Raw genomic sequence first — 57,671 nt, 5'->3', positions numbered from 1 at the left:
GGCACCCGACCAGTCGTAGTCACAGCATTCCCGCCCATCAGCATCGCAATAGGAATCACATTTCGATGCACCGAAAAATCGCGGTTGCTGCGCGTGCCCGAAACTCGACATGGCAGATACGCTCAGCAACAGTCCGCCAAGAGCAGCAAGACATTTTGTAGGTGAGTTTTGATGAAGCTTTACCAGCATCTAGTTCATTCCGTTGAATGAGGATTCTCGATCCGTTAATGTGTAACAGCTGCCGCGGTAGGTTCTTCCGCAGACGCGAAAGTGAGCGGCCCTGCCACACCTGATATAGGTTCGTGTGAAAATGCGTGCGGATTCAGGATTTCGTTTGCTCCTGCCCTAGCCCGCCTAACCGTCCGCACCTGAGCATTCAGCAAAAAAACGAGCAGAGTGAACGCTTGGGCTTCACAGGTGCCACAGCAAACACTGGCACTCAGGCGAAGACTGAAACGAGTCGTCATGAAAAGGCGGGGCACCCCGCTTCAGCTAGGGCTTGCGGTTTCGTTTTTTGCCGACTTGGATTCCATCCATGCCCCGCAGAATGCGGCACCGATCATCCGGCTGTCTTTCAATCCGAGCTTCCGATGTCGGCGCAGCAGCGACGCCCGATGAAATCGAAACGGAGTGTTTCCGGAGAGGGTCAACCCGAAGGTTGTCCGAGCGTACTGACACGAACGCAGAACCAAACGCACCCGCGATAGGCCCGTCTTCTGCGGCGAGATCTTCTTGTTCTGGAGCTGCCGGACGCGCGATTGAACATCCGCCCAAGCCGACTCATCAGGCATGGGGATCGAGCTCAATGCGAGAACAATCCAAAGAGCAGAAGCTTCGCGCGAAACAGAGCGAAGAACAGGGCAGGCAATCGCCCTATGAAAAAAGTGTACCCAAAAAAATTGGATACACTTCAGATGGAGAATCGACGTAAGTCGAGTACACCCCAGTGGATTCGAACCACTAACCTTCGGTTCCGTAGACCGATGCTCTATCCAATTGAGCTAGGGGTGCGTTGCTGCGATGAAGCATAGCTTTTTTGATTTACGCTGGCAAGCCGGACTCGAAGTTCTGGGACTCAATTCTGCTTTTCTTGCAGCGCCCGTTGCCGTAATGCCCGCCATTGCTCTCCGGATCGGCTGCTCCTAGCCGGAACCGCCCGGGTCGTCTGTGAATCCATGAGACATTGCGGGGCACGCGGTTCGCAGAAATCGTGATTTTTGCTGCTTTGACGGGCTCGCGGATCGACGATGTTCCGCTCCGGGGGGGCTCGCTAGCAAAAGGCGGGGAGAACTGTAGAAGTTCGCTGCAGGATTTGCTTGCTTCATCGCCCACCAACGATTTAAATAGGGGTTCGCTTTCTGCCATTTTTGAGTTTTTGCGCGATCCGATTTACGTCTTGCGGGGTTTTACTCAATTGCCTTCCGCAGGGATTCGCCGCCGGTTGTCACGCCAAAGGTGACCACCGAATCCGTTAAAATGACAAAGCCCCCGCCTCGCTCCCACCGGCCTACCATGCAAAGTCCCACGTCGTTAGTTACTGCTTCCCGTCGCGCGCATTACATCGGTGCTGCCGCCTGCCTGGTCCCTTGGCTGTTATTAACAGCGACGGGCTGCGATTCCCCGGCAGCGGCGATGAAGTCCGAACCGAAGCCGGAGCCGATGGAGACGATCGAGGCGGAGCTGATCACGGTGGCGCTGCAGCCCTGGCCGACGATCGTCCGCAGCCAGGGGAGTTTGGATGCCGACGAAGAATCGGTCGTGGGGGCGAAGGTCGCCGGCCGCGTGGCGGAGGTGCATGTCGACCTGGGCGATTATGTCAACGTCGGCGATCCGTTGGTGACGCTGGACCAAGCCGAATTTCAACTGAAGGTCGACCAGACCGAAGCTCAATTGGAACAAGCCCGCGCGGCGGTTGGGTTGCGGGCTGGCGTGCCGGTCTCCGAACTAAATCCCGAAAACGCTCCGCCGGTTCGCCAGCAGCGGGCGCTGTGGGAAGAGACGCAAAGCAGCCTCAAGCGACTCGAGAGCCTGAGAGTTCAGAAGGCTGTCTCCGAAGGGGAATACGAACTCGCAGCGGCTGCGGAACGGGTCGCCGAAGCTCGATACGCTTCAGCACTGAACGGCGTCTACGAAAAGATCGCCGCGATCGGCAGCTACCAAGCCGAACTATCGCTCGCTCGCAATCAGTTGACCGACGCGATCATCCGATCACCGCTGGAGGGCTTCATTCACCAGCGGCTGACCGCACCGGGGTCCTACATCTCGGTAGGCCAGAGTATCGCTGTCGTCGTCCGCACCTCGCCGCTGCGTTTCCGCAGCTCGGTTCCCGAGCGACGCGCTCAGGCACTTTCGTTGGGCCAACAGGTGCGGCTGCAAATCGAATCGGTCCCAGAACCGCGGACGGCAACGATCACGCGGATCAGCCCGATGTTGGATCAGCAGAGTCGTTCGTTGGTCTTCGAGGCGGAGATCGAAAACGAGGGACAAGAGCTTCGAGGCGGGCTGTTTGCCGAAGCGGAGATCGTGGTCGACGACGACGCCACCGGCTTGGTCGTCCCGCAATCGGCGATCAACGAATTCGCGGGAGCTGAGAAGGCCTGGAAGGTTGTCGATGGTGCGCTTGTCGAGCAGGAGGTGCTGATCGGAAAACGCCGCGACGGGCAGCTGGAAGTTCTGCAAGGGCTGCAATCGGGAGACGTGATCTTACGCGATGCGTCGCAGGGTCGGATCGCGAAGATCAAGCCTTAACTTAACAAGACGATCAACCGGTGGGCGATGTTTTTCAACGCTCTTCGGAATCCCGCCCGCCGTGAAATTTCTCTGGGGCTAATCCCCCAACTCAAAATAGTCGCTCATAGGGAACGAGAGCTTTGTATTGGCTAGCTGAAGTTTGCGTGAAGCGTCCGGTCTTCGCTTTGATGTTGATCACTGCGTTGGTCGTCGCTGGAGCTGTTGCGTTTCCACAGCTGGGCGTCGACAGGTTCCCGAACCTCGACATGCCGCAGGTCTTTGTCCGCACGACGTATCTCGGCGCGGCGGCAGAGGAGGTGGAATCGGAGGTCAGCAGCGTCATCGAAGACGCGGTTGCGACGGTCGCGGGGATCGACGAACTGCGATCGATCTCGGCCAACGGTCGCTCGTTTGTGATCGTCACCATCGAACTGGATCGCGACATCGACGCGGCGATTCAAGACGTTCGCGATGCGGTGGCGGGAGTCGCCAACCTGTTGCCACCAGGGATCGATCCACCGATCGTGCAGAAACGCGATCTCGATTCATCGCCGATCATGACGCTGGCCGTCTCGGGCCCGCGGTCGGCTCGCGAACTGTACGTGATGGCCGATCGGTATGTCAAAAACGTGATCGAATCCTCCAGCGGCGTCGGCGAGGTGAAGATCTCCGGAGCGGCCGACCGGGCGATCCAGGTCGACATCGACGCCCGCCGATTGGCGGCACACCGGCTGTCGATCCTGCAAGTTCGCGACGCCCTGGTGCGTCAAAACGCCGAGGTGCCGGGCGGATTGATGAACGAAGGACAACGCGAACGGTCGCTGCGAACGCTGGGGCGAATCTCCGAATCGCATCGGTTTCCCGACTTAACCGTCGCCACGGTCGGCGACACCGCGGTGCGGTTGAGCGAACTGGGGACAGTGACCGACGGAACCAAAGAGGTCCGCACGCTGGCGCGACTCAACGGCGAGCCGGCGGTCCTGTTGGAGATCCAACGCCAGAGCGGCGAGAACACGGTCGCGGTGATCGATGCGATCAAAGAGCAATTGCCGCGCAGCCAGGAGTTGCTGCCCGACGACATCCGCGTCGAAGTCATCCAGGACCAATCGCGATACATCGTCGAAGCGCTGCACGAGATCGAACGCCACCTGATCTCCGGAAGTATCCTCGCCTGCCTAACGGTGATGTTGTTCATGCGGTCGTGGCGGTCGACGATCATCGCGTCGGTCGCGATCCCGGCATCGATCATCGCGACGTTTGCGTTTATGAAATGGTTTGGCTTCACGCTAAACAACGTCACGATGCTAGCCCTGGTGTTGATGGTTGGCGTGGTGATCGACGATGCGATCGTGGTACTCGAAAACGTCTTCCACTGCATCGAAGAGAAGGGGATGGCGCCGGCAGAAGCCGCCGTTACGGGAACCAAAGAGATCGGCCTGGCGGTTCTGGCGACGACGATCTCGCTGGTGATCGTCTTCCTGCCGGTCTCGTTTCTGTCGAGCGTCACGGGGCGACTGTTGTTCGAGTTTGGCGTGACGGCGACCGTGGCGATCCTGATCTCGATGCTTGTCAGTTTCTCATTGACGCCGATGATGTGCAGCAAGTTGTTGCGGCCGATCGACAAGCCGACCGAAGACGAGTCCGGCAAGTCGAAAAAGAGTGCGGCTGTCAAATCGCGTGGCGGCGTCTACTCCTGGATCGAGGGAGCTTATCTATGGATGCTGGCCCGGGCGTTGCGGTTCCGTTGGCTGGTGTTAGTCGTCGTGGTGTTGGTGATCGCGTCGAACATTCCGCTGAGCCAATGGGTGCGCCGCGATTACATCCCGTTGAACGTCGACGAATCGGAGTTTGAGATTCGAGCGGAGGCGAAACCGGGGGCGAGCTTGCTGGCGATGCGGGAGACGATCGATCGCGTGGAGGCGGAACTGGGGAAGATCGATGGCATCGAGACGGTGATGACCACCGTTGGAACCGGCGGCTACGGCGATGTGAATCGGGCGCAGATGTATATCCGTCTGCAGGACAGTCGCGAGCGAACGTTTTCGTTCGGGCGACTCTGGGACGGCTTGCTGGCCGGTGATCCGAAGGCTGCGTTTCGTGGAAACTTCACTCAACGCGAAAAGATGGGAGAGATCCGTAAGCGATTGTCTCCGATCAAAGATCTGCGGCTATCGGTCCGCAACCTGACCTCGCTGCGGCAGGGAGCCCCGGTCGACATCGACTTTGCAATCATGGGCCCCGACGCCGAGAAGCTGCTGGAATTCAGCGACAAGATGAAGGCCAGGGTCAAAGAGATCCCGGGAATCGTCGACGTCTATTCGACGCTGCAGATCAACAACCCCGAACTGCTGGTATCGATCGATCGCCAACGGGCGGCGGCGCTTGGGGTCGAGGTGCGTGAGATCGCCGATACACTGCGAGTGGCCGTCGGCGGCGACGACCGCGTCTCGCGATACTTGGATCAATCGGCAGGCGACGCATACGATGTCGAACTGCGGCTTGTCGGCCTGGACCGGAACGACATCCAATCGATCTCTCAATTGTACGTGCGGACCAATCCGATGCTGCCGACCACGTCGGCGAACGATTTAGTCGTCGCGGCGATCGAGACGGGGCTGAGTGGTTCGATGACGCGGATCGATAACGTTGTCGATTTCGAATACAGCCAGGCGGCGTCGCGAATCGACCGATTGAGTCGCCAGCGGATGGTGTCGGTGCGAGCAAACATCGCCAACGGTTACGCGTTGGCCGACCGGATCGAAGCGATGGAGCAGGTGGCAAACGAAATCGGTCTGCCCGAAGGCTTTAACTATGAGATCCTCGGCGGCGGCCGCGAGCTGGAACGAACGATCACCGACTTCGGTTGGACGTTTGTGTTGTCGTTCATCTTCATGTACATCGTGCTGGCGGCTCAGTACGAGAACATGGTCTACCCGCTGATCATTCTCCTGTCGCTGCCACTGGCGATTCCGTTTGGTTTGATCAGTCTGTATTGGGGGGGCGAGACGTTGAACCTTTATTCGGCGCTTGGCATCTTGGTGCTGTTTGGCGTGGTCAAGAAGGCGGCGATTTTGCAAGTCGATCACACCAACGCGCTGCGATCGCAAGGGATCGGCCGGCACGATGCGATCATGCAAGCCAACCGCGACCGCTTGCGTCCAATTCTGATGACGACGGTTTCGTTTGTCGCCGGCCTGCTGCCGCTGTTGATCGCAACGGGGCCGGGAGCCGAGGAGCGGCGTTCGATCGCCGTGCTGGCGGCCGGCGGCCAGACGCTGTCGTTGATCCTGACGCTGCTGGCGATCCCCGTGCTGTACACCTTCTTCGACGACCTGGGCAAGCTGCCCGGTTGGTTGATGAAGCCGACCAAGAACGAACCCGCACGGGTCGACTCCGCCAGCAGCATCGCGTCGTAAAAGTTGGTCGCCTTTCGCTCCGCGAAAGTGCGTACCCATACCAGCACGAAGCGCAAGCAAGTGATTTTTCTCTCGAGAGTTCACTCGCTTGCGTTTCGTGCTGGCATTTCGTGCTCGCGTTTTTGGCGGCGATTTAGGGGAGAGGATGTGGCGCGGACGCACTTTCGCGGAGCGAAAGGCGACCATCGCCCATACTAGCACGACGCGCAAGCGAGTGATTGTTTCTCTCGAGAGTTCACTCGCTCGCGCTTCGTGCTAGTATTTCGTGCTCGTGTTTTTGGCGGCGATTCGTGAGAGAGGATGTGGCGCGGACGCACTTTCGCGGAGCGAAAGGCGACCATCGCTCGCTTCCTACCTGCAAGGCACCGGGGCCTTACGACCCCGGCAGGAGATGTGTCGGCCTCCGGCCTTGGTCGCTTCCTCGAGCGATGTTGTCTTGGTGACGGATGATCGGTTGGTTGGTCGCCTTTCGCTCCGCGAAAGTGCGTGCGGCCCATACGAGCACGAAGCGCAAGCGAGTGATTGTTTGCCGAGAGTTCACTCGCTTGCGCTTCGTGCTGGTATTTCTCGCCCGTATTTTTGGTGGCGACCTTTGGCTAACCGATGATCTCGCGGCGGTTGCTGACGTAATCCCAGATGACGAAGCGATCGAGGTCTTTGCCGCTGGTAAAGATCACCCGGCCTTTGGTGCTTTCGGCTAATCGATACGCAAACCGGATGTCCGCTTCGCTCTGCGACCAACTGGGGATCAAGAAAATGTTGATCGTAATCCCCTCGCGATGACAGAGCATCGCTTCACGCATCGTCGCTTGTTCGGTCTGCGGATCGGGCGGGTAGAGCATGAACAGGTTGTTGTCTTCGAAGTGGGCTGTCGGCAGGCCGTCGGTGATCAATACGATCTGACGGTTGGGCGTGTCGGTCGTCACCAGATTCTGCCGAGCCAATTGCAGCGAGCGTTGGATGTTGGTGAAGTGAGGATGGATCTGCGATTCGCTGATATCCTCGCGACTCATATCCGCTCTCAACCGCACCCAAGGATCGTGGATCGTGACCGGCTTGGGCATCAGTTCGATCAACTCGCTGGCGTGCCGCATCTTGGCGAAGGTGTACATTTCGATAAACCGCAGGAAGTCGCCGGGGTATTCGCTGGTGATCAGTCCCTGCAGCGCCAAGGCCATCCGTTTGACGTTGATGTATTGCCCGTCGTACCGCATCGAACCACTCATATCCATGATCACGCACGTGGCGCACTTGGGATGGTTCCGCGTCTTGTGGATTTCGATATCCTCGCTGCGCAACTGTAGCGGCCGCGTGTCGCCATGCCGCAACAGGGCGTTGATGACGGTCTGCGGGAGGTCGATGTTGGCAACGCTGTCGCCGAATTCGTAGGGCTTGGTCTGCTGCAGTTCCACCGCTCCGTCCCCTTCGACCGCGTCGGGATGCCGGCCGCTGCGAGAGGCTTGCAGGTCGCTGAAGATCCGCGACAGCAGTTTTCCCTGGAACAGCTTGTAGGCGTGCGGTGTCAGTCGGTAGTTGCCGGTTTTGTTATCGCGGTCGAGCCCCTGCCGTTCGGCCTGTTCGCGCATGTAGTTCTCGACCTGCTGGCGGAGTTCTTCCAGTTGATTCAAATCGCCCGGCTCGGTGAACTCCTGCAACAGATCCATATCGATGATCCCGATCTGCGCCGTCTTGGCAGCTTCTTCGAGCTGCCGCAGCAGTTCATCGATCTTCTCCAACTCCTCCTTGATCTCCAACGCCTTGGGGACCGACATCGGTTCCCGGCCGGTGAACTCATATTTGCTGACAAGTTCAGCGATCTGCAGCTTGTCGTTCATCCGCTGCATCACGCCCAGCAAACCGAGAGCAAAAGGAGAGTGATCGCTGTCGGCCCGATACCACAGCCGTTCCAGATCATACGGCTGTTCTTCGGCGATCCCGCGGCGGTACGCCTTCTCCAGATCTTTGGGCGGACGGACAGCACTGGCACTCTGTTGGTACGCACGGCGGGCGCGCTTTTGAGCCGCTGCGGTTTCGTAGGTCTCCAGGATTTTGCGTTTCCGCTCTTCGAGCATCTGGCGCAACATGTCGATGCTCGGCCCCAGGCCGGCGATCTGGCTGGGATCGAGTCGCACCGCGCGGGCCAACTCCTCTTCGGACAACTCGCGATAGTTGCCGAACATCATCGCGTGTTCAAACGCCGACGAGACCAAATCGGGAGGCGGCTGCGTCGGGCTGGGGAATTGCGCCGGATCAAATTTCTGATACGAATGGATGATCCCGCCAGGACGTTTTTTCATAATGATCTTCTTGTTGCTACAGGCCCCGTTACGGCGCAGTTGCTGACTTAAGCAGGTCGCATTGCATTTTTTCGTTTCACCGCCATCGGGCCGCCCTGCCCATAAAAAACTCGGGGCGATGCCCACGCGGTTAAACGACAAGCCTCTTCAAAAACGCGGGGGGATGCCCACGCGGTTAAACGAAAAGTCTCCTTGCAGGCTGGCTTAGATTTCGTATTCGATCGATCCGTGTCGCTGCGACCGGCTGATGTGATCCATGCTGTACAAGCCCGCCAGCACAAATTCGACGCAGCTGGCGCGAACCGGCTCGCTGGCGCTGGCGTTGACTTCAAACGCCTTCTCCCAAACCGGAGGCACTCGCTTCAACCGTTCCGCATAAACCGAAGAGGGCAACATGTCGCCGACCTCGACGCGCACTCCCTTCTTGAAGATCTCGCCAATCTCTGCGGTGCCATGCTGTTCGACATATTTCTGGAAGACGACCTGAATCGCTTCGGCGACGACGGCGTCCAGGACTTGGCGTTCGCTCATTTGATGGCTGCCCATCAGATCCAGCTCCAGCTTCCCCAGGGCACTGCTGTAGATGTGACCGAGGTCGCTGATCCGCGGCACCGCGGGGGATTCGCCGAGGACGACCGAACGCTGCCGCGCCGAGGCGACCATCGTGCGGAAGTTCGCCAACGAGAACCTCGCCGACACGCCGGATTGATGATCGATGAACTTGCTGCGCCGCGCCTGGTTGGTGATCTCTTCGACCACTTCGTACATGAAATACGGCACCTGGACGGGGAACGGTCCACCGAGATCGTCGTTGGCTTCCTGCTGCAAGATCGCAATCCCCTGGTCGCGGTCGCTGGGGTAATGCGTTTGGATGATCGACCCGATCCGATCCTTCAACTGTGGAATCACTTTGCCCGAGCGGTTGTAGGTGCTGGGGTTGGCGGAGAAGAGGATCATCACATCGAGATCGAATTTGATCGGATAGCCGCGGATCTGGACATCCCGTTCCTCGAGGATGTTGAACAGACCGACCTGTACGAGATCATCCAGTTCGGGCAATTCGTTCATCGCAAAGATGCCGCGGTGCATCCGTGGAATCAAGCCAAACGCGAGTGCCGCTTCGGCGTTCATGCTGACACCGCTTGTCAGTTTGCCCGGGTCGATCTCACCGATGATGTCGGCGAACTTTGTCCCGGGACTCAACCGTTCGCTGTACCGATCGTTGCGATGCCACCAAGCGATCTTGATCTGATCCTCGGGCAGTTCCTTCACCAAACGCTTCCCCAAGGCGGTGATCGGGTCCATCGGATCTTCGTGGACCGGCAATTCGGGATGATCGATGTAGGGAGTCCACTCGTCGAGAAAGCGGACCAACATCCGCATGATGCGGCTCTTCGCTTGTCCCTTTTCGCCCAGGAACAGCATGTCGTGCCCCGCCAGGATCGCCAGATTGATCTCGGGAATGACCGTGTCGTCGTAGCCTACGATGCCGGGGAACAGTTCGTCGCCAGCCTGCAACGCCACCAGAAAGTTATCGCGCAGCTCGTGTTTGACGGTCTTCGATTTCCAGCCCGATTGGCGCAGTTCACTGAGATTCGAAATGGAGGGGACTTCGCTTGGGGTACTCATGCAGATCGGTGACCTGGGGATTCGATTGAGGCAGAGACGGATGACGCAGGCGGGTACAGGAACATTATACCGGGCCGACTAGGAAGGAAAGCGAGAAGGGGCAGTCGCCGAGGAGTCTGCCGCCCCGAGTCCGCGGTGTTCGAGCCTGTCGACGACCCTTATCGGAAAACTCGCTAAACTCTTGTTCTCCAACCCTTCCGTTTTTGCCGGGTGGGTGAAGACGGAATCGAGGCGGTGAAGCTAACCTTCACTTCACCCTCCCCAAACGCAGTTTGCGGGGAGGGTCGAACCAGCGCAGCGAAGTTCGGGGAGGGGAGTCGAGCGATGATGCTCGATGGAGTTTGGAAGACCCGTCGCCGGAAAACTTCCTGCTCTTCCTTTCCTACTTCGCTGGGCGGATGAAAGAGAGCTTAGTTGGCGCGGACTACGTTGACTCGCAAGCGAGCCGGCGCGACGCTGAGGACTTGTTCCAAGAGAGCAGGCGTATGGCGGAGCGTCAGCGGCTTCTTCGCTCGATCGTCCTCAACCACCAGGTGACATGTGGCGAGTTGTTTGCCGCCAAACTGCCAGCGGACAAGATGGCTGCCAGCGGGCAAGTCGACGGTTCCCGCTTTGCGATTCCGCTGCCCTTCGACCGACAACGGGACCGTTTGGTTGTTGACCGCAACGACAACCGCATCCGCTTTATCGGTTCCGGTGCTGGTGACAAACCGGATCGTCGAGTTCTCGGGGAGATCGATCAGGCCAACAAACTCGAGCGAGATCGTCCCGGCTTGGATCCCCAATTGGTCGAGGATCTGCGAGAAGGCGTCGTGCGTAAGGTTCAGTCCGGCGTCGTAGCGGATCAGGGCGCTGACATCCAATCCGTCGGCCTTCAATCGCCCGAGCATGCCGGTCAGGTTCCCCGCGGGCATGGCGGCGGCGGGCGCGGCGGCTATCGAAGGTGTCGGCGCGACGGTCCGCAGGTCGGCTGGAAGCATCGCATCGAGCTCGGCCAACTTCCGCTCGAGGTCCTTGGCTTTTAAGCCCGAACTCTCCAGCATCGCTTCGGCAACCAGATCGCGAGCGTGCAGCAAGATCGATTCGCCACCGCGGCCGCGGACATCCGCAGCACACTCGATCCAACTGTTGACAAGATCCAAGGTGCTGTCGGGAGCTGCGGCGGTATCGATTTCCATCTGCGCGACCTTGGCCAACTTGGGCGTCGACGCATGCTTCAGCCAAGGCAATCCCTGCGGCCAATCGTAGAGGTACAAGCAGAGATATCGCCCGACCGAATTGGCAGCCGAAGCGGAGGCGGTGGCCGGAGTCGATTCGGCCAACGCTTTGGTCGCCAGCGGCGCGATCCGCTTGGCCTGTTTGATCGCATCGGATTGCAAGTTGATCCGCAACCGCAGATCGCTGTCACCCAGTTTGACCGCCAGCGTCGTCGCTCCGCGGAGCGTGGTGGCGGCCGAATCAAACTCCTCGGCTCGCAATAACAGTTCGCTAGTCGACAGCGCCCAACCGATCACACGTTCCTTTTGCGTGATCGTCTGCGCACCATTGATCAACGGTTCCAGCAGCAACTGCCGCAACTGGACCTCGCTCGCCTGGTATTCTCTCGTCAGCTGCAGAAGCGCCTGTTGCGCATCGGCACCGCGGCCCATCATCAACAAATGCTGCGACGATTCCAACAACAGCACCCAGCGATCGGCCGACCCCGGTTCGCTCTCGGTCGCCGTCTGCAACAACTTGCGAATATTGGAAACGAGATCGGCATCGGTATTAGCCGCCGGCAGATCGGCTCGCAAACGAGCCAGCCGCTCGGTCGCCACCGCGACCTCATCGGCTGAAGGTTTGGGAAACCGCGAATCCTGCAGACCGCCGTCGGCTTCGACTGCGGGCTGGAGATCAACTTGTGCAAAGGGATCGACAGCCGGATCGGCCGCCGGATCGGCAGCTGCCGCCGGAGGAGCGGCAGGAGTTGCGATCGGCGCTGGCGTCGCGGTAACTGACGGCATCGGATCGGCCGTATCAGCTGGCACGTCAGCCGCCGGCATCGGGCTGTCCGAACTGGCAGCGTCCGCTGGCATCGGTTCAGTCGATTCGGATTCCAATGACTTCGGTTCAGTCGATTCCGGGTCGGTGATCGGTGCGGGAGTCGACGGCGATTCGGGAGCGACACTTGGGGCGTCTTCGAGCGTTGCCGACGGTTCGACGTTGGGGACAAACACCAACGGGTCCGCCGACGATGGAGCGGTTCCGGGCAACGACCGATGAACGGGCATCGGCTCGCTTTCCGACGGCGATGCTTTCAAACCGTCCGATTCCGACGGCACGACAAACGCTTCGGCAAAGGGACTGACTGGCTCGGCGGCCGGAGCTGGTTCGTCGACTTCGGCAACCGGAAAATCAGTCGTCAGCTGAGGCGAAGGAGCCGCGCTGCCGAGCTGTCGAGCAATCGGTTCGGGAGCGGCCGAGACCGTCGTCGCCGCGGCTGTCAGTTCTCCGCTGGGCGGATCGTCGGCGGAGGACATCGCGATCACGATCGGCAGCACGATCAAAATCGAGACGCTAGCCATTGCCGATGCAACCCAGACGGCGCGGCGTGAAAATGGAAACAGCCCCATTCGCCGGGCGACAGTTTTCCAGCCCGCTTCGGCTTGCAGGCCAACCGGCAGGTAGGTGTCGTCGGCGGCCGAGGGATCGAAGCGGTCGCGGAGTTCGTCTTGAGTGACGACGGTGGCGTGCCGCGGTTTCCACCACGGTTTGACTTGGGCTGGCGGAGATTCCAGCTGCAATAACTGGACCCGCTGCATCAACTCGTTGCGACCGCGAGGGTCTAACAAGCGATAGGTAGACGCCGCGATGCTGGCGATTCGATCGTCGAAGCCATGCCGCGTATCGGTCGGTTCGTCCAACGCAACCGCCGCCGTTGCATCGCCAGCGGCGCGACGAATCACTCCGACGCGAGCCTCGCGAACACCGATCCCCAATCGAACAAAATCATCCACGCGAACACGAGGTCCGACGGAATGGGTTTCGTCGATTCGTTCTATGGTACGGGTAGCCATGGCGATAGTAATTGAAACAGGCAGCAAATCGCCCGTCAAACGAATCTTTCGAAGGTAGGTTGCGACGCGAGCGGCGGGGAAGTGTACAGCCTTCCCCTCGATTATAGACAGCGCAATCTATCGGCAGGTTCCGTCCTGGAGCAAAAGCTTGTTTTTGCTTTCGCGTTAGCTACACATCGCACACCCTTGCAGCCTCACGAAGGGAGGCGATTGGGTCATTGCTAGTCGGGATGAACTCTTGCGCGACGTATTGAGAATATCCAGTTTCCAGAATCGCCCGCATGACAGCTGGGTAATTGATCTCTTGATCGTCGTTTAACTCACCCCGACCCGGAGCGCCAGCGGTGTGATAGTGACCGATAAGTGGATGATACTCCCTGATACGGCGAATGATATCCCCATTCATGATTTGCACGTGATAGATGTCAAATAACAGCTTGAAGCGCGGTGAATCGAGCTGTTTGACCAGGTCGACGCACAGTTCCACGTCGTCTCCCCAGTATCCCGGATGCCCCTTCATCGGGTGCGTGTCGTCGCGACTGTTCAAATGTTCAAGAACCAGCGTGATATCGTTCGCTTCGGCGTACGGAAGAACACGTTTCCAGAGGTCCAGGCAGTTTTTTGTCGCCTGGCGGTCGTCGATTCCCGTTTTTCGCATCCCAGTAAATGTGATCACGCTGGGGGCGCCGAACTTCACGGCGGTATCGATTGCTTCGCGCAGCTTCGCCTCATTCATCGCATGGTTTTCGGGATCAAGCGGTCCCGCCTGGAAACCGTGGCTGCCGACCAGCGAGATCTTCAGGCCGAGCTTGGTGACGGCGGGATAGTCGCTTGCGGGAATCCCCTCGATCGCTTCGATGCCGATCGCTTTGCAGTGCTTAGCCAATTCGATCGACGGCATCGGCTTGAAGCACCACCCCATCACCGATTGGTGAATCCGCCCCTTCGTGATCGCGGGGCTCGAATCGCGAGCGGCCGTTTCCTTGGCAACATCCTCGGCACGGGAAACCGTTTGCCGCGTGGCAACTGCCGCCAGAGCCGCCCCGCCGGCGGCCAAAAGATTACGTCGCGATAGACTCATGTTCGAACTCCGATCTGGATTTATAGAAGGACAGCCCCTCCAACCAGCATCGCTGCGAGTTCGAACGATGGTCGCGATCGGCTGGTTGGACGCGTCTCTCGCTGCGAGAAAACGCGTCCAGCCGACCGCACTTTCGCGGCGCGAAAGGCGACCAATAGAACGACCTCGGTTGCCAGCCGACGACTACTCGTCGGTGACGCAACCTTCGGAGGCACTCTTTACATTCTTAATGTACTTGTAAAGCGTGCCGCGTGTTGCTTTCAGTGGTGGCGCGACAAATTCCTCGCGTCGCTTGGCCAGTTCTTCGTCGCTGACGTCGATGTTGATCTCCAGCTTTTCGGCGTCGATCGTGATCTTGTCGCCATCGCGAGCCAGAGCGATCGGTCCGCCCTCTTGAGCTTCGGGAGTAACGTGGCCGACGATAAATCCGTGCGACCCGCCCGAGAAGCGTCCATCGGTCATCAACGCCACGTCGGCGCCCAAACCGGCACCCATGATCGCGCTGGTTGGGGTCAGCATCTCCGGCATGCCGGGGCCACCCTTAGGACCTTCATAACGAATGATCACCACGTCACCCTTGACGATCTTCTTTTCTTCCAATGCCGTCAGCATCTCTTCTTCGCTGTCGAAGCAGCGGGCGGTGCCGGTGAACAGCAGCCCCTCTTTGCCGGTGATCTTGGCAACAGCTCCTTCGGGCGCCAGGTTGCCGCGCAAGATGCGGATGTGACCGCTGGCTTTGATCGGTTTATCCAGCGGGCGAATGATCTCTTGACCGGGATCGAGATCGGGAACGTCGGCTAGGTTTTCGCCGAGGGTTTTGCCGGTGACAGTCATGCAGTCGCCGGTGATCACTCCTTCGGCCAACAGATACTTCATCAACGCGGGCGTTCCGCCAACGCTGTGCAGATCCTCTTGAACGAACTTGCCGCTCGGCTTGAGGTCGGCGATATAAGGAACGCGATCGCTGACCGCTTGGAAATCGTCGATCGTCAAATTGATGTCGACAGCGCGAGCCATCGCGATCAGGTGCAACACGGCGTTGGTGCTGCCGCCGACCGCCATGATCACAGCCATCGCGTTTTCGAATGCTTGGCGAGTCATGATGTCGCGGGGCTTGATGTCCCGTTCCAACAGGACGCGGATCGCGGCACCGGCGCGGCGGCATTCATCTTTCTTGGCGGGATCTTCGGCGGGGATGCTAGCCGAATAGGGCAACGTCATGCCGAGGGCTTCGATCGCGGTCGCCATCGTGTTGGCTGTATACATACCGCCGCAAGCACCAGCGCCCGGAATGCTGCACTTGACGATGTTCTGGCGTTCGGATTCATCGATATCGCCCGACAGGTATTGGCCGTAGCACTGGAACGCGTTGACGATATCCAGCTTCTGTCCGTTCCACTTGCCGGCTCGGATCGTGCCGCCGTAGACCATAATACTGGGGCGGTTCAAACGTCCCATCGCGATCAGACATCCGGGCATGTTCTTATCGCAACCGGGCAGCGCGACCAAGCCGTCATACCACTGGCCACCCATGATCGTTTCGATGCTGTCGGCGATCAAATCGCGACTCTGCAGCGAGAAGCTCATCCCCTCGGTTCCCATCGAGATCCCGTCGCTGACGCCGACGGTGTTGAACCGCATTCCAACCATGTCGGCGGCGCGGACGCCTTCCTTGACTTCGTTGGCGAGGTCCAACAGGTGCATGTTGCAAGTGTTGCCTTCGTACCAGACGCTGCCGATCCCCACCTGCGCCTTGTTCATGTCTTCGGAGGTCATTCCGGTGCCGTAGAGCATCGCTTGCGAAGCGCCTTGGCTCTTGGGTTGAGTGACTCGACTGCTGTACTTATTAAGGGGAGCATTCATGATCGCGGCGGTTCTTCTTCTGTGGGGGTAGTTCCGTAAGGGGCAGAGGGCATGGTGGCGATTTTGGAGATCGGTCGCCAAACCACGACAAACGCAAGGGGCTCGATTATGATCTGTGAGTATCGAATTATGAATGGGTGGGATTGGCAGAGCAATGCTGGGGCTGGTGGCGAGCGACCGCTCGAATCGGCTGCGATCCCGATTCCGTCCCCCCAATTGCGACCCCAACTCTCTGGAGAACCTCCCGATGCGCCGCCTGTTCGCCTGTTTTTTGCTGCTTTTCCCGATCGTTGCTGTCGCTCAATCGCCAGCCCCCGAATCGGGCTTCACGCCGCTGTTCGATGGCAAATCGCTGCAGGGATGGGAGGGAGACGCGAACTGGTTCCGCGTCGACGACGGTGCGATCGTGGCCGGTTCGGCCAGCGAAACGATCCCGAACAACTTCTTCCTGGCCACGACTGAGCAGTACGAAGATTTTGAGCTGCGGTTGGAAGCCAAGCTGGTTGGGGCGGGGCAAAACGCGGGGGTCCAGTTCCGCACCCAGCGAATCCCCAACCACCACGAGGTTTCGGGCTATCAAGCCGATATGGGGACGGCGGGGGGGAAGCCGATCTGGGGCTCGCTGTACGACGAATCGCGACGCAATAAGATGTTGGCCGTCCCCGATCCGGCAGCGGTTGAGGAGGTACTGAAAACGGACGACTGGAATCGGATCCGCATCCGCTGCCAGGGGGCTCGCATCCAGATCTGGCTCAACGATCTGCAGACCGTCGACTACACCGAAACCGATCCGCAGATCGAGCGAACGGGGATCATCGCGTTGCAGATTCATGGTGGTAAACCCGCAGTCGCCTCCTATCGCAACATCCGCATCCAGCGGTTGAAGTAAGCGACACGTGAACCGCGGGTGAGATTGCCAGCAGGCCCGAACGCTAGCGAGTGGCAGCTGACACCATCGCTGAAAATCGATTCGACCCTGGCATGCAACGTGCCAAAACGGATGCGTTTTGTTGCGTCTGTGCTATCATGCAACGTGCGATCGGCCTCACGTTGCCGACGGCGACGTTCATCGGCTAGCGAATGAGGTGCCGAGATGATAGCAGCCCGCAGTGCTTCTCTTTTCTTGCTCTACACGATCGGATTCACCGCGGCGACAGTTTTTTCGCAGGAAGAGTCGCCGACACCGGAACAGGCCGCAGCGATCGCCACAGCAGCCGAAGGACTCAGTTCCCCCCGCTTCGATGTTCGCGAGCGGTCGATGCGCGAACTGTGGCAGATCGGCTTGCCAGCTCGCGAGAAACTGGAACAGCTTGTCGCCGAGGGGGGCTCCGAAGCCCAGATGCGCGCCCGCTGCGTGCTGCGAGATTTTCAATACGGCGTGCTGCCAACGACTCCGCCGCGGCTGCGTCAATTGATCGGCAAGTTTCGCGACGGGCGAGGCAAGCAGCGATTTGAGGCGATGGAGGGATTGCGTGGCGAACGGGCGTTGGCGGTGCTCGAAAACCTGATCTCGCTGGAACCGAACGCTCCACTGCGAACCGCCTACCTGATCCAATTGGTGTCCGACCCGGCGATCATCGACGACTATGCGGGCCCACAGCAAATGGTCGACTTGGTCCAGCGTGTCGGCGGCGATCAAGATGCCGGTTGGCAACGCGACACGACGGCATCGCTCGTCTTTTCTCCGCTGTTGGTTTCCACGCTAGCCAAAGACGACCAGCTCGATCAGCTGGACCAATTTGTCGCCGCACTAAAACCGGAAGACCGCTCGCGTTATCTGGCGGCGTTCTACACCAATCCGACGAGTCTCCAGATTCTGGTCCAAGCCAGCCGGCATGGCTTTCTGTTGAAGATGCTGCAACACGAAACCGATCCCTCCAGCCGCAACACGTTGGCGCTGCGGCTGTTCTCACAACAACAAGTCACCCAGGGGCTGGCTCAGCGCGGCGGATTGATCGACTCTCTCGGCGAACTGCCAAACCATGTCGACGACGCGACGATGCAAACGTTGCTGCAGGTGGTGCTGCGGCAATCGGCGACGATCTCGGCGATCTTAACGCGATCGGGCTTCGATGGTTTATTAAGGCTGTCGCAGCAGATCGAAGATCCCGACGATCGCGTGAGTGCGTTGGCGATGATCGTCGCGAACCGAACGGTGATCGCGCAACTGAAGTCGGAAGACAAGCTGGGAAAAATCCTCGATCTAGCGACCGAGCAACCCGACGACGCGCGGCGGTTGGCTTACCTGAAGGCGATCGTTAAAGCGAACATCTTGAACACGTTGGCGGCTGCCGATGCGATGCCGATGGTGAAAGATCTGTGGCGTCGAATCGAAGCGTCGGAGGATCCTACGCTGCAGCACGATGCGATCCTACGGATGGTGCGAATCCCCAATTTGACGGAGTTAATTAAAGATCGCGCCGCGGCGGAAAGCCTGCTGGAAATGATCGGCACGATGGACAAGAACCTGTTACCCAACGTGCTGCCGGTTTTGGTCCACAACGTCGATCTGATGCGATTCCTTAGTAACGCTGACCTGATCGATAAATTGGTCGCGATCCACTGCGACGTCCCCGAACCACACCGCACTCGCGTGTTGGGGCAATTGGTGAGCAAGATGGCGACGTGGCAGCGCGATCCGGCAAAGCGAATGGCATTGTTGTGGCAGACCGTCGATCGATTGCCAGCGGAGGATCGTCCCAGCTATCTGGCGGCGCTCGGCCGCTTGCGGCTGGACCCGGCGATGGCGCGGCAACTCGTTTCGCGACTGCTGCATGAAACGCCCGACGATCAGCGCGATGCAGCGATTGAAGCGGTCCTTCAATCGCGGGCGCTATCGTCTGTGGTTCGCGAACCGCAGGACTTGCAAGCCCTGGTCGATCGGTTGCCGAGCGTCGACAAAAAGACGCTGGCGACGTTTTCTACATTGATTTCGACCGATCAATCCTTTCGCCAGGCGATCTTGGATGCGGGACATCTCGCAACGCTGACAGCTCAGTTCTGTCGGCTCGATCCCAAACCAAGCGTCGCAGTGATATCCCGCATGCTGCAGTCACGCGAAGCCCAAAACGAGATCGCCAAGCCGGAATGTGTTGCGCGGCTGATCGAGATCGGTATGCAGTTACCGGAACCGAACCACAAACTGCAGATTTTCGACGCCATCGTGGCGAACAAAATTGGACTGCAGCAATTGTTGGAAGCCGATCGGCTGGGACCATTGATCGAACTGCTGAAATCGCCGCCGACGCCACAGCAGAACCAGTCGTTGTCGAAGTTCTTGGGCAATTCCGCGGTGCTCACTCATTTGGTCCAACACAACCTCTCGAAGCACATTGTGGCGATTGCCCAGGAGGATTGGCCGACAGCGGCATTACAGCACCTGGCGTCACGTTTGTTTTGTTGGCAGTTTGTTCGGTTGATCGAAAAAGAGGACAAGCTGGAGGACGTTCACGAACTGCTGCAGTCGGACATTCCGCCTTCGGTGGCCGCTGCGTTGGCGAACCAAGTTTTGGCCGGGAAAGGCATGAGGCGCGGCTTCGAAAAACAGGGGTGGCTGCTGCAGACGTTTGATATGGCATTGCATCGCGATGGGTTGAGCGATCCGGCCGTCCGGGGGCTGATGAACGACCGAGACGCGTTGCAGGCGTTTACCGATGCGATGCGGATGAATGATCTTGTCGAGGCCGCGCTAGAGGATCGTCGAGAGTTATCGGTCGCGCGGCGAGGGCAAGGATTGTTCACCTCGACCACTTTGTTGAATCAATTGTTGGAAACTCAACAGATCGATGTTTTGTATCGAGCCATCAAGTCGCAGCCGAACGCCGACGACAAATCAACAATTCTCAGGGCGATGGTTGTTCAGCGATATTCGATCTCGCGACTGATCCAGGCGGGCCAGTTTGAACCGCTGTGGGAATTGATCCAAACCGAGGCATCGCAAGAGATGCAGCCGTTGTTGCACAGCTATGTCTTAGCAGCCGCGGTGGACGATTCGCCGGCGTGGGATGGCGAGCTGCAACCGTTGTACGCCGCGATCGATGGACTGGCGGAAAATCGGATTCGCCACGAAGCGATTGGCGTGTTGGCTGGGGCTGTGTTGAGTGATGATTCCGAAAGCCGGCAGTCGCATGTCACGCAGATCGCCCGGTGGATCGACCAGCAGACCGATTCCGCAGTCGCGAAGCTGTGGAGCACGCGGCTGGTCAGTGCGGCTGGGCCGACAACGATCGTGCAAGCGGGGCGGACCGACCTGTTGGCCGACCTGATCAAAGACCACGCTTTGCCTCAATCGACCGTGGCCATGTTGACGACGCAGCCCGAAACCGTCGCTGCGTTACATGAGGCCAAGTTGTTGGAAGCTCTGATCGAGGCTTGCAATCGGTCGCCGCAGCGGTCCGCGTTGCGAACGGTGTTATTGCAGTCGCCCGCCATGGCCGAACGCCTGGACCGGGAAACCCAGATTCGCCCCTGGCTGAAGGAACTCTTTTCCGTCGAAGGGAATTCGCAGCGAGACGATGCGCTGCGAAGCGTGATGCGGCGTAAGCATCTGATTCGCTTGGCGATTCAAGAGGGACACTTCGACACGTTAGCCCAGTGGGTGAAGGCGTCGGGGCAGTCGCCATCGGCGAGGTCGCGCGGCGGTGCACCGGCGTTGTTGTTCGAGTTCTTGTCGCAACCGATCTGTATCGAGGTACTGGAGAGTGAAAAGCGGGAAGACGAATTGGTCAAGTCATTGGTCGAAGTGGGCGACCCGCGACAGCAGTATCGGCTGTTGAGCGAGGGGATCCACCTTCGCGGTGCTATCGAATGCATCGCCCGCAATGGCGGACTCGATCCGATGATGGACGTTGTCGAAAAACTCCCCGCAACGATGGGCTCAGCACTGGTGCAGCGATGGATCCTTTCGCCAAACACGCTGGCAGGCTGGATCGATAACGCGACGCCAGCGGCTGTCGATCGGCTGCGCGCTTCGCTCACCGAACAACAGATGAAAGCGTTCATTCAGCTAGCCAGCATGCGTTCGGAAGAGTCGCTTCGATCGAAGCGCGCTGCGGAGTTCGTGTTGCAAATTCTGCAGAAGGTTCCGGTCCCCGATCGCCAGATGTTTACGCAGCGAATCGTTCCCAATCCGAAAGTTCGTTGGCGTCTGTTGGAATATGGTCATTATGAAACGTTGCTGCAGATGATCGATCAATTGTCTAGCGCCGCCGTGTTTCGAAAAGAACTGATCTATTCCGATGCCGGCGTGCTCGCGCACAAGATCGCTCATGGCAAATTCGACGAGGCGGAGCGGTTGTTGCAGGAAAACACCGCCAGCGAGATTGGACGGAGCGACCTGGCTGCGTTTTGGTTGCAGCGAGGTCTCTTGTCCAAACGGATTGCCGAACACAAGGATTCACCTCTACTGCCGTTTCTGTTGCGTGCCAATGGGAAACCCGAAGAAGCAGCCCAGTGGGCGCGGGAGCAAAAGAATATCCCGCTGGCGACTTGGATCGACGCCGGCGCAGGGCGTTGGGACCGCGCGGCAGATCAACAACGGCAGATCTTCGACGGGCTTGTCGCGGCGGCAATCCATGACGAAATGCTGCGGTTGAGCGTGCTGTGCGGTTTGGCCAGTTACCAACATCAGGCGGGACGCGCGGCCGACTGTGACCAGACCTTGGGGCAGGTGGCACGGTTGGCGGAGACGATCGCAACGCCTGCGGCGCAGATCGCGCTAATGAATTGTCTGTTGGTTAACGATCGGGTCGATCGCGCGTTGGAGATCGCCAAGACGCATGCGCCGCAAACGCACTTCGAACTGCTGCGGGCTCGAGGCGACTACGACGCTGCACTACAAGCTGTCGCTTGGAAGTCGGACGATCCGGCCGCATGGGTTGCTGAGCGGTTGAATGTCGACATGCAGCAAACGATCCCAATGGAAGCGGTTCAGATCGTTGCAAAGGTCGGTTGGATCTTGGATCAGCGGGAAGCAGCCGATCAAGCCGATGCTCTTTACGCAGCGCTGGCGGAACAGATTCACTCGCAGCAGAAAGATCCGCGCCGCAGCAATCTCCTGCACCAGAAGGAACTGTTTCGCACTCTGCGAAGCAGCGGGCGCATGGCGCTAGCGGTAGAACCCTTGCTCGACGAAACAAAGCGAATCGGTCGTGCCAATGGTTTTTACATCTTCGGACCCATGGGCCAGCATACGACGGCGTCTCGGCGTGCATTGGAACGGATGGGATACCTGAACACACCGCGGATTCTCCAGCCGGCGATCGCCGATCTCGTCACCGAATTCGACGGTTGGTGGAGCCACTTCGAAGCGAAGTCGCCGGGCAACGCCGACGATCAATTGTTGCAGCGGCTGCAGAACGTCGATGCGATGCTCTCTGGCGAAGGGACTGTCGAGATCGATAGTCAAACGATGTCGCCGGAAGAATATCTGGCGGGTGAGTTGAAGAAGCTGGAGGAGACGACGCTGACGGCGGAGCAGTTGTCTGCTTTTGTTGGGACGATGCTGCGGTTCGATCAGACGCAGCAGGCGTTCGATTTGATGCAGCAGCAACGCGAAACCGAGTTGCCAGCGGCGCAGGCCGGGATCATCTACCGGCGGCTGGGCAAGTGGGCTGAAGCGGCCGAAGCGTTTCAACAGGCGTGGGAGAACGACGTCCTGCAACTCGAATTCCGCTATCTCGCCGCCGACGCGGTAGCTCGCAGCGGCGATCGCGAAGCGGGAGCCAAACAGATGCAAACCGCATCGATGATGGCTGTCAACTTTCGCATCCGCAACGCGCTCACGCATCGCTTGCGCGAACTGGGAGCTCAACCGTTGGCGGCCGAAGAAGCTCGATTGTTGCAGGCGGTTTCGCCGATCGGCAGCTTCACATGGTACAAGTCCTGCCAACGGCGAGCCGATCTGGAAACCGATCCCGCCACGGTCGCCGATCTACTGCAGACGACGATGCTGCAATTCGCTGGCGGCTGGACCGAAGAGATCCCGCTCTCCGATCTAGCCTCGCTGCACCGAATCCATCGAATGCGAGCCGCCGCGGCGATCGAAGCTGGCGATTTCGAGAAAGCTCAACAGCACATCGACCGGATGTTAATCCTGAACCGCATCGATCCGCAAAACGGCGAACAGTTGATCCCAGCGCTGCGGGCCGCCGGCCGCGATGAACAAGCCGACGCGCTGCAAGGTGAGCTGATCGTGACGTCACGTTCGATCGATTAACGGCTCGATCGGCTGTTGTTTTGCGAGCGGGCGTTGCGCTCGGCCATCATCTCGGCGCGGCGTTTTGCGTACGCTTGTCGTTTCGCCTCAGCAGCTTCTTTGCGTTGCACGAACTGCATCACACGCGACGCGTTGACCAGGTACATCTCGGGATCGTCGATCACGACCGGGGTCGACCAGGTGCGGCCGTCGTTCACGTTGCAGAAGTTGAAGAAGAACGACGTGATGCGTTCGGCGTTAAAGCCGTAAGGCGTTTGGCTGGTCAGCAGATCTTGTGGCGTGAGCGGATCGACGCCGGGGCTGGCGTAGTAGTGGATGCGTCCGTCGGGAGTGACGCTGATTCCAAACGTCCACCAACCAAACTGCTCCATCTCGGCAACGCGGAAGTCGCGGCCGCGGTTATCGCCGCGAACTGCCAGATAAGCCGAACCGGCGGGGCCGCGTTGGTCCGCGGTGTGGCGATAGTGAACCCAGATTCCAGGCCAATACGGCTCGGGGCCCATCTCGGTTCCAAAGGCCAGAAAGCCTTCACGCTCCTGTTCGGCGGTGGTCGAACATCCCAAGCGGAATCCGAAATGCGGCCCGTTTCGCTTTTCCCAGCGATCGACTTCGGGGAAGTAGACCCGGACCATGCAGTTGGGCGATTCGGAGGGTCGGAAACTGGTTCCCAATCGCGAGGGACAACTGACGATCAAATCATCCTGTTCGACGGTCCGGGTGTTTTGCCCGGGGATGCCGCTGTGCAACGTCGAAACCCACAACGCGTTCTTGCTGTGCGGCAGACCGCCGGCTGGAGTCGGGATGATCTGCATGTGATCGGGCTGGCCGCGCTCGGGCCCTTCGATAAAGCGGCGGTTCTTCGAATATCCCGACGGCCCGTTGCGGCGCTCGTTGTTTTCGTGCGAACCCTTGGGCATGTTGTGGACAAATTCCCAACCCGGTTCCTCGAAATCGTCACCCACATAATCGATCTTCGTTCCGGTGCCCGGCACCACTTGTGCAAACACTGGGGCAGCCATCAGCATCGACATCAGCAAAAGTTGAGGGCAAACGAGAACTTTCATCAAGACATTCTCTCAGGCGAGGAAGGCAGGAGCGCGAGCAACGATCGACATCGGTTCTATCGGTAATCGCCGCGGTCAACCTTACCCTTCGGCTGGGTTGTTTGATGAAAACGCCGAAACCAACCGCCGCAGCGACTGCTAGCGTCCAGAGACTGGGGAATGTAGCGAATTGTGGCTCCCTCCCTTCAGTCCTTTTTCTTAAAGAGCCTCGCTCGCAAACGACGCTCGGCTAGCCGAACCGCTGCTAGTGCTTCATCCACATTTGAATTCAGCGTAGTGGACGAGGTCACGAATCCTTTCGCGCCAGAAATTATGGGGACTCGTGACCTCCTGTCGGTTACCCACAAATTTCCCGAAGGGAATCAAGCAATTAGCCGTAGGTAAGCGCAGCGCCACCTACGGTATCGAACGTAACTCGCTAAGTTGACCGCGAAGGCGGTCGCAGAATCCCATGCAGTTGCGCTGCGACCGCCTTCGCGGTCGGCCGTTCGCGTCTCGTGTCATTCCGGTGGTATCGCGTTCGCTCAACCACCGGCTAATGGCTGCCACGCCGTCGGCGTAGTTGCGACTTGTGGGTAATCAACAGCTCGTGACCTCGCCCACTCCCACCAATCCTAAAATCAAAGTTTGACAAACCCCTAATCTTCGCTTTCGATCGTCAGTTGGGCGTGGGAGAGTCGGAAGCGGCGTTCGATGCTGTCGACAAAGAAGTTGACAGTCGCCGTCCGCTTGCCTCCCGAACCGGACAGACTCTGGATCCGGCCGCTGCCATATTCGGGATGGCTGACGATCATCCCTACCGTATAGATCTCGGGATCGATCGTGTTGGCCATCTGCTGTTCGAGCATTTGGGCGGCGGTCGTGACCGATGCGATCGGAGCGGTTCGCGGGGTGGAGGTGGTTTCGGGCGTCCGTTCTTCGGGCGGCAATTGATTCAGATCGTCGTCGTGATCAGCGTGCATATCCCATGCCTCGGGATATTCGACGTCGACATCGAAGTCGTTGTCGTCGCCGTATTGCGTCGGTTGATGGGCATCGATCACCTGCATCTCTTCGCGAGGCAGTTCCAACAGGAACGGGCTGGCCGCGGCGGGCCGCATGCTACCGCGGGCCGATCGCAGCTTGGCCATGCTCAACTGCAGCGTCTGTTCAGCTCGCGTGATCCCCACGAACAGCAACCGCCGCTCCTCTTCAAACTGCATCGGATCATCGTGGCTGCGATGGTGCGGCAGCACTTGATCCTCGACACCGATGATATAGACGCAAGGGAATTCGAGCCCCTTGGCGGCGTGCAGGGTCATCAGCGTCACGCGATCGCTCGATTCTTCCCACGCATCGGTATCGGAGATCAACGCGACCTGCTCCAGGAAGGTTTCCAGCGATCCATCGTCGGGATGCTGGCGATCGAATTCGACGGCGGCGGAAACCAATTCGTCGACGTTCGCAAGCGCGTCGTTATCCTCTCCTTCGACTGTCGAAAACCGCAGGTAATCGCTGTACTGCGTTTGCTCCAACACGAACCGCAACAGATCCTCGAGGCTGGACGAAGCCTTGCGGCTGAGCGCGTCGATGATTCCGACAAAACGTTTCAACAGCCCACGGGTTCGCGGTTTGATCGATTCAATTTCATCGCAGCGGCAGATCGCTTCGAACAGTGGAATCCGGTGCCGAGCGGCGTATAACATCACTCGGTCCATCGTCGTCTTGCCGATCCCGCGAGCCGGCGTGTTGACGATCCGCGACAGCGCAGCGTCGTTGGCTGGGTTGTTGATCAGTTGCAGATAGGAGAGCAGATCCTTGATCTCTTTCCGCTGATAGAACTCGACGCCTCGAACGATCGTGTAGGGGACGACGCGGGAGCGGAGCGAATGTTCCAACGATCGGGTCAGATAATTCATCCGGCACAGGATCGCAAAGTCCTTGGGGCTACGGCCGTGATTCTGGATCTGTTCGACGATCTGATCGGCGATGTCGTCCGCTTCCTGATAACCGTTGGCGTAGATCCGCAACCGCACCGCCGCTCCTTCGGGATTGTGCGTGTACAACCCCTTGTGCTTGCGGCGGGTGTTGTTGGTGATCAATTGATCGGCCACCCGCAGAATGTTGGGCGTGCTGCGGTAGTTCTGTTCCAGCCGAACGGTTTTGACTTGCGGGTAATCGTTTTCAAAGTCGAGGATGTTGTTCAGATTCGCTCCACGCCAACCGTAGATCGATTGATCGGGATCCCCCGTCACCGCCAGATTCTGGTGGACGACCGACAGCGAACGGACGATCGCATATTGAGCCAGGTTGGTATCCTGGTATTCGTCGACCATGATGTAGCGGAACCGCGAATCCAAGGCTTCTCGCAATTCGGGGTTCTCGCGCAGCATCCGGGCGACGTGCAGCAGCATGCAATCGAAATCGACGGCGTTGGCGACCAACAGCAACTGTTGGTAATAAGGATAGACCTTGGCGGCGAGCATTTTGCCCGCTGGCAGATTCACCCCTTCCATCGACTCGGGCGTCAGCAATTGATTTTTGAAGTGGCTGATCGCGTTGGCGATCTGATCGGGCGACGTGTGACTCAGCGAGATCCCCGAGACCTCGATCGCCCGCTTCATCGTCGCCTTGGCGTCGGCCATGTCGTAGATCGAGTAGTTCTCTTGCAGCCCGACCAGCGACGAATATTGTCGCAACATGCGGGCGCAAAAGCGGTGGAACGTACTCATCCAAACCGGTTCGCCGGGAGCGAGTTGTTGGACGCGGGCCAACATCTCCTCCGCCGCTTTGTTGGTGAACGTCAACGCCAGGATCTGCGACGCGGGGACTCCTTCCCGCAACAGATGCGCGATCCGATGGGTGACCACGCGGGTCTTGCCGCTGCCGGGGCCGGCGAGCATCAACATCGGACCATCCATGTGCGTGACCGCGGCTCGCTGCGGGTCGGTCAAGTTGTCGAGAATTAAGTCCATCAAACGCCTTCTTATCTGCTATCGATTTGGCATCGCGAGCGGGCTTGGTGCGGTTGGCCCGGTGGTGATTTCAGGTTAAAGCAAAAATGGGATCGCGACGACCCCGAGCCGATGTTTGCGACGGTTGCGGCCGATCGCGACGCGTCGCTGCCAGCAAAACCGTGGGCTAGTGAGGAAAGCCCAATCGCGTGAGCTTTCGGACATCGAGGGTTGGTGGCACAATAGACGCTTCGGCCATCGAGAAACGGCACCCGATCTCCGGGCACTGGGGACGCAGTGGTTGTCGTTGGGATCGCATAGAACACACAGGGAACGAGCTTTGAGCAAGGCAAAGAACGTCTTGGGCACACCGCTGCAAACTTGCAGCGTCGACCCGATGACCGGATTTTATCGCACCGGTTGCTGCGATACGGGGCGCGAGGATGTGGGGCTGCACATCGTCTGCACGCAGGTCACTGCCGAGTTTCTGGAGTTCAGCAAATCGGTCGGCAACGATCTCAGCACGCCGGTCGCCGAATACGGTTTCCCCGGTCTGAAGCCGGGAAATCGTTGGTGTTTGTGTGCGTTGCGGTGGAAAGAAGCGTGGCAGGCCGGGATGGCTCCGCCGGTCGTTCTGGACGCCACCCATATCTCGACGCTAGAATTTATCGACTTGGAAGTTCTGCAGGCGCACGCAGCCGACGGTTGAAGCTGCGGGGCGGCGATCGCGTATTGACGCTAAATCCCTCCCCTTCCTATACTTCGGGGCGAATCCCCCCGAGCGACGAACGCAGTCCAGGTGTGTCGCCGACAACAAATTAAATCCACCGGATCGGAAGAACTGATGAAGAGCGAAGAGCGGCACCAATTGCAGCAAAACGAACTTGCGGATGCTTTAGGAAGCGGTATCCAAAGCATCACGCCCTATCTTCGCGCGATCGTGATCGGCGTGATTGGGTTGATCGTGATCGTGTTCGCGTACAACTTTGTAAGCATGCGCAATCAAGCTCACGACGCGACAGCGAGCCTCGACTTCTTGCTAGCAACCAGCAACGAAGACCCCGAATCGTTCAAGCGAGTCAGCCAAGACTTCGCCGACACGATGCCTGGCCAGTGGGCGCAAATCGCTCAAGCCGATCACAATCTGGGTGCGGGGATCGAGTCGATGTTTGTCGACCGCGATGAAGCGACCGGATTTTTGGAAGCTGCCACCGAAAACTACAAGAGCGTGCTCGCAACGGCCAAAGACCCGTTGTTGAAGACGCGAGCCAACCTGGGGCTGGCCAAAGCCTACGAAGCTCAAGGCGACCTGGACCAAGCGATCGCGACTTATGAGATCGTCGCGGACAACACCAGCTCCGAAGCTTTGGCCGAACAAGCCAAAGAGCGAATCCGCCTGCTGGGGACCGACGACGTTCGCGATTTCTACACATGGTTCCGCGAAAACCAACCGGTCGCCATGGCCTCGATCGCTCCCGGATTGCCCGGCCTAGAAGACCTGCCCGACGGCCCCGCCGAAGGTTTGCCACCGGCAGAGACTCCCGATTTGAAGGATGTCGAAGTTAGCGACGCTCCCGAAGCGGAAGTCAAAGAAGAGGCGGCAGCAGCTCCAAAGGAAGAGGCTACCGAAGCGAAAGACGCAGCTGCCGAAGAGCCAGCGAAGACCGAATAGTCTGCGATTCGCAATCGAAATCAAATCGAGCCCCGGGAACCAAGTTGGTCCCCGGGGCTTTTTTAATGCGCTCGATGCTTGTTGCCCGCCCCCGCGGCGCCGCACGTCACTTCACCCTCCCCCAAACGCAGTTTAGGGGAGGGTCGAACCAGCGCAGCGAGGTTCGGGGAGGGGCGTCCGCCGGCGCCAAGCGATCGTGTTCAATCCAGCCGCAAAACCCTCCCCGGAAAACTCGCTAAACGCTTGTTTCCCGACCCTCCCTGCTTCGCTGGGCGGGTGCATGCAGCCGTCATTTCACCCTCCCCCAAACGCAGTTTAGGGGAGGGTCGAACCAGCGCAGCGAGGTTCGGGGAGGGGCGTCCGCCGGCGCCAAGCGATCGTGTTCAATCCAGCCGCAAAACCCTCCCCGGAAAACTCGCTAAACGCTCGTTTTCCGACCCTCCCAGCTTCGCTGGGCGGGTGTATGCAGCCGTCACTTCACCCTTCCCGAAACGTAGTTTAGGGGAGGGTCGAACCAGCGCAGCGAAGTTCGGGGAGGGGCGTCCGCCGGCGCCAAGCGATCGTGCTCGATCCAGCCGGGCTGCCACAGTCGCGAAAGCGACGGCATGCGAATAGCCTGGGACGCAAGTCCCAGGAAATTGGAGCGCAGCGGAGCATCTCAGTCGCGAAAGCGACGGCATGGCGACGCGGTTGATTGGGCTATCGCATGTCGTCGCTTCGCGACTGTCGGTCATTGGGGGGGGCGTAATTCGGCCTCCCTGGGACTTGCGTCCCAGGCTGTTGCATGCCGTGGCTTCGCCACTACAAAATTCCGGCCCTGCTGGCTTCGCCGGGCGGTGTTGGTCGGTTCGCAATCGTGGCTTTTCGCCGCCGATCTGCGGCAGCCCCATTGCCGGGGCGGCGAGGTCCCGGAAAATCGAGATGCGTTACAATGACGCTCCGAGGGGCGCCAGGCCGCTGGCTCCTCTCCCCCAATTCGACAGCAACCTCCATCAAAAGCCTGCTTTGAACGATCACTCCACCGACGAAGAACCTGTCGACGAAGAACTCCTGGACGAAGCGACTTCGGACGATCAGGAATCCGCTGCCGAGACGACTTATCGATCGATCCATGTCCCCGAGAGCGCTCAGGGGGAGCGGATCGACATGTATCTGACTCAGGTCTTGGATGGGGTCAGCCGCAATCAGATGCGAATGCTAGTGCACGAGGGGGGAGCTCAGGTCGATGGCCGGACGGTCCGCCCCAGCTTTCGGCTGCGGCCCAACCAACAGATCCGCTTTCGGATGCCCGAGCCTCCCGAAGATGGCACGATTCCGGAGCCGATGTCGCTTGATATCGTCTTCGAAGACGACGGGATGGTCGTCGTGAACAAGCCGCCGGGGATGGTCGTCCATCCGGCCCGGGGCCACTGGTCGGGGACGTTGACCAGCGGGCTGGCTTATCATTTCCAATCGCTCTCGGACATCGGTGGCCCGACGCGGCCGGGGATCGTCCATCGATTGGACCGCGACACTAGCGGAGTGATCGTGGTCGCCAAGACGAATGCGGTCCACATGAACTTGGCCGCTCAGTTCGCCGATCGGACGGTCAAGAAGCAATACGTCGCCGTCGCGTGCGGAGTGCTCAGCCGCGACCGCGATCAGATCGATCGCCCGATCGGACGCCATCCGTATCAACGCGAGAAGATGGCGATCCGCGCCAATCATGCGACCAGCAAAGAAGCGACCACCTTTTATGAAGTGATCGAGCGGTTTCGCGGCTTCACTTATGTGCGGTTGTTTCCCAAGACCGGCCGGACGCATCAATTGCGAGTTCACTTGGATCACCTGCGGCATCCGATCCTTTGCGACAAACTTTATGGCGGTCGTTCGCGGATCACTGCCGACGATCTGGCGGGCAATTATCATCCGCAACCCTCGGCACAACGGGAGACGATCGAGCCGTTGTTAACGCGGCAAGCACTGCACGCGCAGCGGCTGGAATTGGATCATCCGCAGAGCGGCAAACGGATGGTCTTCGAAGCTCCCGTCCCCGACGATATCGAAGCGGTTTTGAAGTGCTTGCGCTCGTTAAACCCTAGCGAAAACCGAGCATGAGCGAATTTCTCAGGAAAGTCGAAAACCAACCTTGACCCATGTCGGCGGTTGCCTCTATTCTCCCGCCATGGCAGTGATGGTTAGCCAACACGGCCAAGCGATTGAGCGGTCCAGCACTGGGACATTTGTCCTGCGGACACGAAAATTGCTCTTTCTTCAAGGATGAAGATTGATTAATAATCGGCTCGTCGCGAAGACAACGTTGGTGATTGAAAGGCAAGGATGCCTGCCGATTGCTAACGCAAAGAACCACCGGCTCCCGGATCCATAGCGCGCTGTCCTCCGCCCCCCTGGGACTCGTACTATCCGGGAGCTTTTTTTATGCGCCGACCCAACGGTCGGCAACTTTGTAGTGCCGCGAGCGATCGATTAAGAGGGATCCAATGTGTGGAATTTTGGGCATCCTCGATCGCAGCGGCGCCGCCCCGACGCTGACCGATCCGCAAGTGATCGCGATCCGCGATCGGATGGCTGCACGCGGCCCCGATGATGCCACGCTGCTGCGTCGCGACAATCTGATCCTCGCCCACCGCCGGTTGGCGATTCGCGATCCCGATGCCGGTCGGCAACCTTGGGTTTCCGAAGACGGATCGTGTGCGTTGGTTTACAACGGCGAGATCTACAACGACGATGTGCTGCGACACACGTTACGATCTCACGGGTTTCGATTCCGCACGCAGTGCGATACCGAAGTCCTGATGGCCGCTTGGCTGCACTGGGGTGAAAAGTGTGTCGAACAGCTGCGCGGGATGTTCGCCTTTGGCGTCTACGATTTCCAAAAGCGGCAGCTGTTCATCGCGCGGGATCGCTTCGGCGTCAAACCGCTCTTCTACGCCGAACTGGGGCAACAGTTTGTCTTCGCCAGTTCGATCGCCGCGATCACCGCCCATCCCAACTTCCGCCCCCAACCGAATCTATCGACGATCCGTCATTACTTGAGCACGTTTCGGATCACGTTGGATACCGAAACCGTCTTCGCGGGCATCCAGGCCGTCCGTCCGGCGGAGACGTTGACGCTGGCAGACGACAAACTGACATCCTCGATCTATTGGACTCCTCCGCCGCGCGAGACGACGGGGCTGGCGTTCGACGACGCTGTCGATCGGTTCGAGGAAACGATCAGCGAAGCGGTCTCGATCCGGCTGCGCAGCGACGTCCCCGTCGGGATGATGCTCTCGGGCGGTGTCGATTCGAATCTGCTAGCAGCGCTGCTGCATCGCAACGAAGGTGTTTCGATGACCGCGCGGTGCGGCGGCGGGATCGACCCGGAACTGGACTCGGCGGGGAATGATTTTGAGTACGCGCGGCGCTGTGCCCAGCACGTCGGTTTCGATTTCGATCAGGTCACGGTTTCGGCGACCGATTACCATCGGACCTGGATGGAATTGATCGCGGCTTACGAGACGCCGATCTCGACACCGACCGACGCGATCATCTATCGCGTCGCCCAACAGTTGAAGCAACAGGTCGGCGTGGCGCTCGGCGGCGAAGGGGCCGACGAAGCTTGTTGCGGATACTTGATTCCACATTGGTCGGGGAACGATTTTGATCTCTCGCGAGCGCTCGATTCGCTAGCACCCGCGTCGGCGCAGACGGCTCGCGACAGCTTGATGCAGCAATACGGCACGGCCACGTTTGCTTCGGCGGGAGACCATTATCTGTCGGCCAACGGATTGATCTCGGCAGCCACGCAGGCTTCGCTGTTTCATGACGCCACCTGGCCCGCGGCGTTTGCCGACGGCAGCGTGGAGCGTTTTTACGATCGCCAGTTCCGCCAGCTGGGCGATCTGTCGGGAGTGGAAAAAACGGCGCAGTTGTTGTTACGCGTTAATTTGGAATGTTTGCTATCGCGTCTCGACAGCGCGACGATGACGGCTGGGTTGGAATCGCGGGTCCCGTACACCGACCATCACTTCGTCGAACAGATGTTCCGCCAACCGATCGGCTACTGCATCGATGTTGCCCCGGGCGAAGCGCTGCAGCATCGCACCGCGAGCGCCTTGGCCGCGGACGGGTCGCTGCGCGGCAAGCGACTGTTGCGCGCGGCGGCGGGAAATCGGCTGCCGGCCGAACTTGCGCAGCGTCCCAAAGCAAGCTTCCCAACACCGGTCCCTCACTGGTTGGGCGGACAATGGCAGCCATGGTTGCAGGAGCTGTATCGAACGAGTCCGTTCGCGCAACAACTGTTCCGCCGCGAAGCACTCGACGAGCTGTGTCGTCTGCCGAGCCATCTGGCCAGCTGGCACTGGCCGCTCGCTAACACCATCCTTTGGGGTGACCGGTGGTTCTGAAGTGTTTGTCGGCAAGCCTTGGTGACCTTTGCTTGTCGGTGCGGGGGTGCGAGTTTAGGTAGTTTGTGACGCCGGTGAATTGCGGTGGTAGTGGTTTTGGGGTGGTTTGGTTGCTCTGGTCCTGCGGACTGTGACGATTGGATCGATTGTCTATCCAATTTCCGCTCGACGAGTGAACTGTCATGCCGAACCGAACCGCGCTGTTGCTGATTCTTGTGTTGACGCTAGCGATACCGGCGATTGCCCAAGCCCCTGTCGCCGGGAACGTTTATCCGGTGCAGAACGGTCCCGCGGGGCAATTGGCGCCACGCGTTCGGCAGATGCTGGCGCAAGCGAGCCAGGCGGCCGAGGTTGTGATCGATCGGACGAACAACCGTCTGATCGTTCGCGGCGGTCCGGAGGCGCAGCGCGTGGCGGCTGAATCGATCGCGGCTTTGGATGTTGTCCAAGTTACGACAGCAAGCGACAAACCTGTGCTTCGCGCTTTGCCCGTCCCGGCGGCTCGGTTGCACGAGGTCGAACGCAACGTCGGCTTGCAATATCGCAAGAACGTCGACGTCCGCATCACCGGTGACGAAAAAACAGGCCAGTTGTTGGTGATGGCACCGGCTGGGCTTCACGATGAGATCCAACGGAACGTACAACAAGCGGTCAAGGGATCGCCAGAGATCCAACAGGTAAGCGCCAAAGTCGGCCAACCGGTACGCGCTCAGTTCGCGCTGCACAACGCTTCATGGCGCGACTTTGAAGATGGTCTGGCTCGCTTGGCGGGACGCAAATTGCCAGTCACGACGCAGCGAAACGGCGAACTTGCCAGCTTCGATATCATCAGCCAACACGCTGGCACCACCAAAGTGCAAATCGATCGCCGCGACAACAAAGTGACAGTCATCGCGCCGAAGACATCGATCAACGGATGGCAACGTGTCATCGAAACGATCGATCGCCAAGACAATCGCTCCGGCGTGGCGACGCAATTGATGCGAATCCAAAATGCCGAACAAGCACCGATCCGCCGGGCCGTGCGATTGCTATCGGACATTCGCCCGGTTGTCGCTCAAGAGGACGACACGATCGGTGTGGCCGGTGGTGGTCGCGATAATCCACTGTTGCGGGCGGTCATGCAACGCCAAGCCGCAGCCGGCAATGGGCAAGCCGGGGGCGACGATGGACAAGCTGGCGATGCCGCTGGCGACGATGCCTTCAACGGCCTGTTTGGCGACGTGCAGATCGAATTTGTCCCGGAGTTGGGCGTGATCATCGTTCGCGGTGCCAAACGCGATGTCCAACGCGTGATGGAAGTTATCAAACAGATCGAAGAACAGAGCGCGGTCACCCAACCGAAGGTCGAAGTTGTCGCGCTGGAGCATGCGAACAGCAATGCCGTCGCGGAGATCGTGAACCAATTGTACGAACAGGTTTTGGCACCTCGCCAAGGCCAAGTCAGCATCACCGCGTTGGATAAACCCAATGCGATCCTATTGATCGGCCGCGACGAAGCGGTTGCCGGGGTGATCGATCTGATCAAAAAAGTCGATCAACCGGTGGATGTCGCTTCGCAATTTCGCGTCTTTAATTTGAAACACGCATCCGCCCTGGATGTCCAAGCCACCGTGCAAGGTTTCTTTGTCGACCGACCCAGCGGCAACGAAGACCTTCGCCCCGGCTTGGGCGCTAGGGCGCGGATTATCGCCGATTATCGATCCAATTCGATCATCGCCCAGGCGTCGCCTCGGGACATGTTGGAAGTCGAGCGGATGATCCAACAGTTGGATGCTCCCGCGACCGGTGCCGAGAGCGAATTGAAGGTCTTCAAACTGAAGAACGCCTTCGCCGAAGACCTGCAACCGGTTCTGCAAGCGGCGATTTCGGGGCAACCCGAAGACGTTCCCGACAACACCACGATCCCTTCGAGCACGCTGTCGATCCTGTCGGTCGACGCGCAAGGGAACAAGACGCTCGATTCGGGAATCCTGTCGGGAGTTGTCGTCACCGCCGATGCCAACGTCAACGCGATCATCGTTCGCGCTCCTGCAGCCAGCATGCCGTTGATCGGCGAATTGATCGACCAATTGGATCAATTGCCGGGTGCCGAAAGCGTGGTCAAGGTCTTTACGATCGTCAACGGCGACGCCACGCAATTGACGACTTCGCTGCAAGAGTTGTTTGCCGCCGAGGGGCAGACCAACAACAGCGGTGTCGGAAACCTGGCCGCAATGACGCAGACCAGCAACAGCGAGACTTCGTTGATCGCGCTGCGATTTGCCGTCGACATCCGGACCAACAGCATCATTGCCAGCGGCAGTGCGACCGATCTGGAAGTTGTCGAGAGCTTGTTGATCCGGTTGGATACCGAAGGCTTTTCGTCGCGGATCACCGAGACGATCTGGTTGCGAAACGCCGCCGCCGCGGACGTCGCGACCGCGCTGCAAGACTTTGTCAACCAACAGTCGCAATTGCAATCGCGAAACCAATTTTTCAGCCAAAGCCTTGGCCCCTACGACCTGCCCGAACGCGACCTCGTCGTCGTGCCCGAAGCGCGTACCAACAGTCTGGTGATCAGTGTTTCGCCCCGACTGTATGAAGACGTTCGCCGTGTGATCGATCAATTGGATCGACGCCCGCCGATGATCATGATCCAAGTTGTGTTGGCCGAGGTCACCCTGACCGACGGATTTGAATTTGGCACCGAACTCGGTTTGCAAGATTCGGTGCTATTCGATCGCGGCGTGGCAGGCGCGACCTCGAGCACGCCCGGCTTCAACTTCCTTCCGAATTCGTCGCCAGGCTTGCCAAACAACAATACCTACGACCAAGAAAATCTTGCTGGGCAAGTCGCTTCCGCCTTTGCTCTGGGGCGTCAAAGCAGCGAGTTTGGCTACGGTGGATTTGTTCTTTCGGCAGCCAGTGAATCGGTGAACCTGTTGCTACGGATGTTGCAAGATTCGGGCCGGGCTCAGATCCTCAGCCGTCCGCAGATCATGACGCTCGACGGTACCGAGGGTTACGTTCAGGTCGGTTCGTTGTTTCCACGGATCGAATCGGTGCAAGCCGGCAACGCCAACTCGGGCACCGTGATCGCAACCCAAGACATCAACTTGGGGCTGATCCTGCGGGTCACGCCGCGAGTCGGCCAGGATGGGTTGATCGTGATGAATGTCGACGCGCAACGGTCGAACGTCGATCCGAACCCAAACAATGGTCAGCCGATTGCGACCGACAGCAACGACAATCCGATCATCTCGCCACAGATCTTGATCACGCAAGCTCAATCGACCGTGACCGCGATGTCGGGACAGACCGTGGTGTTTGGTGGATTGATCACGAAGAGTCGTCGTCAGTTCAGCCGACGTGTTCCCTACGTCTCGGACATTCCGATCCTGGGCCAGTTGTTTCGATTCGACCAAGAGATCGAAGAGCGAACCGAGATGTTGATCGTGCTGACACCGCGAGTCGTCAACGGCGAAGAGGACATTCAATTGATCAACGATGCCGAATCGAGCCGCATGAGCTACTGTCTGGCCGACGTAGTCGAGCTACATGGCGACGCCGGCTTGCGTGGCGGATACGGTCTCTGGGGTCCCGCGGTCGGAGCGATGATCTATCCCGACATGCAACCAACCGTCGACCACTTCCCAACCGCCCCACAAGATCCATTGCTGGGTCCGGGGGAACAGATCGTCCCTGGCAGCATGCAACAGCATCCTATCGATCCAAGCCAGCAACCGGTGCAAACGGTCCCTTACGAATCGAGTGGCAATGTTCCCGCGATCCCGCAGCCGGCGGGGATGATCGAACAAGCGTCTCCCATCCAAGCGACCGAATCGGCGATGAACATGCAGCCGCAGCAACGCGTTCCGATGGAAGTCTTCTCGATGCAAAACGAAGCGACACCCAGCGAATACGCGATGCCGCCAGGTTATGCGACTCCGGTGCAATACAGCGCTCCGATGGCCGCCCCGGCTCCCGGAACGCCTCGCCGCTAGATACCGATCGGTCGCCATGGCGATCCGAATCAAGCTGTCCCGCTTTGCCGGGACGGTTGAATTGAAAGCTCCAAGAGTCGTCCGACACGGGCGATTCGCAACCCGATCTCGCAGTGAAAACCTTCTTGGGTAGTTCTCCGATGAAAAAAATCCTCTTCATTCTGGTCATCGCGGCATGTCCAATCGCGACGGGTTGTGCAACGGCCCCCAAGAGTGAATCTTGGTCGGCCAAGTTGCCTTGGAACAAAGATAAACCACCCAAACCGTATCCCAACCCGGTGAAGATGGCAGTCACTTGGACGCCCGATATTCTCGTGCAACCAGGACGGACACCGACACGTGGATTCGGCGGGCGAGTCTACTTCTACAACGACCACAGCCAAGCGGTGCCGGTCGAGGGTGAGCTGACGATCCACGGCTTCGATGAAGCGTTGGCAACGGCGCAGCAATCCGATGGCATCAAGCGGTTCCGGTTCACCGCCGAACAATTCACATCGCACTTCAGCGAATCGGATCTCGGTGCGTCGTACAGCATCTGGATCCCGTGGGATGCTGCCGGCGGCGACCAGAAGAAACTGTCGCTGATGTCGACCTTCAAAACGACCGGCGGCAAGGTGGTGCAAAGCGAAGCGGCGATGGTCTTGTTGCCCGGTCGCAAGGTCGACCTGACGGCAGCCAAGCGGCCCGCGGTGCCGGCGGTTCGCCAAGTCGGCCACTATCTCGGCGGCACCGAAACGCATCAGGGACTGAACGCCAACAGCGCGATGCAAACGACAACGATCCCGTTGCCCAGTTCGTTCCAACAGCGACTGGCGCGGATGCCCGAACAAACCAAGCCGTCGGCCCGCGTGGCAACGCGGCTACCGGCTGCCCAAGAAACGTCGAAGCCGACGCCGCTGCCCGCTCCCTAAAGGATGCTGGCGGAGTCGTCTGAACCACTGGCCGAGCGTGTATACTGGTCGATCTCAACCGGACCTTCCAGCTTCACCCTCTGCGAGACTCATCATGCATCGAATCTGTTGTACTGCACTCCTGTCGCTCGTCTGTTGTGCTTCTGGCTTTGGGCAGAAGGGCGTTTTGGAGCCGATCAAAGATCGCGCGGGGCTGCCGCGGGTGCTGTTGATTGGCGATTCGATCTCGATGGGTTACACCCAACCGACGCGGAAGCTGTTGGCTGACAAAGCGAACGTCCATCGGATCCCGGCGAACGGCGGACCGACATTCCGAGGGCTGGCGAATATCGACAAATGGCTTGGAGATGGGAACTGGGATGTGATCCATTTCAATTGGGGCATCCATGATTTGAAGCACCAAGCCGATGGCACGCGGCAGGTCGAACCGGCCGATTACGAAAAGAACTTGCGGTTGTTGGTGGCCAAGATGAAAGCGACGGGGGCGAAGTTGATCTGGGCATCGACGACACCGATTCCCAAGGGCAAGCTGAATCCCGACCGGACCTTTGGCGACGAGACGCATTACAACGAGATCGCGGCGCGTGTGATGACCGAACTGGATGTGCCGATCAACGATCTACACGGCTACATCATGCCGCGGTTCGACGAACTGCACCGGCCCCAAGATTTGCACTACACATCGGCCGGTTCGGATTATCTGGCGCAACAGGTTGCCGCGGCGATCTCGCAACGGTTGGCGGATTAAGGTGTGCCGCCCCGTTGGCTAGGCTGGGGCAAGCGAAGGTTCACGCGGTAGCCGGTTCGGACTGGCCGACTTGTGTGTTCTTTTCAACCGTCCGTTGCAACGCTTCTTCAAACGTTTCGGTCGCTGTGGCACTGGCGGTTGCGATCTGCAGGTGCCACGCCGATTCGCTGGCCGCGTCGATGTTCTGGCGGATCAATTTGGCCCGTTCCTTGGCGATCGATTCATCGGTGCTCGGCAAGCAGACGACAAACGTTTGTTCGCCATCGAATCCGATCCGATCGGCATCGATGCCGCGAACCGAAGCTTGAATGCTGGACAGCGTCGCTTGCTTCCAAACCTCTTCGGCGGCATCGGCTTGGACGCGAATCGCCATCAAGCAGAACGGAATCCGTTCGACTTGCAGCTTGCGGAAACCGCTGCCGACGTTTTCGGAGAGCGTTTCGAAGTTGGGCAAGTTCAAAGGGGCCAAACTATCGGTCGCGGGCCCGCTGAGATCGGGGGTCTCGTCGTCGGTATCAACCGCTGTCTCGGGGACCGCATCGGCTTCGGACGGCTCCTCTTCCTCTTCCTCCTCTTTGACCGGAAAGGCGACGTCGCCGTCCATCCAATAGGCTTGGTTGCGGCCCTCGTCTTTTGCGTTGTAGAGCGCGTTGTCGGCCCGTTCGATCCACGATTCGATCGTCTCGCCCGGTTCCAGCTGGGCCAGGCCGGCGCTGGCGGTGACTTGCAGGCACTGGTCATCGACGAAGAACTCTTGTTCGCCAAACGTCTCGCGAACCTTGTCGGCGCGGTCTTTGATCTCCGCGACTTTCATATCGTTAAACAAGACGGCGAACTCCTCGCCGCCGTAACGGGCGACAAAGCCGACATCCGAGAGACTGGTGGTCAGCAGGCGACCGACATGCTTGAGGACTTCGTCGCCGGTCAAGTGACCATGCAGATCGTTGAAGTTCTTGAAGTGATCGACGTCGATCAGCATGAAAGTGGTCGGATTGGCGACGGTGTCGCCCAAAGCGTGCCGTTCTTTCATCTGGCGGTCGAGGGCACGGCGATTGTTCAGGCCAGTTAGCCCATCGGTCAGCGCCAGTTCCTCGGCCGTCTCGATCGCTTGCGCCTGGCTGCGAATCTGATTTTGCGCCTCGCCCAATTGCTGCTGCATCAGCGCGTTGGCGGCGATCAGGCTGGTGACCGCATCGTAAACTTGATCTTGGTCGGACGAATCTTCCGAATCGGTCAAACTGTCCGAGACGGCTTGGATTTTTGTTTGATGGGCATCGACTTCGGCGGCCACGCTGGTCGTCACCTTCCGAAGCTGGGCGGCGATTTTTTCCAACCGATCGCGTTCGGTCCGATTCTTTTCCGCATCCGCTGCACGTCCCGGTTGCGGAGTGCTGCATCCCGGATCTCGCAGCAACCACCCACACAGCAGCCCAGAGCAGCCGCAGCTGAGTGCGATCAACGCAACCAATTCAATTCCCATGCCTCACAACCGTTGCTGATACCTACTAATGGTGCATTGTTCTCCGCACGCTAGCCGTGTGCGGCGTAAAGACGCATTTCTTGGCCATTCGCAGGTCAAGATTGGATCGGTTCGCACAACACTCGGTATAATTCTCTACGTCACGCCGCGAGCGCTGTCAAATTGCGGAATCGGCCGTTCGGGCCCCCTTCTGCGTTGAGCGAGCCATTGGATCTGCAGGTCGCATCGCCGATTCGAATCCGAGTTGCCCCGATCGGCGATTGGTCGTTTATCGACAGTTCCCTATAAAGGATTAGGGGACTTGTTGTCGACTTAGGTTAGAATGCTGGTTTGACCTGTCGCTAAAGTTTTGCATGCGAACCGCTGCGTGAAGTTCAATCCGCCCCGGTTCCACCCGCCCCCGCGCTCTATCGAACAATTGTTTTCGCCCCCCTCCAAATTAGGTTAGGTATCCGACTGTGAAAGCGAACTACGACGTCGTTGTGATTGGTGGTGGACCCGGTGGTAGTTCGGCTGCGGCGTTGACTGCTGCGGCAGGGCACAGCACGCTGCTGATCGAGCGCGAATCGATGCCACGTTTTCATATCGGCGAATCGTTGATGCCCGAGGTCTATTGGCCGCTGTCGCGGTTGGGGGTGATCGATCGGATGGACGAGCTGGGGTTCCAGAAGAAGTTGAGTGTGCAATTTGTCACTAACAACGGCAAGGAATCCTCGCCATTCTATTTTCGTCAGCACGATCCGCGGGAGAGCAGCAGCACGTGGCAGGTCGAACGGTCGCGGTTCGATCAGATGTTGTTTGAACGCGCCGCCGAATTGGGAGCCGATTGTTACGACCAAACGCGGTTGTTGGATGTCGAGATCGACGACAACGATTGTGCGACTGGCGTGCGGGTTCGCGACGCCCAGGGAGAGGAGCATCGGATCTCCTGTCGCGTCGTCGTCGATGCGACGGGGTTGCAGTCGTTTATCGCCAACAAATTGGGACTGAAGGAGATCAATCCCGACTTGAAGAAGGCGGCGATCTGGGGCTACTGGAAAGATGCCCGCCGAGACGACGGCGAAAACGAGGGGGCAACGATCATCATGCAGACTCAGAACAAAGATTCCTGGTTCTGGTTCATCCCGCTGTCCAATGGAATCACCAGCATCGGATGCGTTGGCAACAACGACTACATGCTCAAACAGGGGCTCAAACCCGAAGCGAAATACGAACACGAATTGAGTATCTGTCCGGGACTGCAAGACCGTCTTAAGGGGGCCGAGTTCCAGGGAGAGATTCGCGTTGCCAAAGAGTTTTCGTACACCACGACACGGCATGCCGGCCAGGGGTGGGTGTTGATCGGCGACGCATTCGGCTTCATCGATCCGATCTATTCGTCGGGTGTCTATTTTGCGTTGGAGACGGGTGTGCGGGCGGCCGACGCGATCAACGAAGGCTTTGCCAAACAGGACCTTTCCGGGGCACAGTTGGCCAAGTGGGCCGATGACTTCAAAGATGGCTCGAGCTGGATTCGCAAGCTGGTGCATGCCTACTACACCAACGAGTTCAGTTTTGGCCGGTTTATGAAAGCCCATCCACAGCACAGCGGTAATCTGACCGATCTGTTGATCGGGCGGATCTTCCACGATCAAGCCGGCGCGATCTTCGATGACATGGATGCTGCGATCGAGGCCGACAAACGGGCTGCGATGTCGATGCGAGAAGGCTGAGTTTTTCCGAATCTGCTGAATTGTCGGACGGCGAACAGACGATCCCTCTGTAAGGGTTGGGCTCTGTTCGTGTATTCGCCCTTCGACGATCAACACCATCTGTGTCGCTAGCATTTCGATCTAGCGACAACACCATGGAGCGGGTTCCTGCGATGGATTGCAAACTGACGCGACGCGACTTGTTGGCTGGACTTTCTTTAGCGGTTTGCGCCGCGTCGCCGTTGGCGGCCGCTGACCGCGGCGGGGTGCCGTTGTACAGCAACGACAGCCAATCGATCTATCGCGTTCGAATGACGGTCGGTGTCAAAGGGAACGCCAAGGTTCCTAAGACGAATCTTTCGGTCGATGCAACGCGGCAGTTGCCGGTCACCGCCGATTCGGTGATCGATTACGAAGAGCGTCTGTTTCGCGATTCGCACGGTCTCGCCCAGGCCGCCCAGCGGTATTACTACGAAGCGACAACCAAAGGCCAGGTGCAAACGAACGACGTCAAGTCGGGGTTGCGATCCGAAGCGCGGCACGCGGTCCTGCATGTCGACCAGACCCGATCGGTTGTCTACGCATCTCAGACCCAGTTCACTGTCGATGAATTGGAATTGCTGAAGGTCCCGGTTAATTCGTTGGCCATCGATCGCTTGTTGCCTAACAAAAAGGTCGAGGTGGACGGATCGTGGGCGGTCGAGGAGGATGTCTTGGCAACGCTGTTCGATATGGACGCGGTGCAAAAATCGGACGTCAACGCAACGCTGGCCTCCTTTGACGATGCGACCGCAAAGATTCAATTGTTGGGTTCGATCAGCGCTTCGGTCGACGGCGTGCCGACATCGATTCAGTTGCGTGGCAAGTTGACCTATGATCGCAAACAGCAAACGGTGACTTGGTTGGCATTGGCGGTCCACGAGGATCGCGAACTGGGGAAAGCCAAGCCGGGGTTCGACGTCGCGGCGCAGATCCGTGTCATTCGCCAGCCGCTGGCCAAGCCCAATGCGATCGACAGCAGTGCGTCGATCGATTTGGCGACCAAGCCAAGCGAGGACAAACTGTTGATCGATATCCGCAGTCCACAGGGCGGGTTTTCGGTCTTCTGCGATCGCAATTGGCATCTGATCAACGCCAACGACCGCTTCGCTCAGTTGCGGATGATCGACAACGATCGCGTGATTTCGCAGTGTGATGTCCGCACGATGCCCGAACTGAAAGCGGGTCATCAATTGACGCTGGAAGCGTTTCAAGACGACATTCAACGGACCCTAGGGGACCGATTTGGCGAGTTCTTGGAAGCCGAGGAGAAGGTGACCAGCGGAGAGCTGAGACTGTTGCGAGTGGTCGCCCAGGGTTCGGTCGAAAAGATCCCGGTCCAGTGGATCTATCTGCACTTGTCCAACGACGACGGACGCCGTTCGGCAGCGATCTTTACGTTGGCCGATGAACAGATGGAACAATTTGGTGGTGGCGACCATCAGTTCGCCGAAGGCTTTCGATTTATCGCGATCGACAAATCGGCGGCCGACCCGGCGAAACAGGTTGCCGACGCCAAGTCGGTTGGTAAGCCGTCGGTGAAATAGTCCGGCGGCGATCGATTGCCGATCTAGCGGGCCGTCGTGCCCGGAACCGCTGCGATCACGCCTCGCGGGGCGTGTTCGCTGCTGTCGAAGACGGCCCACACAGGGCGATGGTCAGAGATTCGGTCGGCTAGTTCACGGGGCAGTTTCAAATCGCGTTCGTAATTGATCACCCCAGCGCTGCGGAACTCGGTTGTCACGGTGCGATCGATCAGGATATGGTCGATCGATCGGCTGCCGGCGGTGTTGGTTTGTTCGCGGTTGACCGATTCGACCCCTTGGATCTGGCCCAGTTCGCCCAGTTGAATCGTTTCGACATTCAGATCGCCAGCCAAGATAAAGTCGTCTTCGGAGAATTCGTAAGCCCGCACGCTTTGGAACACGTCGTCGAGGACATTCAATTCTTGATCGGTCTCATCGGGATCGGTGTGAACGTTGATCATCGTAAAGCTGAACGGTTGGGCACCGACCGCCCCGGCTTGCAGCGCGCGGAAACTGGCGACAAACGGTTCGCGATGCATGAAGTCGGCATCGTCGTTGACCAGGTAATTGGATCCTTCGACCATCTCGACCCGGCGGCTGTCCCAAATGTAGGCGTATTGTTCCTTGCTGTCGGTGCGGCCCAGTCGTTCGCTTAGCACCACTTGATATTGTTCACCGGTCGAATTGACTAGCGATAACAATTGGTCGACCGGGGCGCGATCGAGGCTGCGGATCTCTTGGACTGCGATCACGTCGAATTGGCGAAGGATCAACGCCAGATATTGCATCACCTCGAGATCTTCGGCCTTCTTAACGCCAAAGACCTGGATGTTGAAGGTCGCGATCGCCAACGTCTCGCTGGGTTTGCCCTGCGCATCGCCGGTGGAGGCCAGTTGCAACGGGCTGCCCAAGCCGGGGAAGGCTTCGGTGTCGGACGATGCGGTTTGATCTCCGCCTCCGGTCAGGAAGCTCAGCCTTCCGGTCAGCGCCAGGTAACCCACGACGAGGAACAGGACAATGGTCAGCGGCGGCCCGGCGAATCGGCCGATGGGGAGACTAGTGAGTTTCTTGCGTCGGGTGGCCACGTCAGGCCTCCTTGCCTGCTGTGCAACTTGAGAAGAGCGGATCGGGAACGGTCGTTAAGCGGCGGCGCTGCTAGCGGTCGCAGCCAATGCTTTGGCGGCGAGGCGTTGCAGTCGCGGCGGGCCTTGTTCGGCCGCGGATTGCAGCACGGCGGTGGCACCAATCGCTGCGGGACCGATCTGTCCCAGTGCCCAGGCCGCCTTTTCGCGTACGTGCAGGAACGACGAATTTGCCAGCACGCCCGCCAGGGTTGGCACCGCATCGGCAGCGGCGGGACCGATTCGGCCAATCAGTGTGGTGGCCCAGTAAACCGTTTCGCTGTCAGCCGGCCGCTGAGCGAAACCAACGATCTCGCTAACCTGCGACGCGTCGGGGGCGCCCATGTCTTCGAGCGTTGCGATCGCCAATTCGCTGACCGAAGCATGCGGGTCGCACGAAGCGCGCAGCAACTGAATCGTCCAATCGGCTAAGCGGGGACTCTCGTCGATAATCGACTGCAGTGTTTGGCGGCGGATTTCAGGATCGGAATGCTCTAGATTCGATGGATCTTGGCTGGTCATGACAGTAGTCCCCAGGATTTTACAGCGGGCGACACCAATCCCTTATGCAACGACGGGCAAAGGGATTAGAATCGGGAGATCACGGTTGTTCAGCAATGCGTACCAAAAAGGACGCCGCAGGAGCAACAGCGATGATTCCAACCCGAAACGTCATTGAGGCGAATTGCTTGCATTGCAATCCCACCTTGCTGACGCCTCGGGTTAGTTTCTCACTGGACCAACAACTTGGCACCTGAGGGCTAACCTTGCGCTATGAATGATGAATTGCCTGCAAACAAGCAGGATCAAAAGGCGATTTTGCCAGCGACATCGAGTGACGGCGACGAATGTTGCGATCGCCCGACGGGGATCGATCCTTCCGCGGATTGTTCTGCCGCTGCCGAGGTCGCTGCGGTTCAACCCCTGTCGGCGGCCGAACTGCCAGCCAATGAAGAACTGACCACACAACAGCGGTTGGATCTATGCGAATCGATCGTGGGCCATCGTTTTAAAGATCGCGATCTGTTGTTGGAAGCTTTGACCCATGCGTCGGGGGCTTCGCATCGCTTAAAATCGAACGAGCGGATGGAGTTCCTGGGAGACGCGATCTTGGGGGCGGTTGTCTGCGATTGGCTGTATCACGAACGGACCGATCTGAACGAAGGCGAATTGACCAAGATCAAATCGAACGTCGTCAGCCGCCAGACATGTTCCAAAGTTGCCAAGCGGTTGGGCTTGGATCGATGTTTGTTGGTTGGCAAGGGAGTTCGCAAAAACCGCAGCTTTCCCAAATCGTTGACCTCCGATGTCTTCGAATCGATCGTCGCGGCGATCTATCTCGACGGCGGGTTCGATAAAGTCCGCGAGCTGTTGCATCAGTGGTTGGCGCAGGAGGTTGCCGAAGGGATCGACAGTCGCGGCGACGAGAACCATAAATCGAACCTGCAGCAGGTGGTGCAACGCGATTTCAGCACCACACCCTGCTATCGCTTGCTGAATGCCATCGGCCCGGATCACAGTAAGAAGTTCCAGATTGCGGTGTTGGTCGATGGCCAATTGCGAACGCCCGCTTGGGGCCGCAGCAAGAAGGACGCCGAACAGCGAGCGGCAGCCAACGCGTTGGCGGAGATCTCGGGTAAGGAGCCACCGTTTCAGGGTGACATGCCCTGATGCGCAAGCAACAACGCGCCGAGATCGTTCTCAAGCGACTGGCGGAACTCTATCCCGAAACGCCGATTCCGCTGGACCATCGCGATCCGTTCACGCTGTTGATCGCTGTCCTGTTGAGTGCCCAGTGCACGGACAAAATGGTCAACCGCGTGACGCCCGCGTTATTCGATTTGGCTGACACGCCCGAACAGATGCGACAGCAATCGGTCGATGCAATTCTCGAGATCATTCGACCGCTGGGGTTGGCTCCCAAGAAGGCCGCGGCGATCGCGGGGCTCAGCCAGCGTTTGGTCGACGAATTCGACGGCCAGGTGCCGCAAACTTTTGAAGGTTTGGAATCGTTGCCCGGCGTTGGCCACAAGACGGCCAGCGTGGTGATGAGCCAAGCGTTTGGGCACCCCGCGTTTCCCGTCGATACGCATATCCATCGCCTGGCCCAACGCTGGGGACTGACCGATGGCAAAAACGTCCAACAGACCGAACGCGATCTCAAGGCGTTGTTTCCCGAGTCGAGTTGGAACACGCTGCATCTGCAGATCATCTTCTACGGTCGCGAATATTGCACCGCGCGGGGCTGCGATGGTACGCGATGCGAACTGTGTACAACGCTCTACCCGAACCGCCGAAAGCCTGTCGAAACCAAAAAGGCGTAGCCGCCAGGTGATGTCGTGTCGCGGTCGTTATCCCGTCGCGCAGGCGTCGGGGGAAACGAAGTTGGTGCTGTGTTTGAGCAGTTGTTCCGACTTGGATTCCAAGGCTGCGACATATTCCAGCAATGGCGCGTAATCGTGATCTTTCAATACCTCGTCCAACTGGATTCCGTATTGGCAGGTTCCCATTCCCAGCGGCTTTCGGTAGCGGCAGGTTCCCCGCATGACTTTGCGATGGGTGGGATCTCCGATCAACAGCACCGCTTCTTCCAGGTGGACGGTCTGCGGCAATAGCACCGACAGCCCATAACAGGAGACATCGATGGTGAACCCGAATTGAATGTCGGGAGATTCGTCGTCTTTGGCTGGATCGCAGGGAATCACGATGACTGGCAGCGTGCGACGTAGTCGCGATTCGGAACGGTTCTGTGGTTGTTCCTCCTCGGTTGCAATCATTGTGGAATAGTCGAGCGTTTGATTGATGAGTCTTGTCATCGCACATCGCACGTCGATTTGGTTGCGTTTCCCCATTCCGAACATGTGTTTATCTCAACTAGATTCGATCCGCCTGTGATGTTGTTGTGTAAAACTAGGGCATGGTTTTGCGAGCTATCGAGGCAATCGTTCAGCTTTTTCAATTCGCTGGCCGGGCTGTGGCAGGTTTGCGTCGGTTCTGCGGGTTGTGATGTGTCGGTCGTGTGGGCTTCCCCCCCCGGTCGACCCGAATGTTCACGAAACGCTCATCGGAACTTTATCGGTTCTTCAGCGGAAGCTAGCGGGCAGTTGATTAAATGGGCGCTCTGCCGATGCGTCCACGCCGGCAGAGCGATGTCGTTGGATTGGATTGTTGTTCCACTCGCGTTTAGCGTCGTGTGGATGTCGGGGAACGTGGTTGGGATCGTCGCCCAATGAACTGATTGTGCCGTCCGCAGCCCACGATAAGACGCCACATATTGGATCGTAAGTCTTGCAGATGACCCACCCATGAATCGAACCAATCCACGATCTGGCTCGTTTGCCGACGACGAATTGGATGCCGAAACGATCGCCGGACCGAAATCGTCGGCAATGCCGACTCGCATGCCCACACCGCCACAGCCTGGAACGATCATCGATGATTATGAAATCATCGACGAGATCGCGCGGGGCGGAATGGGAGTCGTCTACCGAGCGCGGCAGCGCAGTCTGCAGCGGATCGTCGCCTTGAAGATGGTGTTGCCCGGTGAAGGGACCCGGATCGAAGATCGCATGCGGTTCGCCAACGAAGCGCGCGCTGCGGCGGAGCTGGATCATCCGGGAATCGTTCCGGTTTTCGATGTCGGGGCCTATCGCGGGCAGCCCTATTTCACGATGGCGTTTATCGACGGCGACAGTTTGTCGACGATGCTGTTGAACGGTCCGTTGTCGCCGCAACAATCGGCAGCGATCGCCCGCGATGTCGCCCGCGCGATTTCGGCTGCGCACGCTCGCCAAATCATTCATCGCGATCTGAAGCCGGCGAACATTTTGATGGAACCCGGTGGCCAGCCGCGGATCACCGACTTTGGCGTCTGCAAATCGATCGCCCCCGATACCGCGGAATTGACCTCCAACGGCGGAATGATCGGCACGCCGCACTACATGCCTCCCGAGCAGGCGCATGCGACCGGCGAACCAATCGGCCCGACCGCCGATGTCTATTCGATCGGCGCGGTTCTGTACACGATGCTCACCGGCAGACCGCCGTTCCAAGCGGCGTCGGCGATCGAAGTTGTTGGTCAAGTGATTGGCCAAGCACCGGTACGGCCGAGCCAGTTGAATGCCCGGCTGCGCGGCGACCTGGAAACGATCACGCTGAAATGTCTCGAAAAACTACCTCGCAATCGCTACCAATCAGCCGCCGCGTTGGCCGACGACCTGCAGCGATACCTCGATGGCGACCCGATCCAGGCGCGTCCGCCAGGGCTGTTGCGGATGGCGTCACATTTGATCCGGCGGCAGTTGCTGTTGGCGAGTGTATCGGGGTCGGTGGCGCTGCTGATCACGACGCTGTGCGTCTGTCTGGCGGTGGCGTTTTACGATGCTCGGAAGCAAATGCTGGACCTCACACTGCAGAATGAGCAATTGCAGAGTCAGTTGGCTTCCGAACGGAACGCGGCGGTGGCGTACGTACGACGGACCGATGCGTCCGCCGATGCGGTGCTGCGGTACCGCATCGAACGCTGGCAGCAGATCGCTGGGGCGCTGGCCGAAGAGCAGCCGGAGGAGGCGTTGCGCGTGGCGGTACACGCTGCAAGGGTCGCGTTGGAGGCTCGTCTGCCGATTCCCGAATCGCTGTTGGCGATGTTGCGCGATGCGGTCGCCGATTCGAGTAGCGAAGATCCCGGCAATCTGTCTGGCCTGCAAATTGTAGAACTCGCCGAAGCCGAAACATCCGACGGATTCACCGACGCCGAACGGGTTCGGTTCGATATCTCTAAACCTCAGCCCCAGTAGAAGCATGCGCGACAAGTTGTTCATCATCGAAGGTCCCGATCAAGGTCGCTGGTTCGAGATTCCCGAGACGCAAGCGTTGGTGATCGGCCGCGGTAGCGACAGCGATACCAAGATCCGCGATCCACGATTGAGTCGGATTCACTGTGAGTTGGTGGTTGCAAACGGTAAGTATCTGTTGACCGATCGCGGCAGCTCCGCGGGGACTTTCGTCGACGCGGTGCCGCTGGTCCAACCGCGCCCGATGCAGCGAGGTGACACGTTTCGCATCGGCGATACGATGCTGCGGATCGAGGCCGGATCGGCGTTGGATGCCTCGACGATTCGGCCGACCGACGCGTCCGCAATGCCCGATCGGTCGCCGCGGGCGATGCACGAATTGGTCGGTGAGGTCATCTACCGCTATCGGTTGGACGAACTGGTCTGCTCGGGAACCAGCAGTGCCGTCTTCAGGGCTTGGGATCAACGTCGCAATCGCCAGGTGGCGTTGAAGGTCTTGAAGCCGCAGATGACCTCCAGCGAACAGCAACAGGACCGCTTCATCCGCGCGATGCGAACGATGTTGCCGATCCAACATCCCAATATTGTGCGACTGCGGAAAGCGGGCCGCACCGGTCCCTTCTGTTGGGCAGCGATGCAGTGGATCGACGGAATCAGTGTCGATCGCTTGATCCAACAGATCGGTGTCGCAGGGATGATGGACTGGAAGGACGCTTGGCGCGTGGCGGTTCATATCGGTCGCGCGTTGCAGGAGGCGTCGTTGCACCACGTGGTCCATCGCAATATCACGCCGTCGAACATCTTGCGCCGCAACTCCGACCAGGCCTATCTGTTGTCCGATTTAGTCTTCGCCCGCGCTTTGGAAGTGACCGATTCGGCGCAGATCACCCGCCCAGGCGACATCGTGGGACAACTGCCCTACATGGCGCCCGAACTGCTGTTGGATCCAGGCAAAGTCGACGGGCGGTCGGATCTGTATGGACTTGGCGCGACGCTGTACGCTCTGCTGACGGGAGTCCCGCCGTTTTATGGACTGACCGTTGGCGATCTGTTGGACAAGATACGTAACTCCGTCCCGCGGGTTCCTCAAGAACTTCAACTGGGGCTCGATGAACGCTTCTCCGACGTCGTGATGAAGCTGTTGGCAACCGATCCACAAAACCGATTCGCGACCCCCAGCGAACTGCTTCGCCAGTTGGCCCACGTTGGCAGATACGGCGGCATCGAAATGGATTGATCGCGACCTGCCATCGACGTCGCGCAGCGAGGTTTTGCGTCATTGCGACACCATCGGGCGTCAAGGAGCTGCGGAGACCGAACCGTCGACCGACGCGGGGGCGGCGGCATCGATCGCTGGCGCGGGGGTGAGCAGTGGCGGATCTTCGACCGGCCAGCTGAACGCCGATGGGACCAGCATCACCAACCAATGGATCGCGGCGCTGGCATCGCTGGTGAATTGCTGCATGCCGTCCCAGCCGCCGACGGCAAAACTGGCGATCAAACCGATCGCGCACAGATTGGCTGAAGGCAGAAAGATCGCCGAGAACCATCGTCCCGCCTGATCGAAATCGGTTTGCGCGCCGTGGGTTTCGATCCAGGTCGAACGAACGTGATACGCCATCGCAAATCCCAAGAACAATCCGGTCCAGGGCAACAGCGTCCCCAGCGGCATCAGGACTGCAAGCAGCAATAGGACCAACGGGGCTGTCGGGAAAAAGTAGGGGGCCAGGGCGATCAACCAATTCGAACCGCCCACGACTTCAACGCGGCCCCCTTTGCGGGTCACTTGGAAGCTCTTCACGCGATGCCCGGTCAGAATCGCAAACAACGCATGGGTCAATTCGTGTTCGACCGTCAGCATCCAATCGGTCTTCAGCCAACGTCGCATGAAGGGACGCCAGGCGAGGGCGTACGCGAGGATTCCGGCGATGAACCAGATTAGGCCCCAGGGGTGTTGCCAGATCCGCAGTGCAAATCGCAACATCGCGTACATCAACGGGCCGAACATCAGCACGGCAAACGCTCCAATCGGCCACTTCAGTGCGTCTAACACGCGATTGATGCTGTGGCCGATGACCATGGAATGCGTCGGGAGGGATACGTAGGAAGCGGGCGGACGACGTCTAATACGAAGCTCTCTTTGTACCGACGCGGCATCGATTTGTCGAACGGAGGTGAACCGGTGCCGTCGCGTTGGGCAGCGCTGGTGTTGCGGCTTGGCCTGTCTGCGTTGCGGCGATATGTTGAACGTCCGTTGTTATGGGCTGCTTTGCGATTCGGTGAAGGCCCGTATTATGAGATCGATCCTGCCGCTGAAGTTGTTAACGTGCTGACATCGTCTTTTGTCTATTTCGATTTGGGTAAAGTGCTGGTGACGTTTGATCCGGAGATCGCTTGTCGCCAGGTGGCCCAGTTGTTGCAGACCGATTCGCAAACGATCGGCGCTGCGATGTACGACAGCGGGATCGAAGATCTGCTGGAATCGGGACAGATCGAAGAGCCGGAGTTTCTCGACCGCTTGTTCAGCTCGGTCGGCCACAGCGCCGCGGCGGCCGATGTATTGGAGGCGATGAGCGCGATGTTCCGTTTGAACACATCGATGCTGCCGGTCGTCTCCCGCTTGGTCAGCGAAGGTGTTCCGATGGGGATTCTGTCGAACACCTGTCGCCCGCACTGGGATTGGATCATGCGGCAGAACTACGGCCTGCTGCGGCTGATCGGTACGCCGGCGGCGCTCAGTTATGAGATCGGGTGTATGAAACCCGACCCCAAGATTTATCACGCCGCTGCCGAACTCGCCGGCTGCGCCGCCGACCAGATCTTGTTCATCGACGATCGGATCGAAAACGTGCAAGGGGCGACAGCGTGCGGTTGGCGAGCGATTCATTACATCGACACGCCGACGCTGATCGAAGATCTTCGCGCGATGGGGTGCCGATGTTTTGTTTGAGTTCCGCTACAATTGGTCTTCGCAGCGGATTCCTGTTGCAACGAAACGCTTCCAAACGACTTTGGGCTGAGTCATTCCTGTGTCTGAAACAACCGAACGCTCCACCTCGGCCGGCCTGATGCCGCCGCGAACCGTCGCCGTTATCGATATCGGTGCCACCAGTATCCGGATGGCGGTGGCTGAAATCAGCGACCTGGGGCTGGTCCGCACGATCGATTCGCTGACTCGCAAGATCACGTTGGGCGAAGACGTCTTCAAGTCGCGACAGATCACCAGGTCATCGATCGAAGAATGCGTGCGGATCCTGCGATCCTACCAAAAAGTGCTGCTGGAATACGGGATCACATCGGCCGTCGATATCCGTGTCGTCGCCACCAGCGCGGTTCGCGAAGCTGCCAACCGGCTCGCTTTCCTGGATCGTGTCTTCGTCGCCACTGGGCTGGAGGTGGAATCGATCGAAGAAGCCGAGGTGAATCGGATCACCTACATGGGCATCCAACCGCATTTGGACAGCGATCCCAAGCTGGCGGTCGCCAAGTCGGTCGTGGTGGAAGTTGGCGGTGGGTCGACCGAAGTGCTTGTCGTCCGCAGCGGCAACGTCCTGTTTTCGGAAACCCATCGGCTCGGTTCGCTGCGACTGGCCGAACGCTTGGAAAGTCTCGGCGCTCCGGGGATGCGGCGACGCAGCATCATGGAGACGCAGATCCGGCAAACCGTCGCGCGGATCCGCGAACAGGTGTTTGCCGAGGATGGCAAAATCGAATTGATCGCGTTGGGAGGCGACATGCGTTTCGCCGCCAGTCACATCTTGGGCGATTGGGATGGCGGCACCCTGGCGCGTGTCTCGGTCGACGCTTTGGACGCGTTGGTCAACGAGGTGCTGAAATACAACGAGGACGAGATCGTCCAAAAGCTGAACGTCAATTTCTCCGACGCAACCACGCTGGGGCCGGCGCTGTTGAGCAACCTGATGCTGGCAAGGATCTTCCAGCTGGATACCGTGCTGGTTTCGGACACCAACCTCCGCGATGGCCTGCTGTTGGAAATGGCCAGCGAGGGGCGTTGGACGGCGGAATTTCGCAATCAAATCCTGCGGTCGGCGATGACTCTGGGGCGGAAGTGCGATTTTGATCAACCCTATGCCAAACATGTGGCGGCGTCGGCCAGCCTGTTGTTCGAACAATTGAAGGCCGAACATCAACTGGATGCCAAATACGAAGTCATGCTGCACGTCGCGGCGCTGCTGCACGAGATCGGGATGTTTGTCGACGTCCGCAGCAACCATAAACACGCGATGTATTTGATCCGCAACAGCGAGATCTTTGGGCTCAGTCGGCAGGACGTATTGTTGGTCGCATTGGTTGCCCGATACCATCGCCGCGCGCATCCGCAACCGGGGCACGAGGGCTACGGAAGTCTCAGCCGCAGCGAGCGGGTGGCGGTTGCGAAGATGGCCGCGCTGTTGCGGTTGGCGATCGCGATGCACGATTCGCGATCCGGCCGCGTGCAGGAATTCAAATGCATCAAGCAGCGCGATCGGTTGGTGATCGAGGTGCCGCGGGTCGAAGATGTCACGCTGGAGCAATTGGCGGTCCGGCAAAACAGCACGCTCTTCGAAGAGGTGTTTGGTTTGCGGGTGATGGTCCGCGCCGAACAGTAACGCGATGGTAGCGATGCGGCCGGCGCACTGTTGCAACGATTGTGGTGTTTCGAATGGCGTGAAGGTCGACTGGGGAAGATCAAATTTGTGTCTTCCGCAATGGGACGTGGTAGGCTGTAAGTGGGGCCTCGCGGTGCTGCGGGCCTGTTGAATCGATCGGATCCCGCGACGACGTGGATCGATCCTAAGTCTCACTTTTCACTTCGGAGTCGCCCGGCATGTCTCTCTGCCGTTGTCTATTGCTGTCGATTGTCGCCAATTTGGCAACGACCGCCGACGCTCAGGATCCTTATGAGGAGGCCCGCAAAAAGCTGGTAAAAGAGCGTGTTGCGGCGGCGGGTGTGACCGATCCGGGAGTCTTGCAATCGATCGAAACGACCCCTCGCCATCAATTTATCCCTCGTAGACTGTGGGATCAGGCCTATTACGACATGGCGCTGCCGATCGGCGATGCGCAGACGATCAGCAGCCCGTTTATCGTCGCTCATATGACCGAGGTGCTGCAATGCAAACCGGATGACGTCGTGTTGGAGATCGGTACCGGCAGCGGATATCAAGCCGCGGTTTTGAGCCCGTTGGTCAAACATGTCTATACGATTGAAATCGTGGAGCCCCTGGGAATTAAGGCGGCTGCGACGCTCAAGCGGCTCGGATATAAGAACGTTTCAGCAAAGGTGGGCGATGGTTTTTTAGGTTGGCCCGAAGCGGCTCCGTTCGACAAGATCATCGTCACCTGTTCGCCCGAATCGGTCCCGCAACCGCTGGTGGATCAATTAAAAGAAGGGGGCCGGATGGTGATCCCCGTTGGTGAACGGTATCAACAAACGCTGTATCTGATGGAAAAGAAGGATGGCAAGATCGTCCGCCATTCGCTGCGGCCCACTCTGTTTGTACCGATGACCGGCACGGCCGAAGACGGCCGATTGAAGCAGCCCGATCCGGAGAACCCAGAGGTGGTCAACGGCAGCTTTGATGCCGTTTCGGACGACCCCGAGCAGGTGCCAGGTTGGTATTACGGTCGGCAATTTGTTTTGGTCCCCGATCCGACGAGCGCGGGCAGCTTTGTCCGTTTTGAGAATGAAACGCTCGGTCGTGATTCCCACCTGCTGCAAGGCTTGGCGTTGGATGGGCGAGCGATCGCTCGCGTCCGATTGGCCGGCAAGGTCCGAGCACAGGACGTTGACAGCGGTGGACGCCCCGACCGGTTGCCCGTTCTGGCAGTCAGCTTTTACGACGAAAAACGTCGTGAACTGGGGACGTTTTGGATCGGCCCGTTTAATGGGACCCAAGATTGGACCGAACATCAGCGGTCGTTCCGCGTCCCCCCGACAACTCGCGAAGCGATCGTCCGAATCGGGCTGTTTGGTGCGACCGGAGTCGCCGAGTTCGATGAGATCTCGCTGACCCCCGAAAAATAGTGGACATTGCCTCTTCTGGCGAGCTTTCGTCACAGCCTCCTCTGGGCTAAGCAGTGTTTCAATTTGAGGTATCAGCCGGCGCGCGTTAGAGTCCGGTTTTCCAGGGGACGCGGGTGTTGGCGCGTGCCGGCTAATTCGCCTAAGAACAAACACTTGATTGCCGCAGCGGTCCTGTCGTCGGTCGGTTGGTCGCTTCTTTGTTAACAGCGCGTTTGGGGCAGGTGGAACGGCCGTTGGGATGCCTCGTCTGTGTCCATCAATTGCTGGTGGAACGGAACCGGAGATCTGCCCGTTTGTGCACCATCCTGTTTTGCGTTGCATCGGAAACCGAAGTGTCTGGTTGCAACCAAGCGAGCCCTTGCAGTCGTTGTATTTGCGTCGCTTGAGCCTAAATCGAAGGTTTGATTGAAATTATTGAAGCTAGCGAGCTTGAATCACCGCTGGGGAAGATTATCCTAACTGGGTATTCTGGGCGCGAAAACGCGAACACGCTTAATGTAGATTTTGGGATAGGTCGGAAAGAATCGGGAGGTTCTAACTCATGCGACGAATTCACTTTATGCCAGTGGCAGCAGCCGCCGTGGCGATGACATTGATGGGGGGAGCCGCACACGCGGGCTGGGGCTCCTTTGGTAGTTACGGATCATCGGGCAGCTCTGGCTCATCGGGCAGCTACGGATCGTACGGCAGCTCGGGTGCGAGCAGCGGCAGCTATGGCCGTTACTCGGCCTCTTACAGCAGCTACGGCAGTTCGGGCGCTAGCTATGGCAGCTCCGGATCCTACGGCGGCAGCTCGGGACACTTCGGTATCCTGAAGCGAATCAAAGCCCGGCACCAAGCTTGGCGTGCAGCTCGCGCCAGCAGCGGCGGATCGAGCGGTTATTACAGCGGATACGCCAGCAGTGGCGGATCGAGCGGGTATAGCACCAGCAGCTATGCTAGCAGCGGCGGCAGCTACGGTTCGTATCGCGCCTACAGCAGCTATGGCAGCAGCGGCGGATCGAGCGGATATAGCGCCAGCAGCGGCGGAAGCAGCGGATCGTATAGCGCCAACTACTACTCGGCACCTGTCGAATCGTATTCGGTTCCAATGTACGAATCGGCACCGATCTACAGCGAACCGGTAATCGAATCGTCGCAGGGCGAATCGATCATCGAAACACCTGTCGAAGGTGCTTCGTATCACCAAACGCAATCGACCACATCTTCCAGCGAAGCGTTGTTGACGATGGAAGTTCCCGCCGATGCAGACGTTTTCGTCAACGGCACCAAGACCCGCAGCACTGGCGCACATCGCCAATTCGTCTCGCGTGGACTGACCCCTGGTTATGCCTATTCGTACGACGTGCGAATCGAACACACCGTCAACGGCCAATTGGTCAGCGAATCGAAGGTCGTCCGCCTGCACGGTGGCGAAACCCGTTCGTTGGTCTATTCGGCACCTGCGGTTGAAGCGCCAGCTTACGTTGCCGCTCCAGCAACCGAATCGGATGTTGTCGAAACTGTTTTGACCGTCAACGTGCCTGCTGACGCCAAGGTGACTTTGGCTGGCAACGCAACCGATGCCGATGGCACCACGCGTACCTTCCGCACCAAGCAATTGCAAGCTGGTCAAGTTTGGAACGACTACACCGTCACCGTTGCGATCCAACGCGACGGACGGACGTTGACCGAAGAGAAGACGATTTCGTTGTCGGCTGGCAGCACGCCAGAACTGACCTTCGATTTCGCTGACGAAACCGTTGCAATGCGTTAGGCGATGTGTTCGCACTGACACGACCCAGAAGCCCGCGTTGGAAATTTCCAACGCGGGTTTTTTCGTGCGCTGCGGGCGGTTATCTTCTGACGCATGAACGACGACACACTCTCGCCCCCTTTCGCGCCGCCGCGTTGGTTGAAGATAGCGATCAGCATCGCCGTCGTCGTCCATCTGTGGGCGGTCGTTGCCGAACCGATCCGCTTTTCAACGCGTGGTCCCGGCGGTCCCTCACCCGCTGCGTCGG

General features: G+C 58.9%; 35 protein-coding genes and 1 tRNA gene (2 of these 36 cut by a window edge). 22 read left to right on the top strand and 14 right to left on the bottom strand.

The window, feature by feature from the left end:
- Together EC9_RS25995 and EC9_RS25990 are read right to left on the bottom strand one after the other, a co-directional pair.
- Positions 1 to 189: the 5' portion of an outer membrane protein gene (locus EC9_RS25995; RefSeq protein WP_145348882.1), read on the bottom strand. 537 nt of this gene lie to the left of the window's left edge; 189 of the gene's 726 nt are visible here — the first part of the coding sequence; its start codon is at positions 187 to 189; its stop codon lies off the left edge, out of view.
- A 748-nt stretch (positions 190 to 937) separates the two neighbouring features.
- Positions 938 to 1,011 (bottom strand) — tRNA-Arg (locus EC9_RS25990).
- Positions 1,012 to 1,512: 501 nt separating this feature from the next.
- Between EC9_RS25990 and EC9_RS25985 the strand changes: the two genes are divergently transcribed.
- Both EC9_RS25985 and EC9_RS25980 read left to right on the top strand, forming a co-directional pair.
- A complete protein-coding gene (locus tag EC9_RS25985) occupies positions 1,513 to 2,748 on the top strand; it encodes an efflux RND transporter periplasmic adaptor subunit (protein ID WP_218934459.1) in 1,236 nt (411 codons plus the stop codon).
- A gap of 122 nt (positions 2,749 to 2,870) precedes the next feature.
- Positions 2,871 to 6,146 (top strand): efflux RND transporter permease subunit, encoded by a 3,276-nt coding sequence (locus tag EC9_RS25980; RefSeq protein WP_145348880.1) that lies wholly within the window; start codon positions 2,871 to 2,873, stop codon positions 6,144 to 6,146.
- Between the two features lie 596 nt (positions 6,147 to 6,742).
- Here the strand turns inward: EC9_RS25980 and EC9_RS25975 are convergent.
- The 5 genes from EC9_RS25975 to ilvD form a co-directional block, all read right to left on the bottom strand.
- Positions 6,743 to 8,443, bottom strand: a complete 1,701-nt coding sequence (locus tag EC9_RS25975) for a vWA domain-containing protein (RefSeq protein WP_145348879.1) — start codon at positions 8,441 to 8,443, stop codon at positions 6,743 to 6,745.
- A gap of 204 nt (positions 8,444 to 8,647) precedes the next feature.
- Positions 8,648 to 10,072 (bottom strand): magnesium chelatase, encoded by a 1,425-nt coding sequence (locus EC9_RS25970; protein ID WP_145348878.1) that lies wholly within the window; start codon positions 10,070 to 10,072, stop codon positions 8,648 to 8,650.
- A gap of 410 nt (positions 10,073 to 10,482) precedes the next feature.
- Positions 10,483 to 13,128, bottom strand: coding sequence for a hypothetical protein (locus tag EC9_RS25965; RefSeq protein WP_218934458.1), 2,646 nt, complete (start codon positions 13,126 to 13,128; stop codon positions 10,483 to 10,485).
- Between the two features lie 169 nt (positions 13,129 to 13,297).
- Positions 13,298 to 14,209, bottom strand: coding sequence for a hydroxypyruvate isomerase family protein (locus EC9_RS25960; RefSeq protein ID WP_232529917.1), 912 nt, complete (start codon positions 14,207 to 14,209; stop codon positions 13,298 to 13,300).
- 183 nt (positions 14,210 to 14,392) lie between these two features.
- Entirely contained in the window at positions 14,393 to 16,072 is a 1,680-nt protein-coding gene (gene ilvD, locus EC9_RS25955; protein WP_145117210.1) for a dihydroxy-acid dehydratase, read from the bottom strand.
- Between the two features lie 247 nt (positions 16,073 to 16,319).
- On the opposite strand from ilvD, the gene EC9_RS25950 reads away from it, so the two are divergent.
- Positions 16,320 to 16,961 (top strand): 3-keto-disaccharide hydrolase, encoded by a 642-nt coding sequence (locus tag EC9_RS25950; protein WP_145348876.1) that lies wholly within the window; start codon positions 16,320 to 16,322, stop codon positions 16,959 to 16,961.
- Positions 16,962 to 17,165: 204 nt separating this feature from the next.
- Positions 17,166 to 23,288, top strand: a complete 6,123-nt coding sequence (locus EC9_RS25945; RefSeq protein ID WP_145348875.1) for a hypothetical protein — start codon at positions 17,166 to 17,168, stop codon at positions 23,286 to 23,288.
- On the opposite strand, the gene EC9_RS25940 is transcribed toward EC9_RS25945, so the two are convergent.
- Positions 23,285 to 24,352, bottom strand: coding sequence for a hypothetical protein (locus EC9_RS25940; RefSeq protein WP_145348874.1), 1,068 nt, complete (start codon positions 24,350 to 24,352; stop codon positions 23,285 to 23,287). The genes EC9_RS25945 and EC9_RS25940 overlap by 4 nt on opposite strands.
- 638 nt (positions 24,353 to 24,990) lie before the next feature.
- Positions 24,991 to 27,306 (bottom strand): ATP-dependent helicase, encoded by a 2,316-nt coding sequence (locus EC9_RS25935; RefSeq protein WP_145348873.1) that lies wholly within the window; start codon positions 27,304 to 27,306, stop codon positions 24,991 to 24,993.
- Positions 27,307 to 27,625: 319 nt separating this feature from the next.
- Here EC9_RS25935 and EC9_RS25930 point away from each other — a divergent pair, with 319 nt between their 5' ends.
- The 7 genes from EC9_RS25930 to EC9_RS25895 all read left to right on the top strand — a co-directional run bounded on the left by EC9_RS25930 (position 27,626) and on the right by EC9_RS25895 (position 38,990).
- Positions 27,626 to 27,994, top strand: coding sequence for a DUF2237 family protein (locus EC9_RS25930; RefSeq protein ID WP_145117204.1), 369 nt, complete (start codon positions 27,626 to 27,628; stop codon positions 27,992 to 27,994).
- A 135-nt stretch (positions 27,995 to 28,129) separates the two neighbouring features.
- Complete coding sequence (locus EC9_RS25925) at positions 28,130 to 28,957, top strand: tetratricopeptide repeat protein (protein ID WP_145348872.1); 828 nt, start codon at positions 28,130 to 28,132, stop codon at positions 28,955 to 28,957.
- Between the two features lie 1,005 nt (positions 28,958 to 29,962).
- Positions 29,963 to 31,054 (top strand): RluA family pseudouridine synthase, encoded by a 1,092-nt coding sequence (locus tag EC9_RS25915; RefSeq protein WP_145117202.1) that lies wholly within the window; start codon positions 29,963 to 29,965, stop codon positions 31,052 to 31,054.
- A gap of 383 nt (positions 31,055 to 31,437) precedes the next feature.
- Positions 31,438 to 33,345, top strand: a complete 1,908-nt coding sequence (gene asnB / locus EC9_RS25910) for an asparagine synthase (glutamine-hydrolyzing) (protein WP_145348870.1) — start codon at positions 31,438 to 31,440, stop codon at positions 33,343 to 33,345.
- A gap of 182 nt (positions 33,346 to 33,527) precedes the next feature.
- On the top strand, positions 33,528 to 37,331 hold the full coding sequence (locus EC9_RS25905; RefSeq protein WP_145348869.1) for a secretin N-terminal domain-containing protein: 3,804 nt from the start codon (positions 33,528 to 33,530) through the stop codon (positions 37,329 to 37,331).
- Between the two features lie 140 nt (positions 37,332 to 37,471).
- Positions 37,472 to 38,242, top strand: a complete 771-nt coding sequence (locus EC9_RS25900; RefSeq protein WP_145348868.1) for a hypothetical protein — start codon at positions 37,472 to 37,474, stop codon at positions 38,240 to 38,242.
- 94 nt (positions 38,243 to 38,336) lie between these two features.
- Positions 38,337 to 38,990: an SGNH/GDSL hydrolase family protein gene (locus tag EC9_RS25895; protein ID WP_145348867.1), complete on the top strand. Its 654-nt coding sequence runs from the start codon at positions 38,337 to 38,339 to the stop codon at positions 38,988 to 38,990.
- Between the two features lie 40 nt (positions 38,991 to 39,030).
- Here the strand turns inward: EC9_RS25895 and EC9_RS25890 are convergent, their stop codons facing one another.
- The gene (locus tag EC9_RS25890; protein WP_145348866.1) at positions 39,031 to 40,470 is read right to left on the bottom strand and encodes a GGDEF domain-containing protein; all 1,440 of its coding nucleotides are present in this window, start codon (positions 40,468 to 40,470) and stop codon (positions 39,031 to 39,033) included.
- Between the two features lie 458 nt (positions 40,471 to 40,928).
- Here EC9_RS25890 and EC9_RS25885 point away from each other — a divergent pair, with 458 nt between their 5' ends.
- Both EC9_RS25885 and EC9_RS25880 read left to right on the top strand, forming a co-directional pair.
- A complete protein-coding gene (locus EC9_RS25885) occupies positions 40,929 to 42,182 on the top strand; it encodes an NAD(P)/FAD-dependent oxidoreductase (protein WP_145348865.1) in 1,254 nt (417 codons plus the stop codon).
- 152 nt (positions 42,183 to 42,334) lie between these two features.
- On the top strand, positions 42,335 to 43,747 hold the full coding sequence (locus tag EC9_RS25880; RefSeq protein ID WP_145348864.1) for a hypothetical protein: 1,413 nt from the start codon (positions 42,335 to 42,337) through the stop codon (positions 43,745 to 43,747).
- 23 nt (positions 43,748 to 43,770) lie between these two features.
- Here EC9_RS25880 and EC9_RS25875 read toward each other — a convergent pair whose 3' ends face one another.
- Both EC9_RS25875 and EC9_RS25870 read right to left on the bottom strand, forming a co-directional pair.
- Positions 43,771 to 44,811 carry an endonuclease/exonuclease/phosphatase family protein gene (locus tag EC9_RS25875; protein ID WP_218934457.1) on the bottom strand — a complete coding sequence of 347 codons (1,041 nt, stop codon included), beginning with the start codon at positions 44,809 to 44,811 and terminating at the stop codon, positions 43,771 to 43,773.
- Between the two features lie 54 nt (positions 44,812 to 44,865).
- A complete protein-coding gene (locus tag EC9_RS25870) occupies positions 44,866 to 45,369 on the bottom strand; it encodes a HEAT repeat domain-containing protein (RefSeq protein WP_145348862.1) in 504 nt (167 codons plus the stop codon).
- 252 nt (positions 45,370 to 45,621) lie between these two features.
- Between EC9_RS25870 and rnc the strand changes: the two genes are divergently transcribed.
- Together rnc and nth are read left to right on the top strand one after the other, a co-directional pair.
- On the top strand, positions 45,622 to 46,518 hold the full coding sequence (gene rnc, locus EC9_RS25865) for a ribonuclease III (protein WP_145348861.1): 897 nt from the start codon (positions 45,622 to 45,624) through the stop codon (positions 46,516 to 46,518).
- The gene (gene nth, locus EC9_RS25860; RefSeq protein ID WP_145348860.1) at positions 46,518 to 47,171 is read left to right on the top strand and encodes an endonuclease III; all 654 of its coding nucleotides are present in this window, start codon (positions 46,518 to 46,520) and stop codon (positions 47,169 to 47,171) included. Before rnc ends, nth begins: the two co-directional genes overlap by 1 nt.
- 27 nt (positions 47,172 to 47,198) lie before the next feature.
- Here the strand turns inward: nth and EC9_RS25855 are convergent, their stop codons facing one another.
- Positions 47,199 to 47,663: a PilZ domain-containing protein gene (locus tag EC9_RS25855; protein ID WP_218934456.1), complete on the bottom strand. Its 465-nt coding sequence runs from the start codon at positions 47,661 to 47,663 to the stop codon at positions 47,199 to 47,201.
- 489 nt (positions 47,664 to 48,152) lie between these two features.
- Here EC9_RS25855 and EC9_RS25850 point away from each other — a divergent pair, with 489 nt between their 5' ends.
- Together EC9_RS25850 and EC9_RS25845 are read left to right on the top strand one after the other, a co-directional pair.
- Entirely contained in the window at positions 48,153 to 49,643 is a 1,491-nt protein-coding gene (locus EC9_RS25850; RefSeq protein WP_145348858.1) for a serine/threonine-protein kinase, read from the top strand.
- Between the two features lie 4 nt (positions 49,644 to 49,647).
- Positions 49,648 to 50,877 carry a protein kinase domain-containing protein gene (locus EC9_RS25845; RefSeq protein WP_145348857.1) on the top strand — a complete coding sequence of 410 codons (1,230 nt, stop codon included), beginning with the start codon at positions 49,648 to 49,650 and terminating at the stop codon, positions 50,875 to 50,877.
- Positions 50,878 to 50,937: 60 nt separating this feature from the next.
- Here the strand turns inward: EC9_RS25845 and EC9_RS25840 are convergent, their stop codons facing one another.
- Positions 50,938 to 51,720, bottom strand: coding sequence for a M50 family metallopeptidase (locus tag EC9_RS25840; RefSeq protein WP_145348856.1), 783 nt, complete (start codon positions 51,718 to 51,720; stop codon positions 50,938 to 50,940).
- A gap of 102 nt (positions 51,721 to 51,822) precedes the next feature.
- Between EC9_RS25840 and EC9_RS25835 the strand changes: the two genes are divergently transcribed.
- The 5 genes from EC9_RS25835 to EC9_RS25815 form a co-directional block, all read left to right on the top strand.
- Positions 51,823 to 52,590 (top strand): HAD family hydrolase, encoded by a 768-nt coding sequence (locus EC9_RS25835; protein WP_218934455.1) that lies wholly within the window; start codon positions 51,823 to 51,825, stop codon positions 52,588 to 52,590.
- A gap of 79 nt (positions 52,591 to 52,669) precedes the next feature.
- Positions 52,670 to 54,250: a Ppx/GppA phosphatase family protein gene (locus EC9_RS25830; RefSeq protein WP_246105882.1), complete on the top strand. Its 1,581-nt coding sequence runs from the start codon at positions 52,670 to 52,672 to the stop codon at positions 54,248 to 54,250.
- A 218-nt stretch (positions 54,251 to 54,468) separates the two neighbouring features.
- A complete protein-coding gene (locus EC9_RS25825; RefSeq protein WP_145348854.1) occupies positions 54,469 to 55,668 on the top strand; it encodes a protein-L-isoaspartate(D-aspartate) O-methyltransferase in 1,200 nt (399 codons plus the stop codon).
- 541 nt (positions 55,669 to 56,209) lie between these two features.
- Positions 56,210 to 57,424, top strand: coding sequence for a TIGR03000 domain-containing protein (locus EC9_RS25820; RefSeq protein WP_246105881.1), 1,215 nt, complete (start codon positions 56,210 to 56,212; stop codon positions 57,422 to 57,424).
- Between the two features lie 93 nt (positions 57,425 to 57,517).
- Positions 57,518 to 57,671 carry the 5' portion of a hypothetical protein gene (locus tag EC9_RS25815; protein WP_145348853.1) on the top strand. The gene runs 491 nt beyond the window's last position, so 154 of the gene's 645 nt are visible here — the first part of the coding sequence; it begins with the start codon at positions 57,518 to 57,520; its stop codon lies off the right edge, out of view.

Origin of the sequence: Rosistilla ulvae, from assembly GCF_007741475.1 — a bacterium.
Lineage (GTDB): Bacteria > Planctomycetota > Planctomycetia > Pirellulales > Pirellulaceae > Rosistilla > Rosistilla ulvae.
The sequence above is the reverse complement of the archived record's forward strand: the minus strand, read 5'-3'. Positions and strand labels throughout refer to the sequence as shown.

Coding starts and splice junctions, on each gene's coding strand:
- EC9_RS25820 (WP_246105881.1), top strand. CDS start 56,210: ATGCGACGAATTCACTTTATGCCAGTGGCAGCAGCCGCCGTGGCGATG.
- EC9_RS25970 (WP_145348878.1), bottom strand. CDS start 10,072: ATGAGTACCCCAAGCGAAGTCCCCTCCATTTCGAATCTCAGTGAACTG.
- EC9_RS25900 (WP_145348868.1), top strand. CDS start 37,472: ATGAAAAAAATCCTCTTCATTCTGGTCATCGCGGCATGTCCAATCGCG.
- EC9_RS25870 (WP_145348862.1), bottom strand. CDS start 45,369: ATGACCAGCCAAGATCCATCGAATCTAGAGCATTCCGATCCTGAAATC.
- asnB (WP_145348870.1), top strand. CDS start 31,438: ATGTGTGGAATTTTGGGCATCCTCGATCGCAGCGGCGCCGCCCCGACG.
- EC9_RS25880 (WP_145348864.1), top strand. CDS start 42,335: ATGGATTGCAAACTGACGCGACGCGACTTGTTGGCTGGACTTTCTTTA.
- rnc (WP_145348861.1), top strand. CDS start 45,622: ATGAATGATGAATTGCCTGCAAACAAGCAGGATCAAAAGGCGATTTTG.
- EC9_RS25825 (WP_145348854.1), top strand. CDS start 54,469: ATGTCTCTCTGCCGTTGTCTATTGCTGTCGATTGTCGCCAATTTGGCA.
- EC9_RS25940 (WP_145348874.1), bottom strand. CDS start 24,352: ATGAAAGTTCTCGTTTGCCCTCAACTTTTGCTGATGTCGATGCTGATG.
- nth (WP_145348860.1), top strand. CDS start 46,518: ATGCGCAAGCAACAACGCGCCGAGATCGTTCTCAAGCGACTGGCGGAA.
- EC9_RS25945 (WP_145348875.1), top strand. CDS start 17,166: ATGATAGCAGCCCGCAGTGCTTCTCTTTTCTTGCTCTACACGATCGGA.
- EC9_RS25845 (WP_145348857.1), top strand. CDS start 49,648: ATGCGCGACAAGTTGTTCATCATCGAAGGTCCCGATCAAGGTCGCTGG.
- EC9_RS25965 (WP_218934458.1), bottom strand. CDS start 13,128: ATGGCTACCCGTACCATAGAACGAATCGACGAAACCCATTCCGTCGGA.
- EC9_RS25840 (WP_145348856.1), bottom strand. CDS start 51,720: ATGGTCATCGGCCACAGCATCAATCGCGTGTTAGACGCACTGAAGTGG.
- EC9_RS25895 (WP_145348867.1), top strand. CDS start 38,337: ATGCATCGAATCTGTTGTACTGCACTCCTGTCGCTCGTCTGTTGTGCT.
- EC9_RS25850 (WP_145348858.1), top strand. CDS start 48,153: ATGAATCGAACCAATCCACGATCTGGCTCGTTTGCCGACGACGAATTG.
- EC9_RS25890 (WP_145348866.1), bottom strand. CDS start 40,470: ATGGGAATTGAATTGGTTGCGTTGATCGCACTCAGCTGCGGCTGCTCT.
- ilvD (WP_145117210.1), bottom strand. CDS start 16,072: ATGAATGCTCCCCTTAATAAGTACAGCAGTCGAGTCACTCAACCCAAG.
- EC9_RS25960 (WP_232529917.1), bottom strand. CDS start 14,209: ATGAGTCTATCGCGACGTAATCTTTTGGCCGCCGGCGGGGCGGCTCTG.
- EC9_RS25935 (WP_145348873.1), bottom strand. CDS start 27,306: ATGGACTTAATTCTCGACAACTTGACCGACCCGCAGCGAGCCGCGGTC.
- EC9_RS25950 (WP_145348876.1), top strand. CDS start 16,320: ATGCGCCGCCTGTTCGCCTGTTTTTTGCTGCTTTTCCCGATCGTTGCT.
- EC9_RS25855 (WP_218934456.1), bottom strand. CDS start 47,663: ATGACAAGACTCATCAATCAAACGCTCGACTATTCCACAATGATTGCA.
- EC9_RS25905 (WP_145348869.1), top strand. CDS start 33,528: ATGCCGAACCGAACCGCGCTGTTGCTGATTCTTGTGTTGACGCTAGCG.
- EC9_RS25975 (WP_145348879.1), bottom strand. CDS start 8,443: ATGAAAAAACGTCCTGGCGGGATCATCCATTCGTATCAGAAATTTGAT.
- EC9_RS25985 (WP_218934459.1), top strand. CDS start 1,513: ATGCAAAGTCCCACGTCGTTAGTTACTGCTTCCCGTCGCGCGCATTAC.
- EC9_RS25925 (WP_145348872.1), top strand. CDS start 28,130: ATGAAGAGCGAAGAGCGGCACCAATTGCAGCAAAACGAACTTGCGGAT.